Genomic DNA, 57,671 nt, shown 5'->3' with positions numbered 1-57,671 from the left:
GGAATTCATTCTTTTTGGAGAGTTTGCTCTCTTCTGTAGGCTTATCATAGCGGCTGTAATAGAAACCATCACCTCTCCAGGAAATGCCGCTGAATTTGATCCAGTCCAGGGTATCAGGCAGGAGTTTTTTGCTTTCAACGTCCATTACGAAGGCTTCCTGCCAGTCTGATCCTGCTTTGGCAATCATATAGGCCAGGTATTTCCCGTTCTTTGAGAAGGAGATGTTTCCCAGCGCTACAGTACCATTTGCGGAAAATTTGTTGGGATCAATAAAAACTTCCGGAGTGCCGTCCAGCGTTTTCTGGCGATACAATACAGCCTGGTTCTGTAATCCGTCGTTTTTAAAGAAAAAGTAATAATTGCCTTTTTTGAAAGGGGCTCCTGGTTTGGGATAGTTCCAGAGTTCTTCCAGTCTTTTTTTAATACCATCACGATAGGGAATTTTTGACAGATAAGACTGAGTAACGGCATTTTCTTCCTTCACCCATTCTTTTGTTTCTGCGCTGTTGTCATTCTCCAGCCAGCGATAGGGATCAGCAATAACAGTACCGTGGTAATTGTCTGTAACATCTGTCTTACGCGTCTGCGGGTAAGTAAGTCCTGCCTGTTGGGCCATTGTAGATCCTGCTGTCATAATTAAAAAAGAAAGGATAGGTAAGCACCTGGTTTTCGTCCTTGCATTTAAATTATACATATGTATATTTTTTGTAAAAAATTTATCCTTTGGTTAACTAAAAATGAAAATTTCACCTAATTCATCAGAATACTACTAGAAAGAATATGCAAAATGTTATTTTTGTGCGCCACTTAGATATTTTTCCGGCAATTTATGCAAAGCAGCGTGATTTTCAGGAAAAAACGTAAAAGCAAGGGTTCGAAACCAGGGAATGCATTTATGACACTTTCGGGGTATGTAAGGGTAAATATAAGCAGAAATCGACGTCGGGATTCCCGGAATCCATCATAAAAACGTAGAGAGGGAAATAAACATAACTATGAAAAAAGTTAACAACATCGCAGTTCTTACTTCTGGCGGGGATGCGCCTGGCATGAACGCTGCCGTTCGTGCGGTTGTAAGAACCGGAATTTACCATCAGTTAAACGTGTTTGGTGTTATGTACGGTTACAGGGGAATGTTGAAGAATGAAATTTTCCCCCTGGAGTCCAAGTCGGTGGCCAACATTATTCAACGGGGAGGTACAATCCTGAAAACAGCCCGTTGCAAAGAATTTTACGAAGCTGAAGGACGCAGAAAAGCCTACGAGAACCTGAAGAAACACAACATTGACGGTATTGTTGTAATTGGAGGTGACGGCTCATTCAACGGAGCCTATAAAATGAGCCAGGAATTTGATATTCCCTGCATAGGTATACCTGGTACTATTGATAAAGACATTGCTGGTTCAGATTTTACCATTGGTTTTGATACGGCAGTAAATACAGCTGTTGAAGCGATCGACAAGATCCGTGACACGGCTGATGCACATGACCGTTTATTTATAATAGAAGTAATGGGACGTGACGCCGGTTACATAGCGCTGCACAGTGGTATTTCCACTGGTGCGGAGCATATTATGACGCCGGAGCACCTGATTGATATAAAAGATATTATCGAAGACCTGCAGACCAACGAGCGCCGCAGGAAACTGGTAAATATCATTGTAGTAGCGGAAGGATCCATTGCCGGTGGTGCAGAAGAAGTAGCCCGCCAGGTAAAAGCCAGCTGCCCTCAGCTGGATACACGTGTCTGCATTCTGGGACATATTCAGCGTGGTGGTTCCCCTACCTGCCAGGACCGTATCCTGGCCAGCCGTATGGGTTATGCCGCAGTTGAAGCACTGCTGGAAGGTACCAACAACGTGATGGTAGGTATAGTAAACAACAAAATCCAATACACACCTCTGGAGCAGGCCATCAAAGCCAAAGAACATTTGGATCCGGAATGGTTAAAGATTGTAAAAATACTTGCGAGTTAAAAAATAGAGCTATGAGTACAAAAGATTTATCAAAATACGTACACAAACAGATGGACCATGAAGCCTCCCGTGCACATTCCCAGCACAAAACAAAGATAGTAGCGACCGTAGGCCCTGCCTGCGATACTTATGAGAAATTGCTGGCACTGGTGCAGGCCGGTGTTAACGTGTTCCGTCTGAATTTTTCGCATGGCTCTCACGAAGATAAACTGCGTATTATCCAGTATATCCGCCAGATCAACAAAACAGAACCTTACAATGTAGCCATCCTGGCTGACCTGCAAGGTCCTAAACTGCGTGTAGGTGAGATCGAAAACAACGCCCTGCCGCTGGTACCCGGCCAGATCCTCACTTTCGTAAACGAGAAAGTGGTAGGTAATGCCGAAAGGATCTACGTTTCCTACGCTGATCTGCACAAAGACGTAAAACCTGGTCAGAAAATACTGCTGGACGACGGAAAGATCGAGACTGTAGTAAGGGAAATAACCGCCAACCAGGAAATCAAAGCAGAAGTGACCCTGCCAGGCGTACTGTCTTCCAAAAAAGGCTTCAACCTGCCTGATACCAAAGTATCTCTGCCAGCTCTGACAGAGAAAGACGTAATAGACCTGGAGTTTATCATTGATCACGAGTGTGACTGGGTAGCTCTGTCTTTTGTAAGACACGTGGATGACCTGCTCCTGATCCGCAAACGTCTGAAAGAACGCAATTCCAAGATCAAAGTAATCTCTAAAATAGAAAAGCCTGAGGCGATCGCCAACCTGAAAGAAATTATCTGGGAAAGTGATGGTGTTATGATTGCCCGTGGTGACCTGGGTGTGGAACTGCCTGTAGAGCAGATCCCGATGATCCAGAAAGACATCATCCGTAAATGTATTCACCGTGCTAAGCCTGTAATCGTGGCTACACAGATGATGGAAAGCATGATAGACCGTACCCGTCCTAACCGTAGTGAGATCACTGACGTGGCTAACGCGGTACTGGAAGGTGCTGACGCTGTGATGCTGAGCGGTGAAACTGCCACCGGCCAGTTCCCTGAACTGGTTATCCAGACCATGAGAAAGATCATCGGTGAAGTTGAGAAAGAAGACATCATCTACAACCGTAACCTGATCCCTCACCGCCACTCTCCTACCTTCCTGAGCGATGCACTGTGCTACAACGCCAGCAAAATGGCGGAAGACCTGGATGCAGATGCCCTGATAGGTATGACACAGAGCGGTTACACCGGCTTTATGCTGAGCAGCTACCGTCCCCGTTCTCCACTGTATGTATTTACCAAGGAAAAGACCCTGGTAAACCAGCTGAGCCTGAGCTGGGGCGTACGTGCGTTCTATTATGGTGAAGAAGAAAGCCTGGATAATATCATATTCGATCAGATCAACATCCTGAAAGAAAGAGGTTTCCTGAAAGCTGATGACGTAGTAGTAAACACCGGCAGTACTCCTGTAAAAGAGCATCTGCCTACCAATACTATCAAGATCACACGTGTTTCCTGATAAAGGAATGCTATAAAATAAAACGGCTGTATCTGATGATACAGCCGTTTTTATTTGTAGTGATTGATGATCTACAAATTCAATACAAGTTTTGTAAACAACCTGATTCCGTTGGCGCCCATCTGCACGGAATCCCACGGGCCACCGGTTTCGCCGTCATATGCAGCCAGCTTTGCACCCTGCACATATCCCAGGGAAGGATGCACATTAAAGATATTATCTGCACCAATAAACCAGTTCAGGTTCTTTGTAAGCTTATAACTGGCATATACATCTGTTACCACTTTTCCTTTATACTTAAACAGCTCAGGCACCTCTTTACTACCGTTATCCAATTCCACTATGGGATTGATGCCTGTACCAGCCAAGTCTCCGCTCCAGCCATAGCCAAACAACTCAGTTTTCCCGAAATAAGTGAGGTGTGTACCGACGCCCAGCTTGTTAATGTTATAGTCCAGGTTCAGTCCCAGCTTTACCGGCGGAGCGGAAGCCAGTACGAACTTCTCTTCACGGTCGCTGAAGAATGACTTCCTGTGAACATAAGTATCGTTCAGTGCTGCCGGTACGTTTATTTTATCAATTTCCATGTGCTGGATATTAGCTGCCAGCAAAGCTTTGAAGCGCTGGTTGCCCCAGCGTTTAGTGTAGTCAATAACGATATCCACACCGGTATTGGTAGTGTTTACCGCATTGGCAAAGAACTGTGCGTTGTCTATATGCAGTTCATTCAGGGTGTTGTACAGGGTTTCATTCAGGGTAGTATCGCTGGCACTGAACTGGCCGGAAAGCACTATCCTGTCCTTTACTTTTACCAGGTAACCATCTACTGTAACAGTAAGTGCGCTCAATGGTTTCCACGAGAAGCCCAGGCTGGCATTTACAGACTTTTCCTGCTTTAGTTCAGGTATACCTGCCGCCCTGGTAATAGGATCGTAATTAGGCGCTATTTTAACCTCTGAAATGACACCACCCTGTACGTTGGTGTATTGGGAGCTGAAGTTGACCTGTTGCAGGGAAGGTGCACGGAAACCGGTGCTGACAGATCCGCGGATGTTGAAGCCTGGAGCAAGTTTATAGCGGGTAGCAAATTTGTAGTTGCTTGTAAACCCGAAATCGCTGTAGTTCTCTGCACGGATAGCTGCGCTTATCAGCCATTTATTGGTCACATCCAGTTCTGCATCTACAAACCCTGCAATGTTGGAGCGGTTGGCATCCACTTCGTCGCCGGGACGGTACCCGGGGAAGCCCTGTGCCCCTGTGGCTTTATTGAAAGTAGGATCGTAATTGGTGTATGAAGCAGCTTCGCCTGCATAGATCTTATAGTTCTCGTAGCGGTATTCCGCGCCCATAGCAAGGTTAAGACCGGAGGCTACGCCCGGCACCTCTTTGGAAACGGTGAAATTGGCTGTGTTCTGCAGGAAGGAGAAACCGCCATCGTCAAAATGAGTGGGGGTGCTGGCGCCCATAGAGGCGTTAAAGGTCTTATCACCGTAGAAATGGAAGTCATTCCTGCCAAGCGCATTACTGAGGTCCCATTTCCAATGATTGCCGAACTCTCCTTTGATGCCTACGGCAGCTGAAAGGTCCCGGATCCTTGTCTGGATATGCGGGTCAAATACGGTATCTGCCGGTTCTCCGCCAGGTGAGGGCACGGAATACATGATATCCGGGTAGAAGATCAGGTTGCCCTGGGCATCTGTCGGGAAACGGTCAGACCGGCCGCTGGAAGAGGGATTATACCCGTGGAAATGGCGGGTATAGGCATATGCGTCAGAAAACTTATAGTTATATCCGCCAAAGGCGTAAAAAGTAGTAGAGCTATTGGCGAATGGCAGTTCAAGGTTGACCATTCCGCCGCCGGTGGTTTTGGAGGCATCTCCGTTGGAGCGCCTTACGGTGTTGACAGGCAGGCCGTCCTTATGAGCAAGGTTGGTATCCAGCACCTGCCGGAAGGTTTTGCCCTGGATGAGGAAATTGCCGGACAGGTTGATAACTCCTCCGTTCTTTCCAAGTGGAATGCCGTAACTGGCGCCGAAAGAGAAGGCGTTACCGTCTACCGGGCCATTGTTCTTATACTGTTTCAGGTCACGGCCAAACCAGGTATTATATTTCCGGTCATAATAGCCGGCATAACCAGCGTTTACATAAAGATGATTGACATCTTTTTTCAGGATGATGTTCACTACCCCGGCAATAGCGTCTGAGCCATATTGGGCGGAAGCACCGTCCCTCAGTATTTCCACACGGTCTATGGATGCTTCGGGAATGGCATTCAGGTCTGTACCTGAGTTACCACGGCCCCGGGTACCATATACGGCTACGAAAGCTGTCTGGTGACGGCGTTTACCGTTAATAAGCACCAGGGTCTGGTCCGGGCCCAGTCCGCGGAGAGTAGCAAGGTCTATCTGGTCTGCCCCGTCGCTACCGCTTTGTTTGTTGTAGTTGAATGAGGGAGCCGCCACATTCAGCAGGGCGGTGAGGTCCATTTTGGCGGTAGGCTGTGAGGCCTGGGTAAGGCTGATCACATCTACGGGGACGGCCGTTTCTGTTTTGGCGCGCCCTCCTGAGCGGGAGCCTACCAGGACGACCTGGTTCAGTTCTGAAATAGTAGATACCAGCTGTACGTCAAGAGAGGACCTGCCATTAAGAGATTGTGATTGTGGTGCAAAGCCGATTGCACTGATCTCCAGTATGTCATTGGGAGAGGCTTCAATGCTGTAGGTTCCGTCTTTGCCGGTAAGTGTACCTGAGCCTGAAAGTTTTACCCTTACAGTTATTCCTTCAAGCGGAGCGCCGGTTGTGGCATCTGTGACTTTTCCGGTTATTTTCTGTTTTTGAGCAAAAGATACGGCTACAGGAACGTAAAGGCAAAATAATAACATTACGATGATACGATTCAGATTCCTGGTTGACATAAAAATTGAGGTTTGCGTTGTCATTAAATATAGAACTTTTGGGGCATACGGGAAATTTAAGTGCAATAATTGAGTAGAAGATTTGTCAATTACTCAAAATAAGCATATTAAACATACTGAAATAAGGTCAGGTCTGGCGTTAATTGCGTGTTAATAACGGGATAGGTATGGTCACCCGGAAATGTAGTTTATTACTCTTACAATTAGAAGTTTATAAGCGAACTCTTGGGACGTTTATAATAATATATACACTAGGATAATAGAAAGGGAATCATAAAGAGTCGTGTGAATGATTTTGAAATCTTTAACTCCTATTTGTCCGCTATGAACTATGAATATCATGCTCCGGATAATTTTTCTATCCGGAGCATGATTGATGAGTACTTTTTAGATAAAAGAAACGACTAGTAATGATATATAGATGATCATTGTGCATCTATAAGAACTCCGCGCCTATCATCATTGTTAAAATCTAATTCCCAAAATCTGATCAATTCTGTATGTGACAAGGATTGATCTGTCATGTGAATAATGCAGTTTTTTTAAAATTTAAAATACCAACCATGTTTTTTCTTGTACCCGCTGACAAGCATTATCACTCGTATGGGGTATACTATCGTTTTGTACCCTACATTGTGCCTTATATGAAGCCAATCCCTATACAAAGCCGCAAGTTTGAAATCCTTACCCAATTGTTTGAAACCAGCCGTTTTGGGATTGGTGAACATCTTGTAGAAGGAGGGGGTAAGCTATATCCTACGCCTCATAAAGAGGGCATTTATCTGCATGTGGCGACAGGAGCAGCGCCAGTAGATGCGCATTTAAATGATAATGATGAACAGAAAATTTTATTGAAAGACGGAGAACTGAATCTGTTCTATCTGACTGAGAAAACCAACAGTGCAAAGCTTTCTAAGGGCTTCTATTGTTTTTTCCATGCCCGTAGCAGTGTGAGAACTTTTACAGGACTGGTGAGAAAAATGCAGACGCCCGAAAACGCTGAAAAAGTGCTGTCACTTATGGCGGCGGCAGGAAGGGCAATAGAAGCGGGAAGTGGTTTGATTAACAGCTCTTCTGTTGAACTGGACCCATATGGAGCAAGCCTGATCCAGGAAATACGCGATATCAGAATAATACCCAGGAAAACGCTTAAAAGCTATATAAACAAGAAAATAGAACAGCTCATGCTGCATTTTCTTGATCGCTGCATCAATACCCGTGATACATCGTATTCCATTACCGGCGATGATATACATATGATCGACAGCATAAAAGACTATATATGGCATCACCTGCACAATCAACCTTCTGCAGCCCAACTGGGTATAAAATATAATATTCCGACAGAAAAACTGAATAACATCTTCGCACAGTTCTATGGAGTTCCATTAGACACTTATATTGAACATTGCCGTGTAGAAAAGGCCGTTTGCCTGCTTACAGACGCCAAACAATCTACTTCTCTTATTGCAACAGTGACAGGCTTCAGAAATTACCAGGCACTCACTGCTTATTTTATTGCTCATTTTGGCTGTGCTCCTTCAGACTTCAGATAAGCCCCGGAGCATATCTCTCATATATCTTACATTTACACTCCCGGCGGCATACAACTTGCCGCTGAGAGTGTAAATCCTTTTATATGAGCACCTTTAAGAGTATCAATCCATATACACAGGAAACCATTGCTGAATATGCGGCACATACAAATGCTGAGATAGAACAACGTCTGGCATGGGGAGACAGGGCTTATCGCCATTTATGGCAAACCACACTGGAAGAACGTTGTGAATGGATGCAAAACCTCATCAACCTGCTGAAAACGCATACGGAAGAACATGCAGCCATCATTACCGGGGAGATGGGCAAGACGCTGAAAGAGGCTAAAACAGAAGTGCTGAAATGTGCAGCTTCCGCTACACATTTTATACAGCATATAGAAGAAATGCTGCGGCCCAAACCGGTTAAATCTGATGCACAGCAAAGTTATATTTCATATGAACCCAAGGGCATCATCCTGGCTATTATGCCCTGGAATTTCCCTTACTGGCAGGTATTTCGTTTTGCTATTCCCAATATCCTGGCAGGTAATACCGGTATACTCAAACATGCCAGCAATGTAAGCGGTTGTGCGCTTGCAATAGAACAGCTGTTCCTGGAAGCAGGTTTTCCTGAAGGAACTTTCCAGAGTGTGCTTGTCAACTCAAAAAATATAGAGCCTGTCATTGCTGATCCGCGTATACAGGGAGTTACCCTGACCGGCAGCACAGCTGCAGGTATCAGTGTAGCCCAGTTATCCGGGAAATATATCAAGAAATCTGTCCTGGAGCTGGGCGGCAGCGATCCTTTCATAGTATTGAAAGACGCCAATCTTGACCTGGCGGCCCAGACGGCTGTAAAAGCCCGTATGCAGAATGCAGGACAGTCCTGTATAGCCGCCAAGCGATGGATAGTAGAAAAACCTGTGCTGGAGCAGTTTACAGACAAAGTAAGCCAGTTGCTCAGCAGTATGAAACAGGGAGATCCTATGCAGGCGGAAACAGATATGGGCCCTATGGCAAGACCTGACCTGGCGGCAGAGCTGGCACAGCAGTTACAACAAACGGTAGCGCAGGGTGCTAAGCTGGCTCTTGGCGGACAGTACAAGGACGCCAATTTTGCTCCTACCCTGCTCACCGGCGTACGCAATGGCATGACTGCCTTTGAGGAAGAAACCTTTGGCCCCCTGGCTGTTATCATAGAGGCGGCCAACGAACAGCAGGCTGTAGAACTGGCTAACCAGACGCCTTATGGCCTGGGTGCTTCCCTGTGGACCACCGACCTGGAAAAGGCACAGAGGCTGGCAAGACAAATTGAGAGTGGCAACGTATTTGTTAACGCCATGGTACGTTCTGACGCCCGTCTGCCCTTTGGTGGCATAAAACAATCCGGCTATGGAAGGGAATTATCCCTGGAAGGCACACATGAATTTTTGAATGTTAAGACGGTTTATATAGCTTAGCAGGCGAAAACTTGACAGGTATATACTGAAAACAGGCAACAAAATCTGATGACCAGGAATAATTTTGCTCCCTATATTACCATCAGCAGGGAGGAATGGGCTAAAAGAAGTGACGATCCTATGCTGCATCTGCTCAATGATATTGACACTTTGCAGGGGATCAATGAACCGTTGACCAAAGAAGAGATCACCCAGATATATGTCCCACTGTCGCGGCTGCTGAACCTGTATGTAAGCGGCGCACAGCGGTTACACGCAGCCACCAACAGTTTCCTGGGTAGCAGGATCACCAAGGTGCCTTATATTATCGGTATTGCCGGCAGCGTGGCTGTCGGGAAAAGCACCACCGCCCGTGTACTGCAACGGCTGTTGTCCACGTGGCCCAATCACCCGAAAGTAGATCTTGTTACTACAGACGGGTTTCTTTATCCCAATAAAATACTGGAGCAGAGAGGTATCATGAACCGGAAGGGATTCCCGGAAAGCTATGATATCCGCCGGCTTATACAGTTCCTGGCCAGTGTAAAATCGGGAGCAGAAAGAGTGTCGGCACCGGTGTACAGTCACCTGGAATATGATATACTCCCTGATCAGCTGCAGTGGATAGAATCTCCTGATATTGTGATAGTTGAAGGCGTGAATGTTTTACAGGTAAGGCCCCGGCAGCAGCAGAAGGAACCTACTATATTCGTATCTGACTTCTTTGATTTCTCCATCTTTGTGGATGCTGAACTGCAGGACCTGCAGCAATGGTATATAGCTCGTTTTAAGTCATTGCGCAATACTGCTTTCCAGAACCCGGACTCTTATTTTCACCGGTATGCGCACTTGTCTGATGCAGAATCTGAAGCTGTGGCAGCCAATATCTGGAATGAGATCAACCGGCCCAATCTTGAACTGAATATACTTCCCACCCGTTTCAGGGCCAGCCTGATACTGGAAAAGGGCGACCATCATTTTGTACAGTCGCTCAAGCTCAGAAAGATATGATCCTAAAAATACATTTCCATGCCGGATACAATCCTCGTGAAACAGGCATTATTGCAGCTTGACAAACATGCAGGAGATAACTGGCATTTATTTGAGCCATTACTGGAAGAAGTGAGCTTCAGTAATGGCTCTTTTCTTGTGAACAGCGGGAGGACCTGTACGGCCATTTATTTTATTGCCAGCGGGATAGTAAGGGTGTATACTGTACACCAGGATAAAGAGGTGTGCCTGGATTTCGCATTTTCAGGCCAGTTTACGACCGCCTATGCCTCTTATATAAGTCAGACACCATCGGCAGTAAGTATACAGGCTATAACGCCTGTAAACGGCTTTGCCTTTCATTATGCAGATCTGCAGGAGCTGTATAACCATCATCACGCTATTGAACGTACCGGCCGGCTGCTGGCTGAATACCAGTACCTGCGGAAGTACCAGCGGGAGCTTTCCCTTTTACAGTATACGGCGAAGGAGCGTTACCTGCATCTGCTGGAACAGCAACCCCAAATGATACAGCAGATACCTGTAAAATATCTGGCCTCTTACCTGGGCATTGAGCCGGAAAGCCTGAGCCGCATCAGGAAAGGGCTTACCTGACACACCACCATACCCACAGTATATAGATGGGCTGAAATGCCAGCCGGCTCCAGGTATACCAGGCTTTTGCGGGTAGTCCGCCGGGAGGCGGCAATTGTTTCACGGCTACGTAAATATTGGCGGGGAACATCAATACCAGCAGTATCATCAATCCCCAGGCAGCATATATCTTCGTGGCGGGGAAAAGGAGCCCTATTCCCAGCATGATTTCCAGTACACCGCTCAGCAATACCAGCTGGGTTGCATATGGCAGCCAGCCATCTATCATGTAAGAAAGCTTTCCCGGTTTAACCAGGTGCATAACCCCTATCAGCACAAACATAACGGCAGCAGCCATACGTGCATCATCCTGGTAACGTTGCAGTATGGGGATATTGAATAGCAGGCCGGTAAGAAATAATAACAGTGATACAGATAAAAGTCCGGATAAAAATGCCATTGTTTTTCTTACAAAAATGCCGTAAAAACCTGCTGTCGCGAACTAACATTTGTTAGCTTTTACTATTAACAATAATTTATACATTGCTTGTTGCAACGAATTAGAACAACTCTTTACATTTGATCTGTCATTTTTAAAAGAACCGAACAATGAGAATTAAAAAACTACTTCTTCCTGTTGCTGCAGTAGTAGTACTGGCAGCATCTGCATTTACTTACGCTATTACACAGGACCTGAAGATCAAAGAGGGGTATGCTGTTAAATTTTCCGGCTCCGGCGCCAATGGTGTTTTTAAAGATCTGAAAGGGCAGGTAATATTTGATGAGAACAATCCCGGCACTGCAAAATTTGATGTAACCATAGATGTTAAATCCATCAATACAGGTAATGGGTTGAAGAACAGTCATGCAAAGGGTTCTAAATGGTTTGATGCAGCGAAGTATCCTGTGATACATTTTGTGTCTTCCAAAGTAACTAAAACCGGTGCAGGTTACCAGGCAGAAGGTGTGCTTGAAATGCATGGTGTAAAGAAGCCGTTGATCATTCCTTTTACTTATGCCAAACAGGGTACCGGCGGTACATTTCATGGTGTGTTTAATGTAAACAGAACCGATTTCGGTATTGGTGAACCGGGAGGAAGAGTAGATGATATTTTTAAACTGGAAGTGAATGTTCCGGTAGCTCAATAATAATATATACTTACATCAATGATAGAAAGCAGCCGGTGAATAACCTGCTGTTTTTTTTTATAGAACAAAAAACCCTCCCGTTTGCACGGGAGGGCCTTCTGGTAAATTTCGTCGTGTTAACAAAACTACCGCTTACACCCATTCATTAATATGGGTTCCACTGCCCATCGCAATTTCACGGGCAGAGATGGTGAATCCGATGGTCATCGGGTCTTTGTCATCAGAATCAAAAGATTCCTCAAACTTAACCAGATAGCCTTCTTTGAATTTGAGTTCTTTCAACTTGGAGTCAGAATCTCTTTTGTAGAATGTAATGGTGCCGTCTTTTCTTTCGAAGTTGTTCACCATCCATTCAAAGAGGTCTGTTTCACCAGTTGATTCAACAACTAAACGGATGCGTCCACCGCGGGTGATTGCTGAGGGGCGGCCAGTGGCATCTACTTCTTGGGTGAGGTCGTAGCTGCAGTGTTTTACCACTAATTTTTTGCCAGCTACTTCAAACACTGATTTGAAGGACATGGGTTAAATGTTTAAGGTTTACAATAAAGCAATTAATAAGAGCTATTTATTTATTTATATAACTATGCATCAAATTTAAATTTTTACCTCAACAAAAACAAAATATCTGGCGGTAAAAATCAATGGTTTAGTTCGCTTTTTTGAGAAGGGAAAACTATCTCGATCTCATAAGCTGCCTGTTGTAATCCAGTTCATTTCTTGCGTTCTCCAGTTCTTTGTTAAGGTCGGAGATTTTCTCTTTTAACTCGGCAATGGTTTGTTGTGCATCCTGTAATCCGCGCAGCTGTTGTTTGCTTTGCTGTAATGAAAGCAGGTTCTGGATAATATTGTTGTACAGTCCATAATGGCTGACAGCATCTTTAGGGATGGAGCCGCGCAGGTTTACAAGGTCCTGTGCTATTGCCTGGTCCATATAGTTTGCGTTCTGATTAGGCAGATTAATAGAGTCAAGATTGTTCTTTACTCTATCCATTTTCTGCAGGAACTCTCCCTGAAAGGCCTGTTCTTCACGGAAGCTGCTTAGCTGTTTACGCAGGTCTGCATTTTCTCTTGAAGGTACCTGGTAATTGAAAAACACAGCTAATACAAAAAGTCCTACAGTTATTACAAAGAAGAGCAGGAACCATAAGAAAGCGTTTGTTCTTTCCTGTTTGTTAAGTACACGCATGTAATAAAATATATTGTTGTTAAGTTATTTAGTCTGTAAAGAACCAGCGTTTGGTCTTATGTTTACGCAGGTATTCTGCATCTTCTGCAGATTCTTCTTTCACGAATATGCCGCTGTCCTGTTTACGTCCTATATAATCAAGCCTGCTCAGGCTTTCGAAAAGTTTATTCACCGCTTTTACAAAGGGGACCATAGGTTGCAGGCATTCACGGATATCGGTGTGTTTATAACGGATGTTTGCACAATTGACCATCAGTGTTTCCAGCTCTCCCTGTCTCAGCTCACACCATTCAGAGAAATAGTTGAGCAGTTCTTCCTTGCCGGCACCGGCGCGCTGGTCTACTGCGTTCTTGATGGTGCGTGCCAGTCCTGCCACTACTTCCAGCATGGCGGCAGGCTGTTGGTACAAGCCTAACCAGCGGAACTGGGAGATGCGCATACCAAGGTACTGCACCATCCTTTCTGTGATGTACAGCACTACCTGTGCAAGATCATTATTCTGATTGCGTGCATAGATCTTCTGTACAATCTGTACACCATACAGCTCCAGCTGGCCAAAGAACTGATCGAGTTCCTGGTAAAGGTCAGCCAGTGCAGGATGTGCGGCTACTATTGATGTAGGAGGAATATAATCATCATCCAGCTGCGGACGGCCATCAGCAACAGTGATACGTCCCAGTATCATCTGATAACTGCCCAGCTGTCCGTTAGGCAGTTGTGATGCGGGTAATACATACAACTGGTATTCGGGTGTTGCATAAGGCATCCTGGGAGGATCTTCATGCAGCAGAGGTTCTCCGCTGGGCTGGCGGTCAAACGGATTTACCTGTATGAGGATATAGTATACACCTTCTGTATGACCGGGGTCCCAGCTGTATACAGCTTCAGGAAATGTGGTTGCATATTTCAGGGAATGGACAGTATGTTCGGGGATCTCAATACGTGCGCCACCGGGGGTTACAGCGCGGCATTCAGTCAGCTTGATACGCCATTGCTGCTGGTTGTCTGTTACAAACCAGCAACGCAGCGACTCCCTGCTTTCTGCTTTAGCCTGCAGCAGGCCATAGTTTTGCGCATGCAAACCGCTGGAGATCGCATCCCTTATCTGGTCAAGCATTGCATTTTCCGTTTCCACAAAATGCTGCTTCTTTATTTTCATACCATCCACCCAGTTGACGGGAAAATGTTTAAGCGGTTCAGCCATTGGAGTAATTGTTTAATTCAGGGATTAATTGTTGATAAGTATCCTGTTGCAGATGATCACGCTATTCTCCTGCATACCGTTCATGAATACAGGCTTCTCAGGATCCAGTGTACGGGCGGTGCCCAACCATCTTGATTTGAGATGGAATACCCACGCATATGGCTGTCCGTTGGCATCCATCACATCTATTGGTGTGTTGGGATATCTGTCATTATAGTCGTTGATGAAGTGATAGAACAGGTCTCCCAGGTCCATTTTTATAGGCGTACGTGCCCTGAAATAAGTGCGGTCCCTGTCATTGATCTTCTTTTCCAGTTCGAAACCTATTACTATCAGGTCTCTCATATCTTCTTCGTTCACTTCCGGTTGTTGCTGATAGGAAGGATATTGCCACCATTTATATACTTTGGCGGGGATGGCCATCATCTTCTCAAAGGTCTTGTAAACAAAGGTGGGCAATGCAAATGCAAAGAGGCAGGTAAGCATGGGATAATAGAGGAAATCTCCTTTTGTAAAAAGGAACTGTACCAGCATAAAGCCTACGCCGCCAAAGAGCCATATCGCTACGATAAATGCCATTTCTGAGCCAATGGTCTGTTCATTTGCCCAGAATCTTGTATACATTATATGTGTATGTGCTATACCTAAACCCAGGAACCAGATCTGATAGAAGAGATACTGGCTGACAAGGTTCTGATGTGTGAAAAGAAAAGGAATAGAGCTGATCACTGCAAAGAGCAGTGTAAGCAGCGCAAGGTACCATAGTGCTTTTTTCTTATATAGGGTGAAGTTTTTGATATAACGGCTGAGCATGCTCACTATAAGGGCACCTATTGCCAGTACAGCCGCTAATACCAGGTAAATTTTCGCTTTAAGTATCATAGTTTTCTTCGAGTTGGGAAAAAGGGTTAAAACAGTTTTAGGTCTGAGTCAACATTACATGCAAAAATAGTTCCATTTAATCCTGTTCAAAGGAAAAAATTATAGCCCATAATACCTTCCTTAAACCGGTCATCAGCCACAACTACCTGTTTTTCATCCGGATGAGGTTCCAGTATTGTTTCCACTTCCACATCTGCAGGCAACAGAAATCCCAGGCAGGTATCCAACAGTTTGCCTAATGGCTGCCAGGCCAGGAAATCGTATACCCGGTGATGTTGAAGCGGGCCTATTATAACGCGGACGAGGGGCATATCAGTATAGAAGAGATCGCCCGTCATGGTATCTACCCCGAGGCGGCATTCGCCCAGCGCTGTCTGGCTGCCTGTATGTACAGGAACGGGATGATTCCGGCATATAATGTTCACAGGTTCATTTAAGATCGCTTCCAGGTAAAGCCCCACCAGTTCAAGGTTGCCGGCAATACGATGAATGTACGGCAGTAACCTGACAAGCCTGCCCGTTGCTTCACGCGGAAGGCCTTTTGGAATGCCCCAGAATGAGAGGAAGAGATCATCCGCATCTTTTCCGAAGGCATCAAAAAGAAGATGTTTTTCCCTTTGTTCGAGAAATACGCGCTGCAGGAAAAATTCATGCTCCAGCGGGCGAAAGAATTTACGCGCTTCCTGTTGTTCCTGCTGCTGCTTTTTATAACCTGCCACCATTTCACTGACAGATTGCTGCTGTCGCTGAGGTGTGAAGGCATGGAATAATCCTTCCGGCAAACGGTCGTAGATACCATCCCTGGAAAGGACCATTGTTACAAAAGGATGATAGGGTTGCGAATCATCCAGTTGTGCATCTAAAATATCTTTATTAAAAGAGCGTGTAAAAACGTTCTGCATTTGTACAGCTACTTCTTCTTCCTGTACTTTATTATCAAACAGTTCACCAACAACAACTTCTGCGCGCACATCATAATTAAGACGGCGGATATGGTCTATTACTTCTTCAAGTACCGTAGCTTTTTGGGCATTACTTATCATCAATGGCTCATTTAGGTTTTTCTGATCACTATGGGTGAAGGCAAATTAAAGCAAATAATCCGGAGCAACCACACCAGTTAACAATCATAAAAAATTCAATAGCGAATGTAGGTTGTTTAGCGATTTTATCTAAAAAAATATTTAAAATTGCAGAAATTGAAAAACCCATGACCCCGCGTAAGCCCGCAAATGAGCGAAAGATTGTTACGTACAGGCCCTTTAGCAAGATTACAAGCCATATTGACCCGATGGTATTGTATACATTCCTGTCATTACTGGCTATCAGCATAGTTATACTTGCATTCCAGGCCGCCGGCCGGGAGGACTGCAGTGATGCCTCCATCATACTTGACAGCCAGCAGCATGCTGGTAAGAAGACAGCTTATTATGCCGGGGAAGTGCTTACTTTCCGGGCTGATGCAAAAGGCAACAACAATTATTCCTGGGACTTTGGCGATTCCACTGCATCAGCCCCAGGCCAGCAGGTATATCATTCCTTTAAAAAAGCCGGCAGCTATATGGTAACCCTGAAACGGGGCAAATGCAGCTGGCACCAGGAGGTGATAGTATTGAATGCTCCATCGGAAAAAGCGCCGGACACAGGCGCAGATCTATATCCTGTTATAGAAGGACCTGAAGAGGTGTTTGCAGGCCGTACGGTGGTATTCAGCAACCGTTCTCCCAATGCAAAGAGCTGGCAATGGCAATTGCTGCAACCGGGTGCAGAAGTGCATTCAGGCCCTACTGTAAAATATACTTTCTCTTCGCCCGGAGAGAGAATACTTTCTCTGATAGTGAACGGAGACAGCAGCAAAATGGTTAAGAAATACATCACTGTATTTGCAGCGCCCCAGCAACGCCCGTCCAATGACCATTTTGAACCCATTCCTTTCCCTGAAACGCCTAAACCGGCAGAAGCTCCGGCCGGGCCTCCACCTGCTCCGGAAAAGAAAGCGCCTAATATTTCGGATGATGAGTTTAAATACCTGTTGTCACAGGTGGTGGACAAACAGAAGAATGCGGCAGACTTCTCTGCGTATCTCTGCGACAACCTCAATGCAAGGGTATTGCTGAATGATAAGGATACTGATACTTTCTCACATTTCTGCTCAAGGATAAGAGGCAAGAAACGCTTTAAGATAGAAGTTGTGAACCTGATCAAAGACAAAGACGGATGTGTGAAAGAGATCAGGATAAGATATGACAGGAAATTCTTAGGCATATTCTGATCTTTATGAAACAATCATATTATAAACTGCCACTGAACTTTTCCAGGATACTGCAAAAGCAGGACTTACCTGAATGCAGCCTGGAAGAGTCAGTACAACAGCATATACACCTGCTTATTACTACCGTGCTGGGCGAGAATAAAGATGATCCTCAATACGGATGCCAGCTATGGGACTCCGACTTTGACATCCGCGCTACCAACAACGAAGTAAAGGAACAGGTAGAACGTTCTGTACGCAACGCTATCACCCGGTATGAAAAAAGGCTGTCCCAGATAAGGGTTTCCGCTATGGTGAGCCAGGAAGAAGTAAGCGGCATCAGCGCTAAAAAGATCAAAAAAAAGATACGTGTAACAGTGAACGGTATATTGTTACGTAATAACAGCGCATTCAACTATAACACTTTCTTCTTTGTAAGCCCGTTATCATACGATTAAAACCATATCATGCCCAGAGAACAAAAAGAACGGATAAAAGACAGGATGCTGAAAACAGCAGCCAGACTGTGGGGCTACCCTGATGCGGAAGTAGCATCTTCCTTTGACCCAATCGTACAATTATTACTGGAGGCCTGTGCCAGCGAACTGGAAAAGATCTCCGGAGAGGTAGATGTATCTCATGCCAGGCTGGTGGAAAGACTGGCTCAGATCATGATGCCGGAACCTATTACCAGCAGTCAGCCGGCATATGGTATCCTTCATGCTTCCAGCAATGAGCCCACTACTACCCTTACGTCAGATCACCAGTTATTCTATACGTTGAAGAACGGCTTTAACAGCCAGGACCTCTTCTTTATGCCACTGGCCACGCACCGGCTTTTCCGCGGACAAGTGCGCTATATGTCTATAGGCAACAGGCTTTTTGAAACACGTGAGAACTGGTTCAAGGAACAGGTACAGCAGGGCAGTCTTCCTGCCGGCGCCCCTCCCAACCATCTGTGGATAGGGCTGGCGCTGGAAGGTCAGCCGGTATCACTTGAAGGGCTTTCCTTCTTCTTTGACCTGCGTAATGTGCATCAGCAGGAAATGTTCTATCACTATCTGCCGCAGGCGCGTTTTTTTTCAGGGGATGTAGAACTGCAGGTAAAAAATGGTTACAGCCACAGCCGTGACATTGCTTCCGAAGAACTGGACGCTATCATGCGTCCTGCCTTTGACAATAACACGCGGTACAGTCAACAGATATTACAGCGTTTCCGCCGTCATTTCCTGACAATAAGCGGAACAGCGCCATTGCAATCACAGCCCGTAACGCCGCCTTTCCTGCAGCAGGTGTTTGGCCTGCAGCTGCCGGCAGATATACGCTGGATCAGGGTAGAATTTCCGGAGACCATCCGGCATTCACTGCTGGAAGATCTTTTCTGCAACATTAACTGCTTTCCTGTTATCAATAAGAAGACGAACGATCAGTCCCAGCGGCTGAACCGTTATCTTAATATCATTCCTCTGCATACATCCGATATCTACTTTGATGTGAAACGGGTGTATGATGCCAGTGGCGTCAACTATCATGTACGAGACTTTACCACTACAGGTGAAATGCAGACGGGAGAACTGGTAATACGCAGTAGTGGCATAGGCCGCTTTGATTCACGTGAGGCAAAAGAGATCATCGCTTACCTCATCGAAGTGATAAGAGATGAGAGCTCACTGTTTGAGGAAGTACGGAATGATTATGTAGCTAACCGTATCAGGGAGCTACATCAATTAATTGCTTCTCTTGAAGAACAATTGCAACCGGGTACTAACCGGGGAAATATTCCTTACCTGATGGTACGTCCGAGGGAAGAGGCAGATTTTCTTTTCATTGAGTTTTATACCACCAACGGCAGTGTGGCCAATCATATCCGCATGGGCAGCCGTTTACAGGAATATGGCAGTATACAGTTACAGCCTAACAGCATTACTCTTCTGTCTAATACGCAGGGAGGAAAGGACCGTCTGAGCATTGATGAGAAAGTGAATCTTTACCGTTATCATTTACTGAGCCGTAACAGGGTAGTGACAGCAGAAGATATGAAAGCGCTCTGCCGGTATGTGATAGGACATGATCTGCGGGATGTAACAGTTTCCAAAGGAGTAGCTGTGCTTCCCGGAGCTGCGGAGGGTTACAGCCGTACGTTGGATATCAGGCTCACTATAGAGAAATCGGCGGAGGGAAATCTTGTATACCTGAAAGACGAGCTGTTGTCTCAGCTAAAGCAGCATTCTGCTAATAATTATCCTTACAGGATCTTCATGAACAATGTATTAATGTAAGGCTAGATCTTCATCAGCCTTACATCTCCTCCTGTTTTGAGCGCTTCAGGGCGTACTCCTTTGCGTCCTTCATTATCACAGAGAATAACGGTATTGCCAAATCCGAGATCTACATAGATGCGATTGCTGACTATCCAGCCTCGTCCGGATATGCGGGTGTTCCTGCGTATGTAGACACCATTTGCCTGCAGATCGTCCAGCAGCATTACGCTGACCAGCTGGCCGTCTTCAAAAGCAGCATTCTCCTGCAGCTTTGCGGAAAAGGCTACAGCTACCGCAGGCAAGTTAGCTTTCTTCCCGATATTGATACGGATGCTTCTGAACTGGTTATCATTAGCCGGAGCAGTGGAAAATACGGAGGTGCTGCCGGAGGTTTTGCTGAACACGTTATAACCGAATCCTGGCATATAGAGTTCGGGACTTTCAAAAAGTTGTTTGATGGCAATGATCTTATAGATATACTGGGCAGTTTCGTTATTGAGCATTAGCTGGTAATAGTCACTGCTGTTTTGCCGTTTCATGTTCCGGGAGATATTACCTGCACCGGCATTATATGCAGCGGCCGCCAGGGTCCAGGAATGCAGCTGTGCATACAATTGCCGCAGGTAACGGCAGGCTGCATGAGTGGATTTCAGGAGATGATTGCGTTCGTCATTGTCGTAACTTACTTCCAGTCCCATTGCGGCAGCAGTTGCAGGCATGAACTGCCAGACGCCCTGTGCTCCGACGCGAGAGGTAGCATTGGTAAACCCGCTTTCTACAACGGGCAGGTATTTAAAATCTTCCGGGATGTTGTATTGCTGAAGAATAGGCACTATCATCGGGAAGTAGACATCTGTTTTGGCCTTGAGCACCGGTAGAAAGTTACGGTACTTCAGGTTTTTTTTGATGATGTCCATCAGGCGGAAGGAAACGAAATCCCGTTCCATGGGCACCTGTTCACCGCAGAAGCTGATCTGTGCTGAGGCTGACTGTACCTGGCAGCAAAGGCAGAGATACCCGGCCAGTAATACAGGCAGTATCAGCAACCTGGTATTAGCGGCACGGGCACATCTGATCATATATTTAAAGCTATGCACTTTACTTGCTTAACATGTATTTGGGCAGGGCGCTGGCCGGGGTATACAGCACTACCTGATTCTGATTGGCCTTGTTATACATCACCATGATGATCTCATCTTTCTTAGTGAACGGGCGTGATGGCGTTACAAACACCAGGCTTTGTTCATCGTTTGCATCAATAGTTGCGGGGCCTCTCCTGTATACTACGGGCATGGCATGTAATGCTGCCGTATCCTTAATGACCTTTTGCATCAGTGTTACCTTGTTAAAGGCATATGGGTCACTGCCACGGTTCCTGATCCGGAAACAGTAATAGATCAGGTTGTTGAGGCTCATGGCCTGCAGGAAGGTAAGTGTGATGCCATCTGCTGTAGTTTCGTAAAGATGACCGCTTCTTCTCTGTTTTCTGAAATCTTCTGCAATATTTCCAACCGTTGTTGTATCTACATTTGCAGCTGCAGCAGCAGCTGCTGCTTCTTCATCCTGTGCGGATTCAGATTGCGGCTGACCGGCAGCCGGTTCTTCCGCGGCAGCACCTGCACCGGTAGCGCCGGTACTGCTTTTGCCCCCGGCTGACAGGGTGTATTTCAGCCGGGATAATTCTACTCTGTCCCGATATGCAAGGATGAGATAATGGATATTCGTTCCTTCCCTTACCACCAGGTTGGTAGGTCTGGGATTACCTACTATTGGCCGGATGAATACCACATTTCCATCTACTATCCGGTAATCATAATCTGCGTTCTTTCCATCTCCTATCTGGAATGTAGTGATAGCAGATCCACAGGTAATAAGGGTCACAGCGCCTTTAGTTGTAAGAATGCTATCTGTCCGTGATTGTCCCAGTGCATTACACCATGACAATATACAGCAGAAGACGCCTGATAAGACATACTTCATCTGGTAAATCATTTATTCCGGCAACAGGGAGGATGATCTGCTTTTACTCCTGTTGCCGGCTGTTCTGTCATACTATATTTTATGCTTTGTCCTGTTCGTATTCGGTGTCCCATTCGTTCGCATCTTCACCTTTATGTCCTTCCATTTTGATCAGGAAGTTCTTGGCGGGGAAGTACGGTTTCAGATGGATATTGAGGTGGATACGATCTTTCTGGATAGGGTCCTGTTCAAAACGGCGGACGTTGAAATCCTCTATCAGTTTGTCAGGGCCTGTGATACTGTCAAGGAAACGGATGATCTGTTTCATCAGGTCCTTGCGTGTGTTGGCATTGAAATTTTCAAAAGCGCGGCGGTTCAGGAAGTCCATCAGCACCTTGGTTACGTAGTCGAATACACGTACAACGGAATAGGTCTGTAAACCGATGTTGTCACCGTTGAAAAGTGTTTTGGCGCTGAAGGCCATTACCTTTCCATATTCTTTCACCATAGGGACGAGGCCCAGTTTTTCCAGGCTGGCGATTTCGCTCTTTTTGAGCTCGAATTTCACGCCGTCCACTTCGTTCATACCGCCGAATTTCTTACCGGCAGTTACCTGGGACATGAGTGTTTTATAGATCTTTCCTGCCAATGCGCCGGAGGGTGGTACGTAGAGATTATCTTCTTCCCTGATCTCATCGAATTTGCCGCGTCCTACCAGCCAGTTGCAGGCCATGATAACGTTGGAGCGGTGTACTTCGCCACCGGTGAGGTTGGCCAGTTCGAACATCTCCATTACATCGTCAGGGGCGTCCAGGTGAGAGAAGTCGGTTATCATCATTACCTTGTTCTCATATGCGATCTTTGCCCATTTTTCCAGCACCTTGTTGGAGCCGAGATATCCTGGTATGATGAGCAGGCTATAGTTATCGCGCAGGTCGAGGCGGTCGTAGTTGGCTACCAGCTCCTGTTGTATAAAGTCGATGAAGCGGGTATTGTCCAGGTCTTTCAGCTGATCCGGTTCAGCGTTGATGAAGGAGATATTCTTCACTTTGTCTGATTCCGTGTTCTTGAAGAAGAGGGCCACGTTGCGATAGGATTGTTCCAGTTCGCGGGTGGTATCTATAGCTTCGGAGAGATTGTTGATCAGTACACGTTCTGCCTGTTCGGATTGTTCTGTACAGTAGGTCACCATATCGGGGAGGTCCTGGGCTTCGGTCAGTACTTTTTCCCATAGCTCCAGGGTTTTGTGGAGTTTGTCTCTTTCACCTTTTTTGGAGCTTTCTGTAAGGAAAATATTCCGGCGGGCTTTCCTGTCGGGGTTAAGGTTCTGAACGCCTTCGATAGTACCTTCCAGGAGGTCAAAGCCTCCGTATTTTGCCAGTTTATCAATACTTTCTTCCAGGGAAGCAGCCTGTTGTTGTCCCGGTGCAGTCTGCAGCTGTTCCTGCTGCTCTTCCTGTTTTTGTAGTTCTGCCATAAGAGCGGATTGTCAATGTGAGTTGAATTATTTAGTCTTCAGGTCTGCCAGCAAAGATCTGACGGAGGCGAGCAGGGCCTGTCTGGCTGTGGGGTCTGCCAGTGCCGCTTTCAGCACTTTGTTTGTTTTCAGGTGTTTCATGATCCTGAGGTACTGTTCTTTTTCAGTAGCGAGGTTGTTGAGGAAATCGCTCTGTGCGGTGATTCCTTTCACGCCAAAATCGCCCAGGTTATGGAACTCCAGGTTTTCGGGAACGGTACGGCCTTCTGCATCGTGAAACAGCATATTCACGGAGGGCTTGTAATGTTCGAATACGGCTTCTACTGAAGTTAATCCCTGTACTATTTCCGGTTTTACAGGCGTTTCCCGGGTCAACTTTTCAGCAAACAGGGTCCGGTTATGCGAGATCTCAACAATGGCCTCATTGGCGTCGAGTTTCACCTCGTTTCCGCCAATTCCGTAGTTATCATTCATACAAAAATGGTTTTACAACAATAAATGTTCTATGGTCTTATCCGTAATTTAACTAAAATTCCTGAGCCCTGGTTTGCCACTGCAGCAAACCGTTGTCGTCAACATCCAATGTTACTGCGGTGTCTGGCAGCAGGCTGCCTTCAATGATCATGCGGGACAATGGTTTCCGCAGCCTGTTCCTTATCACCTCTTTGAGCGGGCGGGCGCCGTATAACGGCGAGTAGCCTTCAGCTGCAAGCATTTCCCTGGCAGCTGCCGAGACGTTCAGCGTGATCTGTTGCTGAGCCAGCAGTTGGAGTAAATGTTTCAGATGAATGTCAAATATCTTTACAACGTTTTCCTGCTGAATGGGACCGAAAGGTACTATTTCTGTCAGACGGCCCAGGAATTCCGGCCTGAAATGGCGGGCCATGATCTCCATCAGCTGTTGTGAGGGAGGGATGACGCCCTGGCGGAAAGACCGGGCGATCACATCACTTCCGATGTTGGAAGTGAAAAGGATCAATGCATTGGAGAAATCGCCGGTTTTACCCAGGCGGTCATGCAATTTACCTTCGTCCATGATCTGCAGGAAAATATCGAAAACAGAAGGGTGCGCCTTCTCTATTTCATCAAACAAAACAACGGCATAGGGTTGCTGGCGGATCTTGTTTACCAGCAGTCCCCCTTCTTCATAGCCTACATAACCGGGAGGTGCGCCGTACAACAAAGCTGCAGAGTGTTCTTCCTTGAACTCTGACATATCAAACCGGATCATGCACCGCTCATCCTGGAACAAGAAGTCTGCCAAAGATTTTGCCAGCTCTGTTTTACCTGTTCCTGTTGGTCCGAGGAAAAAGAAAGAACCCATTGGCTGTCCGGGTCTGCTGAGGCCGGAACGTGATTCCAGCACTGCTTCTGCCACGGTTTTAAGGGCATGGTCCTGCCCTACTACCCTTTTCCTCAGTTCGAGGTCCATATTCACCAACCGTTCTCTTTCCCCTGACTGGATCTTGCCCAGGGGGATACCGGTGCTTTCTGCTATCATGGTAGCGAGGTCGGTATTGCTTATTTCGCTATGCGGGGCCTCAATAAGCGGTTTTAACTGCTCAAGGATGTCCTGTAAGGCAGCTTGCAGAACAGGCGCTTCTTCGAGCTTATAAACGTCTTTTTCGATCTTCAGGCGAGTGGTAAGCAGGGCGCTGAAGCGTTGCATACATTGCTGGTACCACCAGCGGAGTTCTTCCACGTCGTTGCCGGCGGTGTGGAGCTTTGCCTGGAGGTCTGTCCAGGTTTGCTGCCCGGTATCGGCAGTAGTACGGATAGCTGCCATGGTACGGTCCATCAGGTTGATGGCGCTATCCGGCAGGCTGCGTTCTTTCAGGTAGCGCCGGGACAGGCGGATAGCTTCGGCTATCACGGGTGCGGGGGCAGTAAGGTTATAATAGCTTTCGTAATCAGGCATTACTGCGCGGATCATGCGGGCTGCCAGGGCTTCATCAGGTTCTGACAGCCGGAGCAATTCGAAGCAGTGACGTAAAAGGCTATCCGGTTCTATCAGTTTCCGGAAGCCTTCCGGGGTGCTGGTGCCTATGATAATGATCTCCCCTTTGTTCATAGCGGCCTTCAGCACATTGCCTATCCCTCCGGCAGAACCGGGTTGTTTATCCAGTAAGGTATGCAGGTTGTCAATGAAAAGTATATGCCGGCCACTCTGCTGTAACTGCTGCATGATCTGCTGCAGGCGGTCTTCCAGTTCGTTCTTATAAGCTGCGCCGGCAATGAAAGCACCGTAATCCAGGGCATAGATATCTGTTTGCTGCAACTGTTGCGGCGCCTGTTTATTTACAATGGCAGCGGCCAGGGCCTCTGCCAGGGAGGTTTTACCTACTCCTCCTTCGCCGGTAACGAGTATGCTGGAGCGTCCTTTCCGGGATAATATTTCGAGCATGCTGCGTATCTCTGCATCTCTTCCTGCCAGTGCATGCCGGGTTTGGAGGTATTGCGGATCTGTCAGGCGGTATACATACTTCAGAGCAGTATGCTTTCCTCCCGGTGTAATCACTGTAGTAGCAGGCTTTTTACCATCCTTAGGGCTTTTATCAAAATGCGCCAGCAGCTGTGTGCGCTGCAGGGGGAAGGTTTTCAGCTGTTCAAAAGAAAAACCTACACCCGGGGTGCTTAATGCTACCAGCAGGCACCAGGCATCTGCCGTATCAAGGTCTTGTTCCAGCCTGACAGCATCTGCTTCCTGTAAAACATTGGCAGCATATTCATCTGCTTCCGGTTCTCCGGCTGAGCGGGATGCTTTAGGTACTGTGTCAAGACGCACTTCGGCCCACTCTTCAAGATAGTAAGTATCTACTCCCATGGCCCGTAAAGGATCTGTCAGGGCTATTTCTTTATGGAGGCATGCCAGGAGAAGGTGAGCTGGGGTGTAGTTTGCGTGATGATGTTCTTTAGCCAGGGCCTGCGCAATGTGAATAGCGGCCTGGACTTCAGGAGCATATATAGTATAAGTGGTCAGGGTCATTTGGGCGTTCCAAGGTTTTTCAGGTTATATGTTTAAAAGGGTTAAAATATCACATGGCGTTGTTTAAGCCGGTGTAATATCGGGTTTTTAATTTACAGGGTAAAGATACTGCGAAAATGTATAACAATCATTTATCTGTTAATGACAGAACAGTTTCGCTAACAGATATTAAAATAATATAAAAAAAGAGAATGGTTTGAATTATTCAGGGATATTCATAAACCGGCGTTATAAGGAGGATGAAAATTCTTAGTTCTGTAATTTTACCGTGGTGCACTTCAGGTACCGCAATACATACACTAAACATGCTTAAGACATGCTTAAGACATGCTTGAAAGATACTTGAAAGTGGGAGGTGAAGGGAAGGAAGTGTATGGGAAATATTCAGTTTTGGAGGGTATATAATATTCAAGGCAGGGAAACTGTTCAAAAAATCGATTTCGCCTTCGGCAAAATCGATTTTTTGAGCGTGGCTTCTGGCCGGCGGCCGGCCAGAGTAAATTGATCCGGGAGAGAAAGAGGAAGACCTGCGGTCTGCCTGAAATAAAAGCAAAATAGATCCTTTGAGAGCGGCCTGTGGTTTGCCGCCGGCTAAAATTTAAAATGAGAGATACTGGTAGATACTATATTCTCCTTCCAGTAATCCATCTACTTCTTTCTTATACTGTTCATTATCTGTTACTCCACCGCCCCAGAATTCTCTTCCCAAAAGAAAGTCATTGAAATATGTTTTCCAGTCGCTGTATGCCTTCCTTGCTATTAATGGTGCTTTCTGCAACCAGGCTACGGCTTCTCCCCTGACAAAATATCCTGCCTGGTAGGCAATACAAATATTATTAATGTAACGGGCAAGGTCCCACGCTTTGATGCCGGCAGTGCTGAATGAGGTATAATGTGCCTTTACGAATTCCAATCCGTCTTTATCTTTTGCAGAGAACCCATACTTTGCCATGTCTACTTTTGAGAGATCTGCATCTTTACCACCATTTTCGTCTATTGCTTTACGGTACCGGGCATACTGAGCCTGGTGACCTTCTTCCAGTAACCAGGTGAGCGATTGTTCCAGTCCTGCTTTGTCGTGAATATCCCAGTAGTCGGCCAGTGTGGCTTTAGCTTCTTTTCCGTCTTTATCATCTTCCGGTTTGAAGGGGAATACAAAGTACCTGCTGTAGGCTGACTGCAATGTGGTGGAGAAAGATGAATCGCCCGGCTGGCCCTGTACCATTGGCTTGATCAACCTGTCATATACAGCTGCCGGGCCACCGTAGCCGTGAAAGAAATAAACGCCTCCCAGCATGAAAGGATATAATTCATAGTTGGTGATAGTCTGTGGCTTTTCTGCAGCAACAGCCTCCCTCCCCTGCTCCTTCTTCTTATTATCATTATTACATCCTGCTCCCGTCAATATGGCTATTGCGGCTATCATCAGTAAATTTTTCCCTTTCATTCAATATATGTTTTAATAAACTAAAGCACCAAATATAAATCTTTTCAAATTTCATTTTCAAACCACACTGGCAATCAATGATTTAATAAATACCCTACAAAACTTGTAGGGTATTAGAAAATTATCCCTATATTTGTATCACAAACAATAAAAAATGTATAAGCTCACATCATATAATGTCTGTTGTTGCTGATGATGACTACTGGTATTTTACCAGCCACCGTTTCATAAGAATCATAACAACCATTAATTCCTTATCATTTACCAACCTTTACCTCTTAAACTGAATACTATGTCCAGGATCAACAGATATGCAGATTTCTTCCCGCAATATGAGCTGGAATATATTGTTAAAGGCTCTAAAGAGAGAACCCCGATCAAGCCATTACAGGCAGGACAGACACTACCTTCCTTTCATATACATAAGAAGAATATCATTGCTGCTTCAGATACATTGAAATCTGTGAACGGTTCACTGCCTATCACACAATTGCTGGACCGCCCGCTGGTACTGGCTTTCCATTCTATTCACTGGAACGGCTATGGTACCCGCCGACTGGAAGACCTGAAAGATATCTATGCTGATATCAGGGTGATGGGCGGACAACTGCTGGTTGCTACAACAGAGGATAAAAAGCTCTTTGATGCTGTTACAGCTGACCTGCAGCTGCCATTTGCCAGCATCTGGGACCAGCACAATCATATTGCCCGTAAGGCAGGTATTTATTCTGCTACAGACCCTATCTGGGACAGGATCTCAGGGATCAATGAAGACGTACCTGTACCGGCCGTTTATGTACTCAGTCCTTCTTTAAAGATCGTTTACAGTTCAGTAGATAAATGGCTGGAAGGCGGCTTCTCCAAGAGAGACCTGTTATCTGCCGTTTATGAGGCCAGCCAGGAAGCTTCACACGGTATAGCCATCTGATGCGTTGAGAATAATATTATAGCAAATAGCTTTCGCCGTGGCGAAAGCTATTTTTATTTAGTCCATGAAACATCTGTAACAGGAGGATGAGCAAAGGCTTGCCAGGCCTCTTCTGCTTCCTGCGGAGTAAGATCTCCTGCATAGACCATTACCCGGTAGTGAAGTGCATATGACCTGCCGTAGTCCAGCTGCCAGCTTCTCATTTTTGTGGGACTATAATTCATCATGATCTCTCCTTTCTCTGAATTTTCCGGCCATACACGCAGAGGCTGCGGGTAGTCGAAGTTATCAGGGTGGCATAGTATGAGAATGCCTGCCTGTCTGCCATTATCCGTCCCCGTTATTTTTATCCAACGCGCTCTGGTGCTATCTGCATCTTTTCTTGTTTTTCCTTCAGAGGTCAGTACGTAACTGGTAGCTGCCGTCCATGCAGCGGTAGCTCTTAATCCGAAGCCCCCGCCATAGCGGTATTGCAGCATTTCTATGCCACTGGTATCTGCGCAGCTCAGCAGGCTGGAAAAATCCCATATCCTGCGTTCAGTGTTGTTGCTGTAATAGGCATGTACGGACCATTCCTCGTTCAGGGCCACAGTTTCCTTATTGCCGGTAAAAGCGATATGGTCCTGTAAAGCTGTAAAACCACATTGTATATTGCCGGTAGTACGGGATATAAATCCTTTGAAGCGTACTGTACCTTCTTTCTTATGCAGGTTCCAGAAATCTGTTTCTTTTCCTTTAAACGATGTATGTGTCCATGGGTTCCAGACACCCAGGTGATGCCAGTGGTCGCGGGGATGTATGTTGGTGATGACCTGTCCGTCGGGCGACCAGACAGGATGTATGAACCCGCTGCGGCGGTAAACGGTATCTACTCCGGCGGGAGGATATACCATACCGTAGTTATAATTGAGTAAGGGCGCCCTTCCCTGTCTGAGCTTTAAAACACCGGCGCTGTCTTCCAGCTGCATGAGGCGGGAAGTACTGTTATAAGAGGTTTGTTGTTTATAGAGCTCAAAAGTGCGGATGGTATCAGGCCCTGAGGTTTTGCCGGGTACCCAGTAGAGGCGTTCTCCTTCCACCTGGTAAAGCACCGGTTTTCTTTGTCCTTTTGTTACTTCTGTGAGTTGCAGGGAATCTGCCGCTCTAATTGCGGCCGGGCTGAGGGTGACGGACACCGGTATATCAGTGCATTTATAAGCGCCAGTTTTTATACGGATGCGCGCCAGTAATTGTGCATCCGCAATCTTTGCTGACAATAAGACTGATGCAAGCAAACAACCTTGCAATAATGACGGGAAGAGTTTTTTCATAACGGGTAACAATTAAAAGGGTTGAGCTGTTATTTCAGCACCGCGCCGGTGCCGGGTCTGTTGGCATAAATGATACGGCCATCTACTATTTTCACTCCATCGGAAGTATCTTCTGCAAGCAGCAGGGGGCCATCCATATCCACATAGTCAAGATAAGGCAGCAGGTGTGCTACTGCTGAGGTTCCTACCGTGCTCTCGTTCATGCTGCCGGTCATCACTTTCATGCCCAGTTTTTTAGCATGGTCTATCATGCGGCGGGCAGGTGTGATGCCTCCGCATTTGGTAAGTTTTATATTGATACCATGGAAAAGGCCATGGCATTTGGCCACATCTTCTTCTGTAATACAGCTTTCGTCAGCGATAAGCGGTAGAGCTGATTGGGCATATACCTGCTTCATTCCTTCCACATCTGCTGCCGGCATGGGTTGTTCTATGAACTCTACGCCCAGCGGTTTAAAGGCAGTGGCGTTGCGCAGGGTTTCTTCCACTCCCCAGGCGCAGTTTGCATCTACCCTGAAGATAGCGGTTGTATGGCGGCGTAGTTCCTGTATGATGGCAATATCATCCCTGGTGCCCAGCTTGATCTTGTAGATGGGCCAGGGAAATTCTTTGAGTTTACTCACCATATTCTCTACCGTATCTATCCCGATGGTGTAGTCTGTAAGCGGGTTGTGGGAGATGTCCAGTCCCCATACCTCGTACAGTTTCTTTCCCTGCAGTTTGGCGTAGAGATCATGGGCGGCCAGGTCGAGGGCGCAGAGGGCAAAGAGATTGTTTTTGAACAGGGGATAGAGCGAGTCCCAGAAGGCTTCCGGGGTGGTAAGGGTATGTTTCTCTATGAGTGTGCGGTGAGCATTGATATCTTCCATGAGGCGGGGCACTGTCATGTTATAATATGAGTTATCTGCAGTTTCTCCCAATCCGCTGACGTTATCCTGCTCCAGCTTTACTACCAGTAATGGCTGTACATCTTTGGATTTCCGGGAAATGGTGAAGGTATGTCTGAACTTTAACTCGAATGGATATAACGTCAATTGCATAACACAAAATAAAAGAAAGCGGGGAAAGTAATGTAAAAAAAAACCGCTTCCGATGTTACACGGAAGCGGCTTCTATTTTATGTAAGTGCTAAGTTTATTTTACTTCTTCGAACTCGGCGTCGGTTACCCCTTCGCTACCTGGCGCACTGCCCTGTGGCTGTCCCTGGCCTGGGTTAGCACCGTTAGCCTGTGCTTCCTGGGTTGCTTTGTACAGTTCTTCGGAAGCGGCGGTCCATGCGTTGTTCATTTCAGTAACAGCAGCATCTACCTGTGCGGTATCTCCGCTTTTATGTGCTTCTTTCAGTTTGTTGAGGGCAGTTTCGATCGTTGCTTTTTTATCGGCCGGGATCTTATCGCCGTATTCTTTCAGCTGTTTTTCAGTCTGGAAGATAAGGCTGTCGGCCTGGTTGAGCTTTTCGATCTTTTCGCGCTGTTCCTTATCTGCAGATTCGTTGGCTTTAGCTTCAGCTTTCATCTTTTCGATTTCTTCTTTGCTCAGGCCGCTACCTGCTTCGATACGGATGTTCTGTGTTTTGCCGGTGCCTTTATCTTTGGCAGTTACGTGCAGGATACCGTTTGCGTCGATATCGAAGATCACTTCTACCTGCGGAACGCCGCGTGGGGCCGGAGGGATACCGTCCAGGATAAAGCGGCCCAGTGTACGGTTCTGAGCAGCCATGGGACGTTCGCCCTGCAGAACGTGAATTTCAACACTTGGCTGATTGTCGGCAGCGGTGGAGAAAGTTTCAGATTTCTTGCTTGGAATGGTTGTGTTGGATTCGATCAGTTTGGTGAATACACCGCCCATGGTTTCGATACCCAGAGAAAGCGGGGTAACGTCCAGCAGCAGTACGTCTTTCACTTCGCCGGTCAGTACGCCACCCTGGATAGCGGCGCCGATAGCTACTACTTCGTCAGGGTTTACGCTCCTGTTAGGTTTCTTGCCGAAGAATTTCTCCACTACTTCCTGGATCTTGGGGATACGGGTAGAACCACCTACCAGTATTACTTCATCGATCTCAGAAGTAGAAAGGCCTGCATCTTTCAGGGCTTTACGGCAAGGTTCCAGTGTTCTTTCCACCAGGTTGTCTGCCAGTTGTTCAAATCTTGCACGGGTGAGTTTTTTCACCAGGTGTTTAGGCACACCGTCTACGGCGGTGATATAAGGCAGGTTGATCTCTGTTTCCTGGGAGGAAGACAGTTCAACTTTGGCTTTTTCTGCGGCCTCTTTCAGGCGTTGCCATGCCATAGGATCTTTGTGCAGGTCTACCGCTTCGTCTTTTTTGAACTCTTCGGCCAGCCAGTCCATGATCACTTTATCGAAGTCGTCACCACCCAGGTGGGTATCACCGTTAGTGGATTTTACTTCAAATACGCCGTCGCCCAGTTCCAGGATGGAGATATCGAAGGTACCGCCACCCAGGTCGAATACGGCTATTTTGCTATCGTTGTGTTTTTTATCCAGTCCATAAGCCAGTGCTGCAGCGGTAGGCTCATTTATGATACGGCGAACGGCCAGACCGGCAATTTCACCGGCTTCTTTGGTGGCCTGACGCTGAGCATCGTTAAAGTAAGCAGGAACGGTGATCACCGCTTCAGTTACTTCCTGTCCCAGGTAGTCTTCTGCTGTTTTTTTCATTTTCTGCAGGATCATGGCAGAGATCTCCTGCGGAGTATATAACCTGCCGTCAATGTCGATCCTGGTCGTATTGTTTTCTCCACGTGCCACTTTATAGCTCCAGTGAGGTATTTCATTGGATAGTTCATCGAAATGACGTCCCATGAAACGCTTTACTGACATAATAGTGTTCACAGGGTTAGTGATGGCCTGACGTTTGGCAGGATCACCAACTTTTCTTTCACCATTCTTTAAGAAGCCTACAACGGAGGGCGTGGTACGGCGTCCTTCATCGTTGGCGATCACTACCGGTTCGTTACCTTCCATAACGGCAACGCATGAGTTGGTAGTTCCTAAGTCAATACCTATTATTTTTCCCATAGTTATTAATATTCTCGATTGTAGTTGTAGATAGATTTATCGTATACACAGCATTTGTCAATGATTATGCCAACGGGCCGGGCATGCAAATATGGCAGTCGCTAACTGTCAGTATTTTCATGACAATTCAGTTTAACATGTATTGGACTGAACATTTTACCGATCTGGGGGGTTGTTTAATTATCCAAATAACCAGGAACTCAAAAATAACTGTAGCGGACCTTATCTTATTAAAAATGCAGATTCTTTCACTTACCAACCCAAAACAATTATGAAAAAGACCTATTCTTTGCAGGCAGTCTTTATTCTGGCTGTTCTGGCCCCGTTTTTCGTCAAGGCACAGTCTGCTTCAAACGGAGGCAGTATTTTCAATGAAGGCACGGGTTACCGCCGATGGTCTATCGGTGTGAACGGTGGTGCGCTGGCTCCTGTGGCAATCATTGGTGGCAGCAATGATTTCACTAAATGGAAGGCATCTGCCGGTTATGGCGCTTATGTAAAATGGCAGATCCTGCATGCGCTGGGATTGCGGGCCGACTACATAGGTGGCAAGCTGACAGGCGATAACAGCCGCAATCTGGGGAATGATGAGGCCCCCAACAGGAAATACAGCTCTTTCGAGACTAAGCTGAAATGGTCTGCCAGCCTTAGCGCTGTAGTAAATGTGGCTACTATCAACTGGCTGTACAGGAAGAATGCGGTACAGATCTATGTTTCTGCCGGCGGCGGGCTGGCGGGATACTCTCCCCGGGTAGAACTACCGGGCGGTGATCTGAAGGAATATAAACCTTCCGGCAATATCCAGGAGTTTATTGTACCGGTTGGTGCAGGACTTAAATTCAAACTGTCTGAAATAGTAAACCTGGACCTGGGATATACTATGCACTTTGTGGATGGTGACAACCTTGATGGTTATAATTATGGCCGTGGCAAAGACAAATATTCCTATGGTTACGGAGGGCTGGAATTCAGTCTGGGCAGGAGAAACAGGCCTCAGCTGGCCTGGCAGAACCCGGCCAGGGTAATGTATGATGACCTGGCGGCCCAGAAGGCCACTCTCACCCAGGAACTGGCAGCTTCCAGGGAGGCCAATGCTGTTCTGAAAGCGGACATGGATAAATTAAAAGCGGACGATGACGGCGATGGTGTATCTAATATCTTTGACAAATGTCCCGGCACCCAGGCAGGAGCTAAAGTAGATGGTTCCGGTTGCGACCTGCCCAAACCTCCTCCCCCTCCGGCCGTTACACAGGTAACCATTACCGAAGATGACAGGCGACTGGTTAAAGACGCTATACAGAACCTGGAATTTGAAACGGGCAGGTCCAGCATCAAACCATCTTCTTATCCTTCTCTTAACAGGGTGGCAGAAATGCTGAAAAACAAGGGGTTCAGCCTGAAGCTGGGCGGACATACAGATAATGTGGGCAATGCGCAGAAGAACATGGCCCTTTCTAAAGACAGGGCGGAATCAGTGAAGCAATACCTTGTATCCCAGGGGGCCAATCCTTCGAGGATAGAAGCGGTGGGTTATGGCGCTGGTCAACCGATAGCATCCAACAAGACAGCTGCAGGCCGTCAAAAAAACAGGAGGGTTGAATTTACTTTATATTAAAAAAAATGGGCATAGAATTTGTCGCACGCAGGCAAACCACTATGACCAACTTTTTTATGAAAAAAGTAATTCTAACTGTAGCAATTGCCTGTGCAGTACTCTCTGCCCAGGCGCAAAAAGTATCTTTCGGTGTAAAAAGCGGCCTTAACATTTCCAGGGTTACCAAATGGGATGGCGCCAATAGCCGTGCATCTGTTCATGCCGGCGGCTTTGTCAACATCGGCCTGGTTAAAAACCTGTCCCTTCAACCGGAACTGCTGTATTCCGGACAGGGGTTCAAGTACAAGCCGCTGAATGCTGAAGCGGTCACAAGATTACATTACATCAATGTTCCGGTAATGGTACAATACCGCTTTATTCCTGAATTCTTTGTTGAAGCGGGGCCACAGCTGGGATTCCTTGTAGCGGCAAGACAGAAAGTCGGCGATGTACTTGTAGATATTAAAGACAGTGCCAAAGGCGTTGATGCGGGAATGGGTTTCGGCGCAGGCTACCAGTTCCCGATGGGTATCGGTGTTTCTGCCCGTTACATGTTCGGTCTTACCAGGGTATTTGAAGATACATATGAAAGCAACAAGAACGCTGTAGCGCAGGTAGGGCTGTTCTATACGATCAAAACCAAATAATTAAATTTCACAGGAAGGGGGCCGGCAAACAGCATTGCCGGCCCTTATTTTATTATGTAATCAGTGCGCCAATTTGAATTCCCTTTTTTTGAGGCGCTTTTGAGGCCTGCCAGCCTGCTAAGATTAAACTGGTGCATTATCCAGTTCCCCCAAACTGAGACACTACGGGATTTTTTATACCTTTGGCGTCACTTTTCGCATTAACCAATTTTCAACATGAGTGTTGTACAATCCATTAGATCTGCTGCAGCAGCAGCTATCAAGGCGCTTTATAACCAGGAAATACCTGCAAAGGATATTGCCATTAATACCACCAAACCCGAGTTTGAGGGTGAATATACCATCCTTGTTTTCCCTTTTACAAAATTCAGTCGCCTGAAACCGGAGGAAACAGGTGAGAAGCTTGGACAATATCTGAAAGAGCACAACCCTGACCTGGTAGCCGGATTTAATGTGATCAAAGGTTTTCTGAACCTTCACATAGAAGAACGATACTGGACAGCGTACCTGCAACAGCATTTCAATAACCGTAACATCGGTATAAAACCAGCCAATGGTAAAAAGGTAATGGTGGAATATTCTTCTCCCAATACCAACAAACCTCTGCACCTGGGGCATCTGCGTAATAACTTTCTTGGTTATTCTATTTCAGAGATACTGAAAGCTAACGGATATGAAGTGATCAAAGCCAACCTGGTGAATGACCGTGGTATCCACATCTGTAAATCCATGCTGGCATGGCAGCTGTTTGCCCATGGGGATACCCCGCAAACCACCGGTATCAAAGGAGATCACCTGGTGGGCGATTATTACGTGAAATTTGAGACCATCCTGAAAGAGCAGGCAGAGCCTATTATAGCGCGTGCGCTGGAGAATGACTTCAAAGATTTTACCGGAGCTGACCTGGAGAAGATCCAGAAACTGGTAACCGCCATGCATAAACCTGAAGTGCAGCAGGATAAGGACAAACTGGAAAAGATCAATGATGATATCAAGGAACTGGCCCGGAAGCAGACGGAGATCATGCAACAGGCCAAAATCATGCTGCAGCAATGGGAAGCAGGTAATCATGAAGTGAGGTCCCTGTGGAATACCATGAACAGCTGGGTATATGAAGGCTTTGATCAGACCTACAAACGCCTGGGTATAGACTTTGACAAAATGTACTATGAAAGCCAGACCTACCTGCTGGGTAAAGACCTGGTGGAAGAAGGGCTGGCTAAGGGAGTACTGTTCAAAAAAGAAGATAATTCTGTATGGATAGATCTTACTGCTGATGGCCTGGATGAGAAGCTCCTGCTGCGTGGCGATGGTACTTCTGTGTACATGACGCAGGACCTGGGCACAGCGCGTTTGAAATATGACGATTTCCATATGGACCAGAGCATCTATGTAGTGGCAGATGAGCAGAACTATCACTTCAAAGTGTTGCAGCTGATCCTGAAAAAACTGCAGGAGCCTTGTGCTGACGGGATCTTCCACCTGTCTTACGGTATGGTGGAGCTGCCGCATGGCCGTATGAAAAGCCGTGAAGGTACCGTTGTGGATGCAGATGATATGATAGATGAAATGATCTCTACTGCGGCAGAGCAGACCAATGCATCCGGTAAGCTGAAGGATTTTGGAGAGGATGAGCTTACGCTCTTACATGAAATGATAGGATTGGGCGCTATGAAGTTCTTCCTGCTTCGTGTAGATCCGAAGAAGAGGATGATCTTTAACCCGGAAGAATCAATAGATCTGCATGGCTTTACCAGTACCTTTGTACAGTATGCACATGCGCGTATTAAATCTATCCTCCGTGAAGTAGCAGCAGATGCAGATAAGCTGGAAGGGTACTGTCATAAGGGCAGCCTGATGCCTATGGAAAAGGAAATAATAGTGCTGAATGAGCAGTTTGAAAGTGTCCTGGAAGAGGCGCAGAAAGAGATGAGCCCTTCTGTGATCGCGAATTATGTGTTCCGTCTTGCGCAGCAATTCAACTCTTTTTATGCGGAGAAAGTAGAAGGTAAGTACATTTATTCCATAGTGAATGCTGAGAGTGAGGAAAGTCAGAAGCTGCGTACGCAGATTGCTATACTGACGGCGCGGACAATTGCGAGGAGTATGAAGTTACTGGGAATTGATGTACCGGAGAGGATGTAAGTTTGATTTGCAGATAGTGTGAAATATTAAAGCTTGTGCCGTTGGCACAAGCTTTTTTTTGATAGTGTGTCTTTTCGAGAGTTTTTTTGCGCTGCGCGCGGCTGAATCTTTAAATCCTTTTATTGCATCTGCAATGCCTTATTGCACAGCTCCTCTCCTCTTTCTGTACGTCCGCTGCTGATGTGTGACTTACCCAGCATAAAAAGGGCAAAGGCGTTTCCAGGCTGTAACAGCAGTAGCCTGTCCCAGTACAGGATCGCATCCTCATATTTGCCATTCGTAAAACTGATATGGGCAAGAGATTGCAACGCGCGTGCCTCTGCAGGGTTCAGTTCAAGGCAGGACAGGAGTTCCTGTACGGCCCCACTGGTGTCTCTCAGCTGCAGATGGGCAACTCCTTTATTAAGGTGAAAATCTGCATTTGCTTTATAGCCGTAATCAGCGCTCTGTTCAAAAGCACGCACAGCATCCGGGTAGTTTTTCCGGTTAAAGTGAACAACGCCCAGGCCATACAGTGCCTCGCAGTTGCGGGGCTCCCGCTGCAATACATAGCTGTATTGTTCTTCTGCGGCTTTGGTATTATTGACGGCAAGATAAACATCGCCCATACGGAGATAAGCGGCTGTATAGTTTCTATCTTTTAAAACGACCTGGTTAAAGCAATGCAGTGCTGCATCAAACTGTCCTGCTTTCATGCAGGTCATACCCTGATTATAAAGGGCTTTTAATTTTATACCGGGATAAGCGATAACGGTACGCACAAATAGCACGGCTACAAACAGCAGGCATAGGATACGGATATATAACATAGCGGTTAAATAGGAAGCAGAGCGAAAATACGGAAATAGTATTAACTATTTATTGCATATCTTCTGCAGAAAATACCAGTGGGAGTAAATGCCTGGCGGTTTGGATCACGAAAACCTTTCCTGTCTGTCCTCCGAGGATAACACGGATGGGGTGCTGCTGGCGGCCTTCGTACTCTGTGAGTGACTGCCGGCAGATGCCACAGGGGGAAATAGGTGTATCGCTTTTCCCGTTGGGGTTGTTGTAGCTGATGGCGATGCTGAGAATGGGGACTCCGGGATAAAGGGAGGCGGCAGCGGAGAGGGCTGTTCTTTCTGCACAGATGCCGGCGGGGAATGAGGCGTTTTCCTGGTTGGTACCGGGAACGGTTACTCCGTTAGCCAGTAAGATCATTGCGCCTACGTAGAAGTTGGAATAAGGGGCGTAGGCCTGGGCTGTTACGTCCCGGGCTTCTTCCAGGAGTTTCTGGTCTGCGGCGGGGAGTGTTGTGCTGTCAGGGTAAGATTGGTATTCGAAGGAATGTTTGCGGATGTCCATTGGGCTAAATTACGATTTACAGGTGAGGAAAAAAATGGTGGGATGGTTGGGTGTGAAGCGAGGGGAATTGCTCAGAAAAAACGGGTTTTGCCGAAGGCGAAACCCGTTTTTTCTGAGTGAGGAGGCTGGCCTATGGCCAGCCAGAATATAAGGCAAAACCCTTTTTTTGAGCGTTCTTTTAGCGCTGCGCGCAGCTGAAAATCTTTTTGAGGATTAACGGATGATATTAAATAGCCTGCTCCAGCGGATATTGCCTTTGCCGTAGCTCATCCAGATCAGCCATGCCTTACCTACAATGTGATCTTCAGGTACAAAACCCCAGAACCTGGAATCCAGTGAGTTATCTCTGTTATCTCCCATCATCCAGTAATAGTTCATTTTGAATGTATAGGTATCTGTTGGTTTGTCATTGATATAAAAACGGCCGTTCTTAAATTCCAGCTTATTGCCTTCATAGATGCGGATAATGCGGTCATAGATAGCAATATTGCTGCTATCCAGCTTTACAGATGCTCCTTTCTTCGGGATGTACAGGGGGCCGAAGTTGTGCTCTGTCCACGGATAGTGAGCGGGATCGTGCGGGAATACGTCTACATCAGCCTGTTGCTGTTTCACATAGGGGGTGATGCTGGTAATAACCGGCCATGTTTTCAGCAGGGCTACTGCGCCGGGTGTGAAATCGTACCTGTAGGAGCCGGAATCGCCTACGCCCATTGGATTAGGATCTATATCCAGTTCATCCAGGCGGGAGGGATTGAGTGGATCGCCGGTGGTCTTTACGTTATATCTGCGTTCACTTGCAGGGGGTACTGGCGCCTCGGCACCGTTAACATATACTACGTTATCGCGGATGGAGAGGGTATCTCCGGGGGCGCCCATGCAACGTTTGATATAGTTCTCACGTTTGTCTACCGGGCGGGAGGTAACATGGAACTGCTGCCATACGTTTTCGCGTCCGTAATCACGTACCAGTTTATAATAGCTCATGTCATTCTGTTCCAGTGCCACGGTGTCACCTTCAGGAAAGTTGAAGACTACCACATCATAACGTTTTACCTCTGAGAAACCGGGTAAGCGCCTGTATTTCCATTGTACGGCCTCTGAATAGGCTTTGGTATACTGGGTAAAAGGCAGTGTATGATGTGTAAATGGAACGGCCAGGGGCGTCATGGGGATACGCGGGCCATAGCTGATCTTGCTGACGAAGAGAAAATCGTTCACCAGCAAAGTCTTTTCCATAGAGGGTGTAGGGATGGTGTATGCTTCAAAGATAAAGGTCCTTATCAAAGTGGCGGCAATAACGGCAAAAATTGCCGCATCAAACCATTCTCTTACTACGGATTTCTTCTTTGTCTGTCCCTCTTTCTTCTTTTTCCAAAAAGCCAGATTCATTAAGATTCGTTTAGGATATTTTAAAGATCAAATATAATATTCCATTGGGTACTAGCCGGTAATACCGGTCTAAAGTTTTACTAAAATAAGCCAACATATCGATTCAGGAAACTTTTTTACATGTAAAGTAATAATTTATAGTCCCTTGCTATGGCAGTTCTTTCTTCAGGATCTCATTGATCTCTGCCGCCCTGTTCAATACCATGAGGTGTCCGCCGGTGGGAATGGTGTAGTCGGGGCGTACAAAACGGATGGGGAAAGACATGTCTTTTCCGCCGTGGATATGTACCAGACCTTCGGGGAGGAAATCATTCTGCCAGTTCACTACCTGCCGGATGCTCCATCGCAGGTAGTCGTACGAGGTCTTGTTCAGGTAATCTGTCAGCAGTTGTTTTTCTTCCGGTGTTTCTGCATGGAGGAAATACCGGAGTATCATGCCCCTGTTTTTGAAGATAATGGCATCCGGTAAGTTAAGCAGGCGAAGTAGTCCTGTCCTTCTTACCAGGTTGAGATAAGATGGCTTTTCGCTGGTTTGTTTGATGCTGCTGATCAGGATGGTCTTGTTTATGGGGCGTTGGCGGGCAATTTCCAGGCTAAGCATGCCTCCGAAGGAAACGCCCAGCAGGGATACGTTTTCGTGTTCTATGCGGGCGGCCATCCTGGCGGCATAATCTATATAGCTTTCTTCTTCGCCGGGGGTTAGCCATTCAAGGTAATGAGGGATGTAGCCTTCCGGGAAGAGAAGGTTGTTGAAGATACGTTGGTCAGCTCCCATGCCGCTGATAAGGTAGATATGTTTTTCCATAAAGCAGTGGGGGGAAATTGCCTGAAAAAATTGCTTTCGTCTTCGGCGAAAGCAATTTTTTCAGGAGGATATTTTTCTGGCCTTTGGCTGGCTGAAACTACCTTCAGATATTTACTTTTTTCTTCTCCCTGCTTGGCACTACATAATCATAGACATCTTCTGCCGTGATGGTTTTGCCGGAGAGGATCACGAGGCGGGCTACTACGTTGCCGAGTTCGCGGATGTTACCGGACCAGTTATGCTGCTGCAGTGCTTTCATTGCTTCCTTGTCGATCGCTTTTTTAGCCATGCCGTATTCCTGGCAGGCGCTTTCCAGGAAGTGTTCTACCAGCAGGGGGATATCATCCCGGCGGTCGTTCAGGGAAGGTACATGGATCAGGATAACGCTGAGACGGTGGTAAAGGTCAAGGCGGAAGTTCTTCTCTTCCACTTCTTTCAGCAGGTCTTTGTTGGTAGCAGCTACTACGCGTACATCTACACTGATCTCTTTATCGCCGCCAACGCGGGTGATCTTACCTTCCTGTAATGCTCTGAGTACTTTTGCCTGGGCGCTGAGGCTCATATCTCCGATCTCGTCGAGGAAGAGGGTGCCTCCGTTGGCCTGTTCGAATTTACCTATGCGTTGTTTAACTGCGGAGGTAAAGGAGCCTTTTTCATGTCCGAACAGCTCACTTTCAATCAGTTCGCTGGGAATAGCTGCGCAGTTCACTTCTACGATAGGGCCGGAAGCCCGGTTGCTGCGTTCGTGGATCCAGCGGGCTACGAGTTCCTTACCTACGCCGTTCTCGCCTGTTACCAGTACGCGGGCATCGGTAGGGGCAACTTTTTCTATGGTCTCTTTTATTTTCAGGATGGGAGCGGAAGTTCCGATCATTTCCTGCGTTCTGTTCACCTTACGGCGAAGTGTTTTGGTTTCTGTTACCAGGTTGCTCTTGTCCATTGCGTTGCGCAGGGTGATGAGCAGGCGGTTCAGGTCAGGCGGTTTGGAAATATAATCATATGCGCCTTTCTTTACTGCTTCAACGGCGGTGTCAATGTTGCCGTGGCCAGATACCATAACGATGGGAATATCCGGATTGGTTTCTTTTGCTTTTTCCAGGAATTCCAGCCCGTCCATTTTGGGCATTTTTATGTCACACAGTACTGCGTCGTACTGTTTGTCTTTGAACATTTTAAATCCTTCGGCCCCGTCAGCTGCTTCATCTACTTTATATCCTTCATAGCTCAGGATCTCCGATAATGTTTTACGGATGCTTTTCTCGTCATCAATGATCAGAATGTTGGCCATATCAATGTTTTAGTGAACAACAGGCAAAAATAAGGTAAACGGTTGATACATTATGGCATATAGCTAAAAATTCAGAATATGATAGTATTAGTCTATACAAGCTATGGACTGTCACCTTTTATACGTAATTTCATTGTCCGGGAACGGCTCCCAATCCTGTAATTCACTTGCATATGCAACAATTTTTGGACGAATTGAGACGGAGGCACCTGCAGGCTGCAGCAACTGCCTATCCATCCACAAGTGCGGTAAACGAGTTTGCCAACAATTTCATCAACTGGCTGTTCCCTGAATACACCGGAAAAGTAATGGCTGATCTGGTTTTGCTGGAGGAATATGCCCATATGCTGCAACAGGAACTGCAGCATCTTTTACAGCCTATGCAGCAGCAGCTGCCTGCGCCGGCAGAGCAACTGAGCCAGCAATTCATGGCGCAGGCGCCTGTTATTTATGATGCGTTGAACAAAGATGCAGAGGCTATCTATAAAGGAGATCCGGCAGCCACCTGCCTGTATGAGGTAATAAGAGCCTATCCGGGCTTTTATGCCATCGCTTTTTACCGCATAGCGCATGCGCTGCAGCGGCTACACATACCTTTACTTCCAAGGATGATCACGGAACAGGCACATAGCCGTACCGGTATTGATATACATCCGGCGGCAGAAATAGCGCCTTATTTCTGCATAGATCATGGCACAGGTATAGTGATAGGTGAAACCTGCATCATAGGTTCACATGTGAAGCTGTACCAGGGAGTGACCCTGGGTGCGCTGAGCGTGGAAAAGGATATGGCACGCAGCAAGCGTCATCCTACCATAGAAGATAACGTGATCATTTATGCCGGGGCCACTATCCTTGGCGGCGACACTATAGTAGGGCATCACAGTATTATTGGCGGGAATGTATGGCTGATCAAGAGCACAGCTCCTTTCAGCCGCATCTATTACCGCGCGGACGGAAGTATAAACGTAGTAGAAAACAGTTATTAATGCATTCGATATTAGACCTGGTAGGAAATACGCCGATGGTAGCGCTGAAACATATAAGTGCGAATCCCGACGTAACGATCTACGCCAAACTGGAAGGAAATAACCCGGGAGGCAGTGTTAAAGACAGAGCGGCTTATGGTATGATCAAAGGAGCGCTGGACCGTGGTGAGTTAAAGCCCGGGGTAAAGCTGATAGAGGCTACCAGCGGTAACACCGGGATTGCACTGGCTATGATAGCGAGTCTTTTTGGTGTGGAAATAGAACTTGTAATGCCGGAAGATGCGACCCGCGAGCGGGTGCTGACTATGGAAGCTTTTGGAGCGAAAGTGGTGCTGACGCCTAAAGATGCTTCTATGGAGGGATCTATAGATTATGCGAATGAGCAGGTGGCAAAGGGCGGTTATCATATGCTGAACCAGTTTGCCAATCCTGACAACTATAATATGCATTATAAAACTACCGGTCCAGAAATATGGCGGGATACCAAAGGTGCTGTTACGCATTTTGTAAGTGCTATGGGTACTACCGGTACTATTATGGGGGTATCAAAGTACCTGAAGGAACAGAGCCAGGAGGTGCAGATAGTTGGTTGTCAGCCGACTGAGGGATCAAGAATACCGGGTATACGTAAATGGCCGGAGGCGTATCTGCCAAAGATATTTGATAAGAGCCGGGTAGACCGGACCATGGATATTTCGGAGGATGAGGCGAGGGATATGGCCCGCAGGCTGGCTAAGGAGGAAGGTGTTTTCTGTGGTATGAGCAGTGGAGGCGCTGTTTCTGCTGCTGCAAGGATATCTGCAGAGATAGAACGGGGAGTGCTGGTGTGTATTATCTGCGACCGTGGCGACAGGTACCTGTCGTCAGACCTGTTTGGCAGTTGAGTATCTGCATAAAATAAGAAAGCCGTCCCGCTTAATGCAGGACGGCTTTCTTATTTATACGTCAGTACTATTTCTTCATGTACATTACTTCTTTCACCAGTTTCACGGTACGCTCGATATCAGGCAGATATAATTTCACCAGGTTAGGTGCGTAGTGCATAGGTGCGTCAGCAGCGGTGATACGGCGGATAGGAGCATCCAGGTAGTCAAAACCTTCTTTCTGGATACGGTAAGAGATCTCAGAAGAAACGCTGGAGAATGGCCATTGTTCTTCCACGATCACCAGGCGGTTTGTTTTCTTTACAGATTCCAGGATGGTGAACCAGTCCAGCGGGCGGATAGTACGGAGGTCTATCACTTCAGCTTCGATACCTTCTTTTGCCAGTTCTTCAGCGGCGCCCAGGGCAACTTTCATCATTTTGTTGAAAGAAACGATGGTAACGTCTTTACCGGCACGTTTGATATCGGCTTTACCGATAGGGATAATGTATTCTTCTTCAGGTACTTCACCCATATCGCCGTACATCACTTCGCTTTCCATGAATACAACCGGATCATCGTCGCGGATAGCTGCTTTCAGCAGGCCTTTTGCATCATATGGATTGGAAACGGAGATTACTTTTAAACCGGGGATATTTGCATAATAGCTTTCGAAAGCGGTAGAGTGCTGTGCTCCCAGCTGACCGGCAGAACCGTTTGGTCCGCGGAAAACGATAGGGCAACCTACCTGTCCGCCGCTCATAGCCAGCATTTTAGATGCTGTATTCAGTATCTGGTCCAGCGCCAGTACGGCAAAGTTCCAGGTCATAAATTCCAGTACGGGGCGAAGACCGTTCTGAGCAGCGCCAACGCCGATGGCGGTGAAACCCAGCTCAGCTATCGGGGTATCAATTACTCTCTTGGGGCCGAATTCGTCCAGCATTCCCTGGCTAACTTTATAGGCTCCATTGTATTCGGCTACTTCCTCTCCCATCAGGAACACGCGGTCGTCACGACGCATTTCTTCCTGCATGGCTTCTCGTAAGGCTTGTCTGAAAGCTATCTGACGCATGCTGTTACTCTTAAAGTTTGAAAGTTTAATACCTCTTTTAAATTAAGGCAGGGGCAAAATTATTGTTTGTTTGCCGAAAAAGCAAAGGAAATGTTACCGGGTTGTGGGGCGGGTTGGAGCTTTATGTTATACTCAACGTGAAGAAACTGCTCAAAAAATCGTTTTTACCGAAGGTAAAAGCGATTTTTTGAGGGGGCTTTTTGGGCCTGCTGCCGGCTAAGAATTTAAAGGGGTACTACCTGTTACCGGGTTGAGGGGAGTTTTTTTGCGCTGCGCGCGGCTATAATTTTTAAATATAATTACATATAAAATAATAATTATATTAGCATCCTATGTTTACCATTACCATTCTTTCCATTTGCTTTCTGGCAGCCATATCCTGTAAGATCAAGAAGGTGAAAGCACCTCTTATCACCGGTCTGATCTGGTATTTTCACCTGGTCATGCTGGTATTTTCTGCTTTATGCGTCATCCTGCTGTTAAGCGGCTATGGCTTTAAGGGAAGTTATACGGAACGAGTATTCTTTACATTCTATGCAGGCTCAGGTATAGTATTATATGGACTGACGGCCCAGGATGTATCTGCCAAGTGGGTATATCTCTGTGCTTTTTATGGGTTTCCGTTTGCACTGGCATTTGGCCTGTTACTGCCACCGCTGCGTACGCTGACAGTTATCCTGGGACTGGGATTATTATCTGACGGGGAACTGGAGCGCTATCCTATTGATAATGACTACAGTATCCAGTCCAAATCAGTAGATATCCTTTACAGAACACCTGCTTATAGCCTTGTAGAAGATAAATACTGGTTTTTTGAGAAGATCACTGGAGATGTGGTGACTCCGGGAGCCCCGTTGCAGGCGTTGAAACTGGAGAAAAGAGGGACAGACAGCGTAACGCTGCATATGAACCTGATGAAAGGACCAGGCAGTATAAGCCGTTATGACACAACCATCTGCCTGATCCAGTAGTTTTAAACCCTTTCTATAATAATAGCGCTGGCGCCGCCACCGCCGTTGCAGATGCCAGCTACGCCGTAGCGGGCACTGTGATGATGCAGGATAGAATTAAGCGTAACAACGATACGCGCACCGCTGCAGCCGATAGGATGCCCGATGGCTACTGCCCCGCCCCAGATATTCACTTTATTGGAGGGAAGGCCCAGATCGCGCTGATTGGCAATGGGAACACAGGAAAATGCCTCGTTGATCTCTGCGAAATCTATATCAGTAATGGAAAGTTTTGCTTTTTCGAGAGCCTTATTGATGGCTTTTACCGGTGTAGTGGTAAACCATTCCGGCGCCTGAGAGGCATCAGCAAAGCTGATGATCTTTGCCAGCGGGGTCAGCCCCAGCTCGCGCAGTTTTTCTCCACTTACCAGCACTACTGCCGCTGCCCCGTCATTGATATTGGAAGCATTGGCTGCTGTAATAGTACCATCTTTCTGGAAACTGGGCTTTAGTGAGGGGATCTTGTCAAAGTTCACTTTCTTATAGTCTTCATCTTCCGTCACTGTTACTACCTGTTTTCCAGGCACTTCTACAGGTATCACTTCGTTTTTGAAATATCCTTTTTCTGTAGCTGCTGCTGCACGGCGATAACTTTCTGCAGCATACTGGTCCTGCTCTTCCCTTGTTATCTTATATTCAGCTGCACAGATCTCTGCAGCATTACCCATGTGAAAATCCTTATAGGGATCCCATAAGCCATCCCTGATAATACCATCAATAACAGCGCCGTTTCCAAGGCGATAACCATTACGGCCTTTATCCAGATAATAAGGTACGTTGCTCATGCTTTCCATGCCACCGGCCACTACCACATCATTATCTCCCAATAAAATACTCTGCGCGCCTAACATGATGGCTTTCATGCCGGAAGCGCAAACTTTGTTGACAGTTGTGCAGGGAACGTTTACCGGCAGGCCTGCATAGATGCTTGCCTGGTTGGCGGGCGCCTGTCCTTCGTTGGAGCTGATCACATTGCCCATGTATACTTCATTTACTGCAGTAGCAGGGACAGCTGCTCTTTCCAGAGCTGATTTGATAACAAGGGCGCCTAATTGTGTTGCGTTAATTCCAGCCAGTGCACCGTTAAAGGACCCAATGGGAGTCCGTACTGCCGATACGATAAATACTTCTTTCATCCGTAGAGCTTTTTTGGACTGGTATTAGGCCAGTCCTTATTAAGATTGTTTGGTTTTCTTCAAATATAACGGAAATTCAGGGACCGGGGTATAGTACGCGAAGAAGGGAGTTTAAAAAAATTGCCCGAAAACTGGGTTTCGCCTTCGGCAAAACCCAGTTTTCGAGGGAGATTTTTTTTGCGCTGCGCGCGGCTGAAATTCAAACCGGTATACTATCCTCAGAAACGGTACCCTACTTTAAATCCTACCGGAGTATACAATAACCAGCCATCACCCCGTACTTCCCAATTATACTTGTCGTTGTCTTCCAGATAGCTGTTGACAGGCGGTTGCTCCTTATAGGAGGAGGTACGGTATTTCAGCCCTATCCCAAAATAGAACTCGATAAATACGTGATGGGGACGGTCAACAAACCGCTGGAAACCAAACTTACCGGCTGTACCGAATAGCTGTTTTGTCTTTTTATAGGGAGTTAACTGTTCATAGTCAAAATCTCCCGAGGTACCTCCTCCCTTGCGTACTATCCTCTCTTCCAGGAAATTCACTCTTTTGTACATCAGTTCCTGGGAAAAGAAGAACACATAGTTTTTCCTTTTTCTGCCAGGCAGGTAATAACGTACTTCGGGACGCAGACGCAGCCCTTTTGCCATGGGCGCGTATTCATTCCGCAAATCGTATACATCTTTCAGGTCATAGCAGATCCAGGCCCCTTCCAGTAAAACACTCCAGGATTTGTTTGGACGATATTCCACTGCCAGAGCAGGCCCTGCATCCGGTTCATATAACGACATTATATTGGTGCTGATACGCCAACCGGTGATCAGGGAATCGGGTGTATCTCCCCGGCGTTGGGACATCACCGTTACAGGTAGGATCAGTATGAAAAATAAGAAGTAAAAATGCTTCATCTGTCGGTCAGTTTAGAGATTAATACCGGAGCTTGCGGGAGGGTTATGTTATAGCACCAGGTAACGCTATCAGTACGGGCAAATAATAAATTTCCGGCGGTTTGCATATCTGAGAATATTTCAGATAACTGGCCGCTTATGATAACCGGGCTGGAAACATCTGTCATATTTATAATTTCCGTTCCTGAAAAACCGCTCACATAAATGATCCTATCACTCAATGCCAAAGAGCCCGGCGCCTGTATTGGTATTGACGATAAAAAGGGCGAGTCTTTTGCCATGTCATAAATATTCAGTCCGCTACTCCAGGAACATCCGTCCCTTCTCTTAGTAATAGCAAATGCATACTGCCCAGCTGCTCTTATTTTTAAACAGGCAGTAATATCCTGGTAGTACTTTTTCAGTACAGGAGTTTCCGGTTCTGCAAGGCTATATAAGTCCATACCACCGGAATAGATATTAGCTGTTACAGCCAGATCATCGTTAAAACGGAAAATGCTGTCTGGTGTATAGGGGAATGGCAGGCTCTTTTTTAAAACGGGCGAAGAAGACTGCGCGATGGAATATACGAGCAGGTTCTTATCCTTCGCCAGATAGAGATGCTGTTGCGAAACGACTATACCTGCATTGAGATCATTCTCATTTCCCGCATAGATATTACCATATCTTGAGGTACGGCATTGCGGGTTGTTCACCAGCGTTTTACGCCAGCCAATAACAGTACCTTTAGATGGGTCTGCACATTCAAAATATGCGTTATCTACCGGGGGGAAAGCTTTTGCCGAAGCAACACCGTTAATACGGCCACGTACTTCCATTGTAGCCAGGTCTATGATGACAATATCATTATAATTAGCGGCGTACAGGTAATTGCCTTCTACAGTTACCTGTCCCATACCAGGAATGCGTATAAAACCGGTACGCCGGGGACGAACAGGATTGGCATAAGAGATAATATGCAGGCCGGAATCTTTTTCTTCCAGCAATACGTCTGTTCCCGCGTTATATAATTTTCCTCCATTCACTACAGGACGGGCTGGCAGGGATTGCACCTGTTTTGTGGAAGGGTCATTGCTGTAAACGGGAACATATCCTTCAACGGTTCCTCTTTGCCATGGATCATCAGGGGAACATCCTGCTAACAGTATTATTGTCCCTAACAGAATGTAGGTTAATTTCAGTCGGATCATTCAGGGATTTTTGCTTAAAACGTATGTGTAAAATGAAAAGTTACATTAAGGTTTATGACTATAAAAAATCCTGCCGGCAATAATTACCGGCAGGATCAATGTCAAATTGGGTACATTATTGCAGGATAATGGATAGTACTTTCCTGGTACCATAGCCATTCACCTCGACAAGATAGTATCCTTCAGGCAACAGGGAAAGATCCAGTGGCTGCAGTTGCTGGCGGGTAGTACGGGTGTAATGTAACTTACCTTTCAGATCATATACATTGATGGTAACTGTTTTCAGTACTGGCTTGCCAAATTGCAGGTATACTGTTCCCGATGAAGGATTGGGATATGTTTTTACTGTATTTTCTCCCAGGGTCACGTCTCCTACAGCGGTGATCACTACAGATCTTGCATCGGACATGCTGCTGCATCCTGTACCGTTCTGCGCTTCTACTGTGTAGGAAGCATTGACTCTTGCGCGGTAGTATGAGTTGGTTGCGCCTTCTACAGGCTGACCGTTCTTATACCATTGCAGGTTGTATGGAGATGTGGTGAACAGGCTGTCTCCTCTTTGTATAATAACCGGTTGCTGCGGCTGATTAATGATGCTGAAAGGTTGTGACCATTCAGTAGTATCTGCCGGAGAGCTGGCTACGATGCGTAATACGTAGTTGACTGCGCAGGCCAGGGTGTCTGGAATAGCTACTTTTAATGAGGTATTCCCGGATGTACCGTTAGCTGTTCCGAGGCTGATCACTTCTCCGGGTTGTAAGCCACGGCCGCCGGAATTGTCGAAGGAGAGCTGGATGTTGAATACGTTGTCTGCGTTGAAGTCCTGGTTGAAAGCTGCTTTGATAGCGAGGCTGTCGTTGCCGGTTATGGCGCCGGTTTCAAGTTGAACAGTATCTTTGGTTGCAAGTGTAATATCTACATACAACGTATCAGCAGCACGTATAGTACCGCAAGCGTCTTTTCCCCACACGCTGTAGATACCTGATTGCTGTATTGATATTTTATTTGTCTTTTCACCTGTGCTCCAAATTACACTGCTTATTTCCGGGTTACTTATTGCGCTAAGCGTACGTGCTCCGGCAACGGCTACAGAATCGGGAACAATCTTAACACTCCACTTTGACACTACTATTGTTTTTGTAAACGCTCTTGTATAGCCGGAAGATATGAAAGGAGTTAGCTTAACCACGTATGTTCCAGGAGTGGCATAGTTATGAGTAAAGTAGTCAAAGCGTTCCCGGGTACTGCTCTGACCATCGCCAAAGTCCCATCTGACAGAATCTACTTTTGAAAGCCATTCGGAACCTGAGTATTCACCCTGGAAAGTAATCTCTGACGGTTTACAGGTATTCGATATATAATGATATATATCAGCAAATATGCTGTCTTTCCTGTTATAAATAAAAGGCGCTGATGTATCAATACAACCATCATGACTTTTTACAATTACCTTATAGACACCATTTTCACTGGGAAAACATTCCCACATATAATTTCCAGAAGGAAACGGTTCATCATTCAAATACCATGTACAAGTATATCTATCAAAAAAATAGTCGATCCCTAATGAATCATAAAGGCCTTTACTAAGCGTTATTTCAGCGTTAAAAGGTGTATTAACATACAAATCGTATAATATACTGCTATCTCTCTTGCCTTCACTATTTTCTACTACAAGCGTTACATTGTACATAGCACGTGAGCCGTAGACATGCACAGGATTAAGTGCAGTATCTGATGTCCCGTCACCAAAATACCATTTCCGTTTTACTATAGGAGCGCCTACAGCGTAAGAAGAATCATAGAAAAAAACAGTGGCACACTCCTGTTTTATCCTAAAAGCCGGATACAATGCCGACTGTGCCGATGAACAAAGACAGGAAAAAATAAAAACAAACAATAGTAAAAATCTCTTCATAGATAAAGGGTTGGTGAAAACTAAAAAGAACTTCAAATATAATGAAAATTATGTATTTATACTCATTCATAGGTTAACAGTATGAGAGATGTTCTCAGAAAGCGCCACTGAAAGCAAGGTCTGACACACTACCCGAAAAATACCTATTTTCGCAGATCAGATCCGGAGAACATTGATTTCACAGCAGACCATACAACAGATACTCAGCCGAATAGACATCGTGGAGATTGTCGGGAATTTTGTAAAGCTGAAAAAGCGGGGCGCCAACTACCTGGGGCTCTGTCCTTTTCATAATGAAAAAAGCCCCTCCTTTACAGTTACCCCCAGTAAGGAGATCTTCAAATGTTTTGGCTGCGGTGTAAGCGGTAATGCCATCAAGTTCCTGATGGAACATGAGAAGTATTCCTATGTGGAGGCATTACGCTGGCTGGCACAGAAATATGATGTTCCCATCGAGGAGACAGAGGTGAGCGCCGAAGTGAGGCAACAGCAGCAGCTGGCAGACAGTCTCTATATCATCAACAACTTTGCGAGAGAATATTTTTCCAATACCCTTTTCAATACCGAAGAAGGACAGAACGTAGGGCTGAGCTACTTTGAGGAGCGTGGTTTCACACAGGAAACCATTAAAAAATTCCAGCTGGGTTACAGCCTGAATGTGTGGGACGCGTTCACTAAAGCGGCCATCAGTAAGGGATATAATCTCGAATACCTGCAGAAAACAGGCCTGGTAACAGTAAGGAATGAACAGCCGGGAGACAATTACCGGGGCAGGGTTATCTTTCCTATCCATAACCAGAGTGGTAAAGTGCTTGGTTTTGGAGCCCGTATACTTGTTAAGAACGATCGTGCCCCAAAATATATCAACTCGCCTGAAAACGAGATATATATTAAGAACAGGGTACTTTATGGTACCTATTTTGCCCGGCATGCCATTGACAAACTGAATGAGTGTTTGCTGGTAGAAGGTTATACAGATGTAATTTCCCTTCACCAGGCCGGTATAGAGAACGTAGTGGCTTCCAGCGGTACTTCACTGACACAACATCAGCTGCGGCTCATTAAGAAATACACCAATAACCTCACCATCCTGTTTGATGGTGACAACGCCGGTATCAAAGCCGCCCTACGCGGCCTGGACATGGCTATTGAGGAAGGGCTGAATGTAAAGCTGGTGCTGATACCAGACAAAGAAGACCCGGACAGCTATGTACAGAAGATAGGCGCTGCCGCTTTCAGGGAATTCATTGCCGCCAATAAACAGGACTTTGTCCTGTTCAAGCTGCAGATCTCCATGCAGGAAGCAGGTAATGACAGCAGCCGCAAATCACAGCTGGTAAATGAAATAGCAGAAACGATCTCCAAGATCGATAAAACGGAAGATTTTACACGGCAACAGGACTATATACGCCAGTGCAGCCAGGTGCTGAAGATAGATGAGCAGGGGATGATCAACCTGGTGAATAAATTCATCCGTGAAAGGTTTCAGAAAAAGGAAAACCAGCTTGCCAAAGAACAGGCAGCTTCCACCCCGCCGGACGATGATCTTTCCCCTGAAGCTATTGCCGCCATGGAAGCCATGGAGGGTGGTGGCGAGCCTGCGGTGAACTTTTTCAACCCTGATGAAAAGCAGGAAAGGGAACTGGTAAAAATACTACTGCGCTTCGGTGATAAGCCCTTCAGTGAAGAGGATAAAAGTACTGTGGCGGATTATATCTTCCACCTGCCGTACGACTTCGAATCGCTCGCAGATAATGAGATGGTCAGGAAGATATTAAGAGAATACAAACAGTTCTATGACCAGGACAACCTGCCTGACAGGAAATGGTTCCTGTATCATAACGACCAGGACATCTCTTCCATGGTGGTACATATCATGGAAGATAAAGAAGCTGAATTAAGTGCTGCCTGGAAGGAGAAGTTTGAGATAGATACAGTATATGGCGACAATGCCTACCTGAAAGATACCATCTCTACCACCAATTACCTGATACTCAGAAAGATCAGGAAAATGATAGTAGAGAATCAGCAGGAAATGGAACGTTCAACTGTTTTTGAAGAGCAGATCAAATGTATTGAGATGCATAAGCACCTGAAGCAGCTTGAAACGGAGCTGACCCAGGGCATCGGAACGGTTATCTTCAGATAGTCCGTTCCCGTTCCCATACCTGGAAAGTCAGTGAATGAGCATGGCGCTCATCTTTATCATGAAATTCGTCCTTTACAAGCTTCCATCCTTTCGGATTAAACTGCGGGAAACAAGTATCGCCCTGTACGGTAGCATGTACCCTGGTGAGGTACAGCCTGTCTATCAGATCAGAATCCAGCGCCAGTCTGAAGATCTCTCCCCCACCTGTTACAAAGATCTCTCCGGTGTTGAAGGTCTTCGCCTTTTCTATACCTGCTTCCAGGGAAGGAACCACATATATACCTTCGCGTGTAAAATCCTTCTGGCGGGTGATCACTATGTTAGGTCTTCCGGGTAATGCCTTACCGAGTTCATCGAACGATTTACGTCCCATCACAATAGGTTTACCGATAGTGGTATCCCTGAAATACTTCATATCTACCGGCAGGTGCCAGGGTAAATGGTTATTGATACCGATCACATTATTTTCGGAGGCTGCAACGATTATTGAGATTGTCAAGCAGTAAATATTTAGAGATGGGAAATGCAGTTTGGATCAGATAGCCACCGGCGCTTTGATGTGCGGGTGAAACTGGTAATTGAGCAGTTCAAAATCTTCATACTTAAAGCTGAAGATATCTTTCACCGCCGGGTTGATCTTCAGTACCGGCAAGGGATAGGGTTGTCTGCTCAGTTGCAGTTTAGCCTGTTCTATATGATTACTGTATAAGTGTACGTCTCCGAAAGTATGGATAAAATCGCCCGGTTCCAGATCGCATACCTGGGCCATCATCATAGTGAGAATAGCATAGGAGGCGATGTTAAAAGGCACCCCCAGGAACACGTCTGCGCTGCGCTGGTACAACTGGCAGCTAAGGCGTCCGTTCGCTACATAGAACTGGAAAAGGCAGTGGCAGGGGCTCAGTGCCATTTGAGGCAGATCTCCTACGTTCCAGGCGTTTACAATGATACGACGGGAATCAGGGTTGTTTTTGATGGTTTTAACAGCATCTGCGATCTGATCTATTACTTTGCCATCCTTTGTTTCCCAGCTACGCCATTGTTTACCGTATACGGGACCGAGGTTGCCGTTCCCGTCAGCCCATTCGTTCCATATACTTACACCGTTATCTTTCAGGTATTTAATATTAGTGTCTCCGTTCAGGAACCACAGCAATTCGTATATAATAGATTTAAGATGTAATTTCTTGGTAGTTACCAGTGGAAAGCCATCCTGCAGGTTAAACCGTAATTGAGCGCCGAAGATGCTGGTAGTACCTGTACCAGTACGGTCTGATTTTACAGCGCCCTGGTCCAGTATGTTTTGCAGCAGATTGAGGTATTGTTCCATGGCTGCAAAGTAACGAAAATGTTCTGTTACTTTCCTATGCGGACATAATTGTAGGAGCAGCCTTCATAACACTGATAGGAGATAACAAGTTTATCTTTAGTCAGTTGGGTGACCCGCATCTGAGTAGTATCATTCTGCCTGTAGACCAGCAGAAAGGTATCTGACGGGGATCTCCAGTTGGGTACGAAAGCGTATTTCTTTCCGTTTTCTTTGACAGTACCATCCTGGGTAAAGGTCAGATACACGGGATCTTCAGGAGTTTGCCAGTTAATTGCAGATGTTCCATCTGAAAGGTAATATTTAACAAGGCTCCAGCTACCTTCAATGCTGGCCTGGGTCAGAGGTTGTCTTGTATTGTCCTTACCTTCTGATGGAATTTCCTTGTCTTTTTTACATGCAGCAATAGTAAGCAATGCTGCCGGAAGCAGGTACAGAATAGCTTTCATAATATGGGAGGATTTAGATTTAAACCGGATACCCGGTGGTTACTCATGAAACGCCCCACATATTTAAAAGTTACAACATCAGGGAAAAATACTATATCCCCCTTCTCTTCCTTTCCTTACGGATCAGGTTTAATTCACGTCCCATCTGACCGGAAATGGATGTATTTTCCTGGGCGCGGCGTAATAAGTATGGCATTACATCTTTTACCGGTCCATAAGGCAGGTATTTGGAGACATGATACCCGGCATGGGCCAGGTTGAAGGTGATATTATCACTCATGCCCAGCAGCTGGGAGAAGCTGACATGGGGATGATTGTGCGGCAGGTTTTTCTGGTGAAGTAATCCGGCGGCCAGCATGCTACTGTCTTCATTATGAGTGCCTACAAAAACTGCTAACCTGTTCAGGCGGTCCATGCAGAAGCGTACTGCTGCATTGTAGTCCTTGTCTGTAGCTGCTTTATCGGGTTGTATGGGGGAAGGATATCCCAATTCTTCTGCACGTTTGCGTTCTTTCTCCATGTAAGCTCCGCGAACAAGTTTGGCTCCAAGCAGGTATCCCTGTTGCTGTGCTTTTTCGAAGGAGTGCTGAAGGAAAGCGAGACGGTCATGCCTGTAGAGCTGGAAGGTATTGAATATAATAACGTCCTCTTTATTGTAGCGGGCCATCAGGCTGTTTGCCAGGTCATCTACCGGTTGCTGGATCCATGATTCTTCTGCATCTATGAGCAGGCCTATTTTATTTTTTGCGGCAGTTTCAGCAATTGCCTGTATGCGGTTGCGGACGCGGGCATATTCTTCTGTTTCTTCCGGGCTTAGCGGCGTACCTGCGTGTATTTTTTCAAGCAGGGAGAAACGGGCGAAACCGGTTACTTTTATAGCAAGAAAGGGAATGTTGTGGTTGCCGGCAGCGTATTCGATGGCACGGATAAATTCGGGAACGGCATGGTCGTAGTTCTCCTCTCCTTCCATTGCCTCTACACCGTAATCCAACGCTACGCCTACGTGGTATTTCCCTAAAGTTTCAGCGGTCCGGGCTGCCTCTTCCAGGGTTTCGCCTCCGCAGAACTGGCTGAAAATAGTATTGCGGATCAATCCTTTAATGGGTAATCCTATCTTCAGCGCCAGCGGTGTTACTGCTGCGCCAAGTTTAACCAGCCAGGGCTTGCCTATGTTACTGAAAAGGAAATCAGCTTTCTTTAATGCTTTATCTGATTTTGATTCAAAGGCTATAGCGGTATTCTCGAATGATAATGGTAGCTGCTTTTCCATGGGCGGCAAAGTTAGTATGCCGGCAGGTTTCCACAAAAATGATCTCTCCGTGAGGAAAACGGTTTAGAGAATATTGAGGGAAAATCATTCTTTTTTAAACAAAACGTTATAAAAAAGAACTTTATTTAAATTCAATATCACTTCCGTCCTATATTTTTTTCTTTATTTTTATATCTTCAACAAAATCAAATATTCCCAGTGCCTTCTAAACAATCAAACAGTACCCCCCTTAATAAATGGGGGTATATCATCCTCCTGATAGTATTATTTGCAGCAGCTATTCTTACGTTGCTATACCGTAAGAGTGCCAGGCCGGTTTTGCAACGCCTGCATGATAAGAATATCACCTATAAAACATATGAGGGAACGATTGGCACCCGTACAAAGATCATGTTGCCTGACAATACTCCTGTTATTCTGAACAGTCATTCACGTTTACTGGTACCTTCCAATTTTGCACAACAGCGTATTGTGTTACTAGATGGTGAGGCTTACTTTGACAGTACAGCTCATCCTATTACTGTAAAGACCAATATTGTGACGATGAGTACGCAGGCGCCTTCTATTTTCAAGCTAAGATGTTTTGAGGCGCAACAAGGCGCTACAGCTTATGTGTTGCAGGGGCAGGTGAAAGTAGTTAAGTCTTATCATTCTGCTACGGATAATCAACCGGAAATACTGGGGCCGGGTAATATGATACTTGCTAATAAGGAAATAGATCTGATGGAAAAAGAGACCTATCATCCTGTTGATATGGAGGTGTGGAGGCAGGAGAAGCTGATGTTTCATGATGAGCCTTTTATGAATGCTGTACATAAACTGGAGGATTGGTATAGTACGGAGATCTATGTGGAGGGGGATGTTTCCGGTGCGGGGAATGTAGATGGTGATTTTCAGGGGAAGACGTTGCAGGAGGTGATGGATGAGATGAAGAAGACGGCGAAGTTTGTTTATAAGGTGAAGAAGGATAAAATAGTTGTAGAATTTTAGGAATGAGATCATCCTAAACAAAAGCGCCGGGTGTGTAAAATAAACTGTGTCAATAAAACTTAAGTACTTAACAGGCCTCGTTACTGAATGATATTTTTTCTGATGCAGCGGGGCATTGATCCCAAAGGTCCAAAAAATATCATTCAGTAACGAGG

Annotated in this window: 50 protein-coding genes (1 of these 50 running past the window's edge); 19 read left to right on the top strand and 31 right to left on the bottom strand. The window is 46.3% G+C overall.

All coding sequences use genetic code 11. The annotated features are described in order from the left end of the window. Nucleotides 1-634, bottom strand: the beginning of a protein-coding gene (locus tag GO493_RS25670) for a prolyl oligopeptidase family serine peptidase (RefSeq protein ID WP_232539073.1). The gene continues 1,448 nt to the left of window position 1, outside the view; 634 of the gene's 2,082 nt are visible here — the first part of the coding sequence; it begins with the start codon at nucleotides 632-634; the stop codon falls past the left edge of the window. A 361-nt stretch (nucleotides 635-995) separates the two neighbouring features. On the opposite strand from GO493_RS25670, the gene pfkA reads away from it, so the two are divergent. Both pfkA and pyk read left to right on the top strand, forming a co-directional pair. Continuing rightward, nucleotides 996-1,976 (top strand): 6-phosphofructokinase, encoded by a 981-nt coding sequence (gene pfkA / locus GO493_RS25665; protein WP_157309099.1) that lies wholly within the window; start codon nucleotides 996-998, stop codon nucleotides 1,974-1,976. An 11-nt stretch (nucleotides 1,977-1,987) separates the two neighbouring features. Further along, nucleotides 1,988-3,475 carry a pyruvate kinase gene (gene pyk, locus GO493_RS25660; RefSeq protein WP_198315827.1) on the top strand — a complete coding sequence of 496 codons (1,488 nt, stop codon included), beginning with the start codon at nucleotides 1,988-1,990 and terminating at the stop codon, nucleotides 3,473-3,475. A gap of 71 nt (nucleotides 3,476-3,546) precedes the next feature. Here the strand turns inward: pyk and GO493_RS25655 are convergent, their stop codons facing one another. Beyond that, nucleotides 3,547-6,390: a TonB-dependent receptor gene (locus GO493_RS25655; RefSeq protein ID WP_198315826.1), complete on the bottom strand. Its 2,844-nt coding sequence runs from the start codon at nucleotides 6,388-6,390 to the stop codon at nucleotides 3,547-3,549. 563 nt (nucleotides 6,391-6,953) lie between these two features. Here GO493_RS25655 and GO493_RS25650 point away from each other — a divergent pair. From GO493_RS25650 to GO493_RS25635, 4 genes are all read left to right on the top strand, one after another. Then, a complete protein-coding gene (locus tag GO493_RS25650; RefSeq protein ID WP_157309097.1) occupies nucleotides 6,954-7,946 on the top strand; it encodes a helix-turn-helix domain-containing protein in 993 nt (330 codons plus the stop codon). Nucleotides 7,947-8,029: 83 nt separating this feature from the next. Beyond that, entirely contained in the window at nucleotides 8,030-9,388 is a 1,359-nt protein-coding gene (locus GO493_RS25645; protein ID WP_157309096.1) for an NAD-dependent succinate-semialdehyde dehydrogenase, read from the top strand. Between the two features lie 48 nt (nucleotides 9,389-9,436). After that, nucleotides 9,437-10,378 carry a type I pantothenate kinase gene (gene coaA, locus GO493_RS25640; protein ID WP_157309095.1) on the top strand — a complete coding sequence of 314 codons (942 nt, stop codon included), beginning with the start codon at nucleotides 9,437-9,439 and terminating at the stop codon, nucleotides 10,376-10,378. 18 nt (nucleotides 10,379-10,396) lie between these two features. Further along, nucleotides 10,397-10,972 carry a Crp/Fnr family transcriptional regulator gene (locus GO493_RS25635; RefSeq protein WP_157309094.1) on the top strand — a complete coding sequence of 192 codons (576 nt, stop codon included), beginning with the start codon at nucleotides 10,397-10,399 and terminating at the stop codon, nucleotides 10,970-10,972. Here the strand turns inward: GO493_RS25635 and GO493_RS25630 are convergent. Further along, nucleotides 10,965-11,411 (bottom strand): DoxX family protein, encoded by a 447-nt coding sequence (locus GO493_RS25630; RefSeq protein WP_157309093.1) that lies wholly within the window; start codon nucleotides 11,409-11,411, stop codon nucleotides 10,965-10,967. The two genes, GO493_RS25635 and GO493_RS25630, sit on opposite strands and share 8 nt — an antisense overlap. Nucleotides 11,412-11,560: 149 nt before the next feature. Between GO493_RS25630 and GO493_RS25625 the strand changes: the two genes are divergently transcribed. Then, nucleotides 11,561-12,100, top strand: a complete 540-nt coding sequence (locus GO493_RS25625) for a YceI family protein (protein ID WP_157309092.1) — start codon at nucleotides 11,561-11,563, stop codon at nucleotides 12,098-12,100. A gap of 132 nt (nucleotides 12,101-12,232) precedes the next feature. Here the strand turns inward: GO493_RS25625 and tssD are convergent, their stop codons facing one another. The 5 genes from tssD to GO493_RS25600 form a co-directional block, all read right to left on the bottom strand. Beyond that, nucleotides 12,233-12,619 carry a type VI secretion system tube protein TssD gene (gene tssD / locus GO493_RS25620; protein WP_157309091.1) on the bottom strand — a complete coding sequence of 129 codons (387 nt, stop codon included), beginning with the start codon at nucleotides 12,617-12,619 and terminating at the stop codon, nucleotides 12,233-12,235. A gap of 154 nt (nucleotides 12,620-12,773) precedes the next feature. Next, nucleotides 12,774-13,286, bottom strand: coding sequence for a type VI secretion system TssO (gene tssO / locus GO493_RS25615; RefSeq protein ID WP_157309090.1), 513 nt, complete (start codon nucleotides 13,284-13,286; stop codon nucleotides 12,774-12,776). A gap of 28 nt (nucleotides 13,287-13,314) precedes the next feature. Continuing rightward, nucleotides 13,315-14,490 carry a hypothetical protein gene (locus GO493_RS25610; RefSeq protein ID WP_157309089.1) on the bottom strand — a complete coding sequence of 392 codons (1,176 nt, stop codon included), beginning with the start codon at nucleotides 14,488-14,490 and terminating at the stop codon, nucleotides 13,315-13,317. A 24-nt stretch (nucleotides 14,491-14,514) separates the two neighbouring features. Then, on the bottom strand, nucleotides 14,515-15,372 hold the full coding sequence (locus tag GO493_RS25605) for a TssN family type VI secretion system protein (RefSeq protein ID WP_157309088.1): 858 nt from the start codon (nucleotides 15,370-15,372) through the stop codon (nucleotides 14,515-14,517). A gap of 86 nt (nucleotides 15,373-15,458) precedes the next feature. After that, a complete protein-coding gene (locus tag GO493_RS25600; RefSeq protein ID WP_157309087.1) occupies nucleotides 15,459-16,415 on the bottom strand; it encodes a type VI secretion system baseplate subunit TssG in 957 nt (318 codons plus the stop codon). A gap of 167 nt (nucleotides 16,416-16,582) precedes the next feature. Between GO493_RS25600 and GO493_RS25595 the strand changes: the two genes are divergently transcribed. Genes GO493_RS25595 through GO493_RS25585 form a run of 3 tightly spaced genes read left to right on the top strand, consistent with a single transcriptional unit; the run spans nucleotide 16,583 to nucleotide 19,902 of the window. Then, complete coding sequence (locus GO493_RS25595) at nucleotides 16,583-17,644, top strand: PKD domain-containing protein (protein ID WP_157309086.1); 1,062 nt, start codon at nucleotides 16,583-16,585, stop codon at nucleotides 17,642-17,644. Nucleotides 17,645-17,649: 5 nt separating this feature from the next. Then, nucleotides 17,650-18,081 (top strand): GPW/gp25 family protein, encoded by a 432-nt coding sequence (locus GO493_RS25590; protein WP_157309085.1) that lies wholly within the window; start codon nucleotides 17,650-17,652, stop codon nucleotides 18,079-18,081. Between the two features lie 9 nt (nucleotides 18,082-18,090). Continuing rightward, nucleotides 18,091-19,902 carry a type VI secretion system baseplate subunit TssF gene (locus tag GO493_RS25585; RefSeq protein ID WP_157309084.1) on the top strand — a complete coding sequence of 604 codons (1,812 nt, stop codon included), beginning with the start codon at nucleotides 18,091-18,093 and terminating at the stop codon, nucleotides 19,900-19,902. 2 nt (nucleotides 19,903-19,904) lie between these two features. Here GO493_RS25585 and GO493_RS25580 read toward each other — a convergent pair whose 3' ends face one another. The 6 genes from GO493_RS25580 to GO493_RS25555 all read right to left on the bottom strand — a co-directional run bounded on the left by GO493_RS25580 (nucleotide 19,905) and on the right by GO493_RS25555 (nucleotide 27,753). Next, entirely contained in the window at nucleotides 19,905-20,963 is a 1,059-nt protein-coding gene (locus GO493_RS25580; protein ID WP_157309083.1) for a lytic transglycosylase domain-containing protein, read from the bottom strand. Between the two features lie 19 nt (nucleotides 20,964-20,982). Next, nucleotides 20,983-21,864 (bottom strand): hypothetical protein, encoded by an 882-nt coding sequence (locus tag GO493_RS25575; protein ID WP_157309082.1) that lies wholly within the window; start codon nucleotides 21,862-21,864, stop codon nucleotides 20,983-20,985. A 79-nt stretch (nucleotides 21,865-21,943) separates the two neighbouring features. Next, nucleotides 21,944-23,320: a DUF5458 family protein gene (locus GO493_RS25570; RefSeq protein WP_157309081.1), complete on the bottom strand. Its 1,377-nt coding sequence runs from the start codon at nucleotides 23,318-23,320 to the stop codon at nucleotides 21,944-21,946. A 27-nt stretch (nucleotides 23,321-23,347) separates the two neighbouring features. Next, entirely contained in the window at nucleotides 23,348-23,794 is a 447-nt protein-coding gene (locus tag GO493_RS25565; protein WP_157309080.1) for a hypothetical protein, read from the bottom strand. A 52-nt stretch (nucleotides 23,795-23,846) separates the two neighbouring features. Further along, a complete protein-coding gene (locus tag GO493_RS25560) occupies nucleotides 23,847-26,306 on the bottom strand; it encodes an AAA family ATPase (RefSeq protein WP_157309079.1) in 2,460 nt (819 codons plus the stop codon). Nucleotides 26,307-26,904: 598 nt separating this feature from the next. Further along, nucleotides 26,905-27,753: a DUF1266 domain-containing protein gene (locus GO493_RS25555; RefSeq protein WP_157309078.1), complete on the bottom strand. Its 849-nt coding sequence runs from the start codon at nucleotides 27,751-27,753 to the stop codon at nucleotides 26,905-26,907. Between the two features lie 292 nt (nucleotides 27,754-28,045). Between GO493_RS25555 and GO493_RS25550 the strand changes: the two genes are divergently transcribed. Continuing rightward, the gene (locus tag GO493_RS25550) at nucleotides 28,046-28,681 is read left to right on the top strand and encodes a redoxin domain-containing protein (RefSeq protein ID WP_157309077.1); all 636 of its coding nucleotides are present in this window, start codon (nucleotides 28,046-28,048) and stop codon (nucleotides 28,679-28,681) included. Nucleotides 28,682-28,734: 53 nt separating this feature from the next. Here the strand turns inward: GO493_RS25550 and GO493_RS25545 are convergent, their stop codons facing one another. The 3 genes from GO493_RS25545 to dnaK form a co-directional block, all read right to left on the bottom strand. Beyond that, the gene (locus tag GO493_RS25545) at nucleotides 28,735-29,991 is read right to left on the bottom strand and encodes a DUF6807 domain-containing protein (protein ID WP_157309076.1); all 1,257 of its coding nucleotides are present in this window, start codon (nucleotides 29,989-29,991) and stop codon (nucleotides 28,735-28,737) included. Between the two features lie 29 nt (nucleotides 29,992-30,020). Next, the gene (locus GO493_RS25540) at nucleotides 30,021-31,031 is read right to left on the bottom strand and encodes a mandelate racemase/muconate lactonizing enzyme family protein (protein ID WP_157309075.1); all 1,011 of its coding nucleotides are present in this window, start codon (nucleotides 31,029-31,031) and stop codon (nucleotides 30,021-30,023) included. 94 nt (nucleotides 31,032-31,125) lie between these two features. Continuing rightward, nucleotides 31,126-33,030, bottom strand: coding sequence for a molecular chaperone DnaK (gene dnaK, locus GO493_RS25535; protein WP_157309074.1), 1,905 nt, complete (start codon nucleotides 33,028-33,030; stop codon nucleotides 31,126-31,128). 271 nt (nucleotides 33,031-33,301) lie between these two features. Between dnaK and GO493_RS25530 the strand changes: the two genes are divergently transcribed. The 3 genes from GO493_RS25530 (at nucleotide 33,302) to GO493_RS25520 (ending at nucleotide 37,416) form a co-directional block, all read left to right on the top strand. Then, nucleotides 33,302-34,645, top strand: coding sequence for an OmpA family protein (locus GO493_RS25530; protein ID WP_157309073.1), 1,344 nt, complete (start codon nucleotides 33,302-33,304; stop codon nucleotides 34,643-34,645). A gap of 56 nt (nucleotides 34,646-34,701) precedes the next feature. Next, the gene (locus GO493_RS25525; RefSeq protein ID WP_157309072.1) at nucleotides 34,702-35,271 is read left to right on the top strand and encodes a porin family protein; all 570 of its coding nucleotides are present in this window, start codon (nucleotides 34,702-34,704) and stop codon (nucleotides 35,269-35,271) included. A 216-nt stretch (nucleotides 35,272-35,487) separates the two neighbouring features. After that, nucleotides 35,488-37,416: an arginine--tRNA ligase gene (locus GO493_RS25520; RefSeq protein ID WP_157309071.1), complete on the top strand. Its 1,929-nt coding sequence runs from the start codon at nucleotides 35,488-35,490 to the stop codon at nucleotides 37,414-37,416. A gap of 119 nt (nucleotides 37,417-37,535) precedes the next feature. Here the strand turns inward: GO493_RS25520 and GO493_RS25515 are convergent, their stop codons facing one another. From GO493_RS25515 to GO493_RS25495, 5 genes are all read right to left on the bottom strand, one after another. Continuing rightward, nucleotides 37,536-38,225 (bottom strand): tetratricopeptide repeat protein, encoded by a 690-nt coding sequence (locus tag GO493_RS25515; protein ID WP_157309070.1) that lies wholly within the window; start codon nucleotides 38,223-38,225, stop codon nucleotides 37,536-37,538. A 49-nt stretch (nucleotides 38,226-38,274) separates the two neighbouring features. Then, a complete protein-coding gene (locus tag GO493_RS25510) occupies nucleotides 38,275-38,760 on the bottom strand; it encodes a cytidine deaminase (RefSeq protein ID WP_157309069.1) in 486 nt (161 codons plus the stop codon). A 213-nt stretch (nucleotides 38,761-38,973) separates the two neighbouring features. Continuing rightward, nucleotides 38,974-40,152 carry a signal peptidase I gene (gene lepB / locus GO493_RS25505; RefSeq protein ID WP_157309068.1) on the bottom strand — a complete coding sequence of 393 codons (1,179 nt, stop codon included), beginning with the start codon at nucleotides 40,150-40,152 and terminating at the stop codon, nucleotides 38,974-38,976. A gap of 148 nt (nucleotides 40,153-40,300) precedes the next feature. Further along, the gene (locus tag GO493_RS25500; protein WP_157309067.1) at nucleotides 40,301-40,957 is read right to left on the bottom strand and encodes an alpha/beta fold hydrolase; all 657 of its coding nucleotides are present in this window, start codon (nucleotides 40,955-40,957) and stop codon (nucleotides 40,301-40,303) included. Nucleotides 40,958-41,060: 103 nt separating this feature from the next. After that, nucleotides 41,061-42,245, bottom strand: coding sequence for a sigma-54-dependent transcriptional regulator (locus GO493_RS25495; RefSeq protein WP_157309066.1), 1,185 nt, complete (start codon nucleotides 42,243-42,245; stop codon nucleotides 41,061-41,063). A 173-nt stretch (nucleotides 42,246-42,418) separates the two neighbouring features. Here GO493_RS25495 and GO493_RS25490 point away from each other — a divergent pair, with 173 nt between their 5' ends. Together GO493_RS25490 and cysM are read left to right on the top strand one after the other, a co-directional pair. After that, a complete protein-coding gene (locus GO493_RS25490; protein WP_157309065.1) occupies nucleotides 42,419-43,234 on the top strand; it encodes a serine O-acetyltransferase in 816 nt (271 codons plus the stop codon). Next, complete coding sequence (cysM, locus tag GO493_RS25485; RefSeq protein ID WP_157309064.1) at nucleotides 43,234-44,118, top strand: cysteine synthase CysM; 885 nt, start codon at nucleotides 43,234-43,236, stop codon at nucleotides 44,116-44,118. Before GO493_RS25490 ends, cysM begins: the two co-directional genes overlap by 1 nt. Before the next feature lie 67 nt (nucleotides 44,119-44,185). Here cysM and GO493_RS25480 read toward each other — a convergent pair whose 3' ends face one another. After that, complete coding sequence (locus GO493_RS25480) at nucleotides 44,186-45,169, bottom strand: pyruvate dehydrogenase complex E1 component subunit beta (protein WP_157309063.1); 984 nt, start codon at nucleotides 45,167-45,169, stop codon at nucleotides 44,186-44,188. A 332-nt stretch (nucleotides 45,170-45,501) separates the two neighbouring features. Here GO493_RS25480 and GO493_RS25475 point away from each other — a divergent pair, with 332 nt between their 5' ends. Beyond that, nucleotides 45,502-46,140: a hypothetical protein gene (locus GO493_RS25475; RefSeq protein WP_157309062.1), complete on the top strand. Its 639-nt coding sequence runs from the start codon at nucleotides 45,502-45,504 to the stop codon at nucleotides 46,138-46,140. A 2-nt stretch (nucleotides 46,141-46,142) separates the two neighbouring features. Here the strand turns inward: GO493_RS25475 and GO493_RS25470 are convergent, their stop codons facing one another. The 4 genes from GO493_RS25470 to GO493_RS25455 all read right to left on the bottom strand — a co-directional run bounded on the left by GO493_RS25470 (nucleotide 46,143) and on the right by GO493_RS25455 (nucleotide 51,331). Next, nucleotides 46,143-47,315 (bottom strand): acetyl-CoA C-acyltransferase, encoded by a 1,173-nt coding sequence (locus GO493_RS25470; RefSeq protein ID WP_157309061.1) that lies wholly within the window; start codon nucleotides 47,313-47,315, stop codon nucleotides 46,143-46,145. 218 nt (nucleotides 47,316-47,533) lie between these two features. After that, nucleotides 47,534-48,223 carry a DUF3575 domain-containing protein gene (locus GO493_RS25465; RefSeq protein ID WP_157309060.1) on the bottom strand — a complete coding sequence of 230 codons (690 nt, stop codon included), beginning with the start codon at nucleotides 48,221-48,223 and terminating at the stop codon, nucleotides 47,534-47,536. After that, nucleotides 48,220-49,413, bottom strand: coding sequence for an LVIVD repeat-containing protein (locus GO493_RS25460; protein WP_157309059.1), 1,194 nt, complete (start codon nucleotides 49,411-49,413; stop codon nucleotides 48,220-48,222). Before GO493_RS25460 ends, GO493_RS25465 begins: the two co-directional genes overlap by 4 nt. A gap of 115 nt (nucleotides 49,414-49,528) precedes the next feature. Beyond that, nucleotides 49,529-51,331, bottom strand: coding sequence for a PKD domain-containing protein (locus tag GO493_RS25455; RefSeq protein ID WP_157309058.1), 1,803 nt, complete (start codon nucleotides 51,329-51,331; stop codon nucleotides 49,529-49,531). Between the two features lie 172 nt (nucleotides 51,332-51,503). On the opposite strand from GO493_RS25455, the gene dnaG reads away from it, so the two are divergent. Beyond that, a complete protein-coding gene (gene dnaG / locus GO493_RS25450) occupies nucleotides 51,504-53,480 on the top strand; it encodes a DNA primase (protein WP_157309057.1) in 1,977 nt (658 codons plus the stop codon). Here dnaG and GO493_RS25445 read toward each other — a convergent pair. The 4 genes from GO493_RS25445 to GO493_RS25430 form a co-directional block, all read right to left on the bottom strand. After that, nucleotides 53,473-53,979, bottom strand: coding sequence for a dihydrofolate reductase (locus GO493_RS25445; RefSeq protein ID WP_157309056.1), 507 nt, complete (start codon nucleotides 53,977-53,979; stop codon nucleotides 53,473-53,475). The two genes, dnaG and GO493_RS25445, sit on opposite strands and share 8 nt — an antisense overlap. Nucleotides 53,980-54,015: 36 nt before the next feature. After that, the gene (locus tag GO493_RS25440) at nucleotides 54,016-54,810 is read right to left on the bottom strand and encodes a thymidylate synthase (RefSeq protein ID WP_157309055.1); all 795 of its coding nucleotides are present in this window, start codon (nucleotides 54,808-54,810) and stop codon (nucleotides 54,016-54,018) included. Between the two features lie 26 nt (nucleotides 54,811-54,836). Next, the gene (locus GO493_RS25435; protein WP_157309054.1) at nucleotides 54,837-55,256 is read right to left on the bottom strand and encodes a hypothetical protein; all 420 of its coding nucleotides are present in this window, start codon (nucleotides 55,254-55,256) and stop codon (nucleotides 54,837-54,839) included. A gap of 91 nt (nucleotides 55,257-55,347) precedes the next feature. After that, nucleotides 55,348-56,526 (bottom strand): proline dehydrogenase family protein, encoded by a 1,179-nt coding sequence (locus tag GO493_RS25430; protein WP_157309053.1) that lies wholly within the window; start codon nucleotides 56,524-56,526, stop codon nucleotides 55,348-55,350. Between the two features lie 198 nt (nucleotides 56,527-56,724). Between GO493_RS25430 and GO493_RS25425 the strand changes: the two genes are divergently transcribed. Next, nucleotides 56,725-57,516, top strand: a complete 792-nt coding sequence (locus tag GO493_RS25425; protein WP_157309052.1) for a FecR family protein — start codon at nucleotides 56,725-56,727, stop codon at nucleotides 57,514-57,516. Nucleotides 57,517-57,671: the final 155 nt, after the last annotated feature.

This window comes from Chitinophaga tropicalis, assembly GCF_009758205.1.
GTDB lineage: Bacteria > Bacteroidota > Bacteroidia > Chitinophagales > Chitinophagaceae > Chitinophaga > Chitinophaga tropicalis.
This window is presented reverse-complemented; position numbering and strand designations above follow the sequence as displayed.

Coding starts and splice junctions, on each gene's coding strand:
- pfkA (WP_157309099.1), top strand. CDS start 996: ATGAAAAAAGTTAACAACATCGCAGTTCTTACTTCTGGCGGGGATGCG.
- pyk (WP_198315827.1), top strand. CDS start 1,988: ATGAGTACAAAAGATTTATCAAAATACGTACACAAACAGATGGACCAT.
- GO493_RS25655 (WP_198315826.1), bottom strand. CDS start 6,390: ATGTCAACCAGGAATCTGAATCGTATCATCGTAATGTTATTATTTTGC.
- GO493_RS25650 (WP_157309097.1), top strand. CDS start 6,954: ATGTTTTTTCTTGTACCCGCTGACAAGCATTATCACTCGTATGGGGTA.
- GO493_RS25645 (WP_157309096.1), top strand. CDS start 8,030: ATGAGCACCTTTAAGAGTATCAATCCATATACACAGGAAACCATTGCT.
- coaA (WP_157309095.1), top strand. CDS start 9,437: ATGACCAGGAATAATTTTGCTCCCTATATTACCATCAGCAGGGAGGAA.
- GO493_RS25635 (WP_157309094.1), top strand. CDS start 10,397: ATGCCGGATACAATCCTCGTGAAACAGGCATTATTGCAGCTTGACAAA.
- GO493_RS25630 (WP_157309093.1), bottom strand. CDS start 11,411: ATGGCATTTTTATCCGGACTTTTATCTGTATCACTGTTATTATTTCTT.
- GO493_RS25625 (WP_157309092.1), top strand. CDS start 11,561: ATGAGAATTAAAAAACTACTTCTTCCTGTTGCTGCAGTAGTAGTACTG.
- tssD (WP_157309091.1), bottom strand. CDS start 12,619: ATGTCCTTCAAATCAGTGTTTGAAGTAGCTGGCAAAAAATTAGTGGTA.
- tssO (WP_157309090.1), bottom strand. CDS start 13,286: ATGCGTGTACTTAACAAACAGGAAAGAACAAACGCTTTCTTATGGTTC.
- GO493_RS25610 (WP_157309089.1), bottom strand. CDS start 14,490: ATGGCTGAACCGCTTAAACATTTTCCCGTCAACTGGGTGGATGGTATG.
- GO493_RS25605 (WP_157309088.1), bottom strand. CDS start 15,372: ATGATACTTAAAGCGAAAATTTACCTGGTATTAGCGGCTGTACTGGCA.
- GO493_RS25600 (WP_157309087.1), bottom strand. CDS start 16,415: ATGATAAGTAATGCCCAAAAAGCTACGGTACTTGAAGAAGTAATAGAC.
- GO493_RS25595 (WP_157309086.1), top strand. CDS start 16,583: ATGACCCCGCGTAAGCCCGCAAATGAGCGAAAGATTGTTACGTACAGG.
- GO493_RS25590 (WP_157309085.1), top strand. CDS start 17,650: ATGAAACAATCATATTATAAACTGCCACTGAACTTTTCCAGGATACTG.
- GO493_RS25585 (WP_157309084.1), top strand. CDS start 18,091: ATGCCCAGAGAACAAAAAGAACGGATAAAAGACAGGATGCTGAAAACA.
- GO493_RS25580 (WP_157309083.1), bottom strand. CDS start 20,963: ATGATCAGATGTGCCCGTGCCGCTAATACCAGGTTGCTGATACTGCCT.
- GO493_RS25575 (WP_157309082.1), bottom strand. CDS start 21,864: ATGAAGTATGTCTTATCAGGCGTCTTCTGCTGTATATTGTCATGGTGT.
- GO493_RS25570 (WP_157309081.1), bottom strand. CDS start 23,320: ATGGCAGAACTACAAAAACAGGAAGAGCAGCAGGAACAGCTGCAGACT.
- GO493_RS25565 (WP_157309080.1), bottom strand. CDS start 23,794: ATGAATGATAACTACGGAATTGGCGGAAACGAGGTGAAACTCGACGCC.
- GO493_RS25560 (WP_157309079.1), bottom strand. CDS start 26,306: ATGACCCTGACCACTTATACTATATATGCTCCTGAAGTCCAGGCCGCT.
- GO493_RS25555 (WP_157309078.1), bottom strand. CDS start 27,753: ATGAAAGGGAAAAATTTACTGATGATAGCCGCAATAGCCATATTGACG.
- GO493_RS25550 (WP_157309077.1), top strand. CDS start 28,046: ATGTCCAGGATCAACAGATATGCAGATTTCTTCCCGCAATATGAGCTG.
- GO493_RS25545 (WP_157309076.1), bottom strand. CDS start 29,991: ATGAAAAAACTCTTCCCGTCATTATTGCAAGGTTGTTTGCTTGCATCA.
- GO493_RS25540 (WP_157309075.1), bottom strand. CDS start 31,031: ATGCAATTGACGTTATATCCATTCGAGTTAAAGTTCAGACATACCTTC.
- dnaK (WP_157309074.1), bottom strand. CDS start 33,030: ATGGGAAAAATAATAGGTATTGACTTAGGAACTACCAACTCATGCGTT.
- GO493_RS25530 (WP_157309073.1), top strand. CDS start 33,302: ATGAAAAAGACCTATTCTTTGCAGGCAGTCTTTATTCTGGCTGTTCTG.
- GO493_RS25525 (WP_157309072.1), top strand. CDS start 34,702: ATGAAAAAAGTAATTCTAACTGTAGCAATTGCCTGTGCAGTACTCTCT.
- GO493_RS25520 (WP_157309071.1), top strand. CDS start 35,488: ATGAGTGTTGTACAATCCATTAGATCTGCTGCAGCAGCAGCTATCAAG.
- GO493_RS25515 (WP_157309070.1), bottom strand. CDS start 38,225: ATGTTATATATCCGTATCCTATGCCTGCTGTTTGTAGCCGTGCTATTT.
- GO493_RS25510 (WP_157309069.1), bottom strand. CDS start 38,760: ATGGACATCCGCAAACATTCCTTCGAATACCAATCTTACCCTGACAGC.
- lepB (WP_157309068.1), bottom strand. CDS start 40,152: ATGAATCTGGCTTTTTGGAAAAAGAAGAAAGAGGGACAGACAAAGAAG.
- GO493_RS25500 (WP_157309067.1), bottom strand. CDS start 40,957: ATGGAAAAACATATCTACCTTATCAGCGGCATGGGAGCTGACCAACGT.
- GO493_RS25495 (WP_157309066.1), bottom strand. CDS start 42,245: ATGGCCAACATTCTGATCATTGATGACGAGAAAAGCATCCGTAAAACA.
- GO493_RS25490 (WP_157309065.1), top strand. CDS start 42,419: ATGCAACAATTTTTGGACGAATTGAGACGGAGGCACCTGCAGGCTGCA.
- cysM (WP_157309064.1), top strand. CDS start 43,234: ATGCATTCGATATTAGACCTGGTAGGAAATACGCCGATGGTAGCGCTG.
- GO493_RS25480 (WP_157309063.1), bottom strand. CDS start 45,169: ATGCGTCAGATAGCTTTCAGACAAGCCTTACGAGAAGCCATGCAGGAA.
- GO493_RS25475 (WP_157309062.1), top strand. CDS start 45,502: ATGTTTACCATTACCATTCTTTCCATTTGCTTTCTGGCAGCCATATCC.
- GO493_RS25470 (WP_157309061.1), bottom strand. CDS start 47,315: ATGAAAGAAGTATTTATCGTATCGGCAGTACGGACTCCCATTGGGTCC.
- GO493_RS25465 (WP_157309060.1), bottom strand. CDS start 48,223: ATGAAGCATTTTTACTTCTTATTTTTCATACTGATCCTACCTGTAACG.
- GO493_RS25460 (WP_157309059.1), bottom strand. CDS start 49,413: ATGATCCGACTGAAATTAACCTACATTCTGTTAGGGACAATAATACTG.
- GO493_RS25455 (WP_157309058.1), bottom strand. CDS start 51,331: ATGAAGAGATTTTTACTATTGTTTGTTTTTATTTTTTCCTGTCTTTGT.
- GO493_RS25440 (WP_157309055.1), bottom strand. CDS start 54,810: ATGGAACAATACCTCAATCTGCTGCAAAACATACTGGACCAGGGCGCT.
- GO493_RS25435 (WP_157309054.1), bottom strand. CDS start 55,256: ATGAAAGCTATTCTGTACCTGCTTCCGGCAGCATTGCTTACTATTGCT.
- GO493_RS25430 (WP_157309053.1), bottom strand. CDS start 56,526: ATGGAAAAGCAGCTACCATTATCATTCGAGAATACCGCTATAGCCTTT.